This is a genomic window from Nocardia sp. NPDC058519, assembly GCF_042719755.1.
Taxonomy (GTDB): domain Bacteria; phylum Actinomycetota; class Actinomycetes; order Mycobacteriales; family Mycobacteriaceae; genus Nocardia.
The window spans coordinates 1-55,564 of the sequence record NZ_JBHXNK010000019.1 but is presented as its reverse complement, the minus strand read 5'-3'; the positions used below and the strand labels follow the sequence as shown (position 1 = coordinate 55,564).

Here is a 55,564-nt window from a genome sequence, read left to right as displayed (position 1 = left end):
GTCTTCACCTCCGACGGTGACGTCTCGGGGCTGCTGCGAGTCCTCGACGACAACGACCCGAGCGGACTCCGATTCACCGTTCCGGTCCTAGTTCTGCAGGGCCGTTCCGACCTCACCGTCCCGCAGAACGCGACCGATGCGATGGTCGCCGAACAGCAGGGACGCGGCGAGTCGGTCGACTACCGCAAATACGACGACGTCGACCACAGCGAAATCGTCTCCGCCTCCTTCGCCGACGCCCTCGGCTGGGCCGACACCCGCTTCGGCATCAAACGCTGAATTTTTGGAGCGCTGGCGCGCTCGAGGCGGGGCCCTTCGGGCCCCTGATCTTCCCTCCCTCCGGGTACTCCTTCGTCGCACCCTCCGCTCAGTCCAGATCAGGGCGGGCCCCTTGGGTTGGTGGTTACGCCGAGAGCAGAAGAGCCGGGTGTTTCGGTCCCGGCATCCCTACGCTCGGAGTATGGGCGAGCACAACGGGTTGCGGGTGATTCCAGGCGGACGCGGCGAACAGCAGTCGCGGCCGGAACCACTCTGGCGTGAGGCGCTGGGCGAACGCCTGCGCGCGCTGCGCCTGGAACAGCGCTCCACCCTCGTCGACACGGCGGGTCGCGCGGGCATCTCGCCGCAGTACCTCTCCGAAGTCGAGCGCGGCCGCAAAGAGCCGTCGAGCGAGATGATCGCAGCCCTGGCCGGCGCCCTCGGCACCTCGCTGGGCGATCTCGTGGCCCAGGTAGCCGAATCCATGCGCAGGCACGCGCTGGTGCCGACGCGTGCGGTGGTGCTCGGCGGACAACGCCAGATCGCCCCCTCCCACTCCGCCCCCATCGCCCTGGCCCCGAACGCGGTCCTGCTCGCCGCCTGACCCGGGGCCGATCAGATCAACAGGCCTTGCGTGACGTCATGGTGATCAACTGTCCATAGTCGCGGTTGTTCGCGCGGCGGCGATCTGGCTGCGGAGTAGATCGACGATCGCGCTGACGGGGAGTTCGGGGTCGATCGCGCGTTGCACGCCGAGGCCGATACCGAGCGAGAGTAGTTGCAGCGCGGCATCTTCCGCGGACATCGAGAGCTCGAGGCCGAGCTGGTCGGACTGCGTCTGGATGACTGTGGCGAGCATCGTTGTCAGGGTGCGTCGGCGCTCGGCGAGTTCGGTGCGGATCTCGGGCATGTGCCGGGTGCTCGTCGCGAACTCGACTTCCAGCGCGGTCCAGCCCACATCACCGATGTTCTCGTCGGCCCATCGCGCGAAACCTTCGATCCGTGCCGCCATGGTGTCGTGCGGCATCATCGCGTCCACGAGGGACTGCGCGCGCTCCACGTGCACCACGTCGAGCACGGCCAGGCCCAGTTCGTGCTTGGTCGCGAAGTTGGAGTACACGGCGCCCTTGGAGAATCCGGCCTCGGTGGCCACCTTCTCCAGCGGGGTCACGTTGTAGCCGTCGGCCATGAACAGTCGTTTGGCGGTCTCGACCAATCGTTCACGCGTGAGCGCGTGCGACTCCTTGCGCGTCATCCTGGCCATGTGCGGGAGTTTAGCAAAATGGGCTACCGCTGGAATTCAAATACCGTTAGTATTCGAAATATGACTACACGACGTGGCTTAGCGATCGGCTGCGGTGGCCTGCTCGGCTTCGCCTGGACCGCCGTAGCCCTCGACGCCGTCGAACGCGCGATGAACTGGGACACCCGCACCGCCGATGTCCTGATCGGCACCTCCGCGGGCGCCGAACTCGTGGCGGCGCTCGGCTCCGGGCGCACCCCCGCCGACCTGCTCGCCGCCCTCGACGCGGCCCCTGGCGCCGACCCGATCCTGGCCGGTCATGTCGCCGTCGACCCCGGCAAATTCCCCCCGCTGCCCAGGCCCGGATTCCCCGGCCTCGGCCTGGTCGGCGCCGGTGTGCGCGCCCGTGCGCCCTACACCGCGCTGGCCGGGCTCCTTCCGCGCGGCCGCGGCGACGCCGCCTGGCTGCGTTCCTTCGGTCAGGCGCTGGCCGCCCCGAGCGGCTGGGTGAGCCACCCCGCGACCTGGGTGGTCGGCGCCGACGCGGCAACGGGTGAGCGAGTCGCCTTCGGAGCGAACGGAGCGCGCACGCACATCGCGTCGGCCGGAGAATCGGTCGCGGCTGGTGCGGCGCCGGTCGATCTCGGCGACGCGATCGCCGCGTCCTGGGCCATCCCCGGGTGGTTCCCGCCCGTGCGGATCGACGGGAAGGACTACGTCGACGGTGGTTCGGTGTCGTCGGTATCGGCCGATCTGCTGGTGCCACTGGAACTCGACGAGGTGGTGATCATCGCCCCGATGACGTCCGAGGGCGGGGCACCGGCCACCGGCCTGAACCGGATCGAACGTCTGCTGCGCACGCAGATGACCCGCGGCCTCGACCGCGAAGTGGCCCTGTTGCGCGCTGCGGGCACCCGCGTGATCCGCGTCGAACCGGGCCCCGAAGAACTCGCCGCCATGGGCCCGAACTTCATGGATTCGGCCCGCCGCCCTGCCACCATCGCCGCTGCCCGCCGCGGTTCGGCGACCCGAGTCGCCGACGCGCTGTGATCAGCGTGCCGTTCGTTTCGTTCGAAGGAGTAGTCGTATGAGCCGCCAGCACGAGGTTGTTGTGATCGGAGCGGGTGTTTCCGGCATCTGTGCCGCGATCAAGTTGATCGAGGCCGGGGTCGAGGATGTGGTGATCGTCGAGAAGGCCGACACCTTCGGTGGCACGTGGCGGGCCAACACCTATCCCGGCTGCGCGTGCGACGTCCCGTCCGGCCTGTACTCGTTCTCCTTCGCGCCGAACAGCGAGTGGTCGCGGCTGTTCGCGCCCCAGCCCGAGATCCTCGACTATGTCGACCGGGTGGCGCGCGAGCACGGGCTGGCCGAGCACACCCGGTTCGGGGTGGAGGTGGTCGGTTCGCGGTTCGACGATGCCGCGCAGCTGTGGCGGCTGGACACCAGCGAAGGCCCGCTGAGTGCCCGCTTCGTCGTGTCGGCCGCGGGTCCGTGGAACGAACCGCGCCTGCCCGAGATTCCGGGTCTGGCCGAATTCCCCGGTGAGGTCTTCCACTCCGCGCGCTGGAATCACGACTACGACCTGCGTGGCAAGCGGGTCGCGGTGGTCGGGTCCGGTGCGTCCGCGGTGCAGTTCGTCCCCGCGATCCAGCCCGATGTCGCCGAACTGCACCTGTTCCAGCGCACGGCGCAGTGGGTGCTGCCGAAGCTCGATCACCGCGTGCCCGGCTTCGAGAAGAAGGTGATGCGACGATTCCCGTTCGCGCACAAGGCATTGCGATCGACCGAATACGCGCTGATGGAAGGTCTCGGAGTCGCGTTCCGGCATCCACGGCCGCTGATGCAGACCGTGCAGGCCGTCGGCTCGGCGTATCTGCGTGCCGTGGTGCGTGATCCGGCACTGCGGGCGAAGCTGACCCCGGAATATCTGCTCGGCTGCAAGCGAATCCTGTTCTCCAACAGCTATCTCCAGTCGCTGACCAAGAGCAACGTCGACGTGCACGCCACCGGGGTCACCGAATTCCGTAGCAACACTGTGGTCGGCGCCGACGGCACCACCGCCGAGGTCGACGCCGTCATCCTCGGTACCGGGTTCCACATCCTCGACACCCCGCTGGCCGACATCGTCCGCGGCGCCGACGGCCGTACCATGGCCGAGCACTGGAAGGGCTCGCCCGAGGCCTACCTCGGCACCGTCACCACCGGTTTCCCCAACGCGTTCACCGTGCTCGGGCCCAGCCTCGGCACCGGCCACTCCTCGGCGTTCGCCATCCTCGAAGCCCAGGTCGCCTTCCTCGTCTCGGCGATCGAGAGCGCCCGGCGCGAAGGCTGGGCGGTGCTGGACGTGCGTCCCGAGGTACAGGCGCGCTACGTCGACCAGGTGCAAGCCGCGCTGGCAGGCACCGTCTACAACGCGGGCGGTTGCCACAGCTACTACATGGACGCCAACGGCCGCAACAGTTTCAGCTGGCCCTGGTCCACCGGTGAGCTCAGAACCCGCGTCAGCACGTTCGACCCGACCGACTTCACCATCACCGACGACGCGACGGTGCTCGCATGAGCGCACGCGCACACCACCGACGAGAGGCCACCACATGAGCTACCCACGGATCGACCTCGACGGCGCCACCATCGCGATCACCGGCGCCGCCCGCGGCATCGGACTCGCCACGGCCAAGGCGTTCGTCGAGGCAGGCGCGTACGTCGCGCTCGGTGACCTCGACGAAGCGCTGGCCGTGCAGGCCGCCGCCGAGCTCGGCGACCACGCGATGGGCCACGCGCTCGATGTCACCGACAAGGCTTCCTACGCAGCGTTTCTCGAGGCGGCTGCCCGGTGGCGCGGTCCACTGGACGTGCTGGTGAACAACGCGGGTGTGATGCCGAACGGCCCGTTCCTCGACCAGTCCGACCGCATCGACCAGCTCACGATGGACGTCAACGTCTACGGCGTCATCCACGGCATGCGCCTTGCCCTGCCCGCCATGGTCGAGCGCGGCTACGGCCACGTGGTGAATGTGGCCTCGCTGGCGGGCAAGTTCCCGATCAAGGGGCTGGCCGTGTACAACGCCAGCAAGTACGCGGTGGTCGGCCTGACCGCCGCCACCAGGCTGGAAATGGACGCCACCGGAGTCAGCGTGAGCGCGGTCCTCCCGTCCGCGGTGCGCACCGAACTCAGCTCCGGGATCGACTACGGCATCTTGCCCGCCGTCGACCCTGAGGACATCGCCGCCGCCGTGGTCCGCACGGTCAAGACCCGGGCGGCCGAGACCGCGGTGCCCGGGTATGTCGGCCTGATGGCGAACGCGTCCGGCCTGGTGCCGGAGCCGGTGATGCGGGCCTTCCGCAAGGTCGCCAACGACGACGCCGCCATCACCCGCGTCGACGACAACGTCCGCCGTGCTTACCTGGACCGCATCGAAAAGCAGTGATTCCCGAAGACCGCGCCCGATCACTCGCGTTCGTGCAGAACCTGGTCGACGAGCCCGTATTCGAGCGCGGTCTCGGCCGTGAACACCCGGTCGCGGTCGGTATCGCGGCGCAGGGTTTCCGGAGTCTGACCGGTGTGCTTGGACAGGATCGCCTCGATCGCCGCGCGCATCCGGACGATCTCGTCGGCCTGCAGGATGAGGTCGGGGATGGTGCCCTGGCCACGAGTCGCGGGTTGGTGCAACACGATTCGGGTGTGCGGGAGCATCGCCCGATGGCCTGGTGCGCCGCCCGCGAGCAGGACGGCGCCGACGGCGATCGCCTGGCCGACACAGGTGGTGTGCACCGGTGCCTTGATGAATCGCATGGTGTCGTAGACGGCGAGCATGGCGGACAGGTCGCCGCCCTCGCAGTTGATGTAGAGGCTGATCGCCTGGCCGGGGCTGTCGGATTCCAGGTGCAGGAGCTGGGCGATGAGCGCGTTGGCGACCCCGGAGTCGATGGGGGTGCCCAGGTAGACGATGCGTTCGCTGAGCAGGTGCGAGTAGATGTCGGTGATCCGCTCACCACCGCCACGATGCTGGGAGACGACGTTGGGAATCGTGTAGGTCATGAGATGGCCTTCCGGATGGTGATGAACGTCCTCGAAACCGCTTGTGCGGCAACGGCTCTCATGCGGTGATCCCGATGCGGTGCCGGTTCGGAACGACCTGGTCGAACGATTCGACGATGTGGTCGATGAACCCGTACTCGAGTGCCTGGGGTGCGGTGAACCAGCGGTCGTGCAGTGAGTCCTCGTAGATGCGGTCGAAGGGTTGTCCGGTGTCGGCGGCGATCAGACCGAGCACGGTGTCGACGGTGTGGCGCAGATCGTCGGCCTGCACTTCCACCTCCACCGCACTGCCGCCGATTCCCGCCGATCCCTGGTGCATGAGGACGCGGGCGTGCGGCAGCGCGTACCGCTTACCCGGGGTGCCGGAGGAAAGCAGGAATTGTCCCGCGCTGCATGCCAATCCGAGGGCCAGGGTGGAGACCTCGCAGGGAACGAGCCGCATCACATCGCGGATCGCCAGCATCGAGGGCACCGAACCGCCGGGGGAGTGGATCCACAGCGAGATCCCGGCCTCTGGGCTCTGCGCGGCGAGGGTGAGTAGCTGGGTGATGAGCAGGGTGCCGTTGTCGTCGTCGAGTGGACCGTCCAGGACGAGGATCCGCCGCCCGAACAGTTGCTCACGGGCCCGCCAGCTGAACATCGGAGTCTTGTCGTCGTGTGCCATAGGTCCACGGTGCCTCGCGCCCCGCATGATTCGCCGCCATTGCTGCCCCCAGCAGATCTGCTCACAGCAGCGAGCCGATCCCGTCGGGTGTCCGAAGGCCGCGTGCTCCGGAAAGGGCAAGGGCCCGGTATCGCGAAATCGCAGTACCGGGCCCTCGGGTCGAGCTACTTACTTGGCGTCGAATTCCCTTGCGCGCAGGGAACGTTCGATCCCGGCCCGGCCTTCGGAGACCAGCCGGTACAGGGCGGGCGGGTGGTCGCCGGCGAGGAACTCGTCGGCCGTGGCGACCGCTTCCTCGCTGATCGCCCAGTGCGGGTACAGGCCGATCACCACGGTCTGCGCGACCTCGCTCGAGCGGCGGTCCCACACAGCGGGGATCTCGGCGAAGTACTTGTCCACGTACGGCGCGAGCACCGCACCCTGACCGGCCGGGGCGAACCCGCCGACGATGGCGCGGGCGGTGATGTTGGGCACCGAGTCGTCGCCCATCACCGTGTTCCAGGCCTGCGCCTTGACCTCGGCGATCGGGCGCGCGGTGGCCGCGGTGGCCGCCTGACGCTTGCCTGCCGCGGTCGGGTCGCCCTGCAGTTCGGCGTCGATGGTCGGGGTGTCGATACCGTCGGCGTCGATCCGGCCCGCCGCCGCCAGCGCGGTGACGATCCGCCAGCGCAGGTCGGTGTCGATGGTGAGACCGGCGAGACCGGCTGCCGCGGGATCGGCCGCGAGCAACTGTTCCAGCACCTCGATGTGACGCGATTCCAGCAACGCGCCGGTCAGCGCGTTGACGAACGCCAGCTGATGGTCCGAACCCGCCTCGGCACCGCGCGCGAGTTCGAGCAGCCGGTCGGCGTATCCCGGCCAGCCCTCCTGCGCGGCCCACACCGGATCGGCGTAGCTCGAGATGGCGGTGTTGGCCTGCATGAGCAGCCGCTGCACCACCCCGATCTCGGATTCGGAGCCGATTCCGCGCTGCACGAGCGCGACGAAATCGCGGGCCTTCATCTCGGCCTGACGGGTCATCTCCCAGGCCGCCGACCAGGCCAGCGTGCGCGGCAGCGAGCTGGCGATGTCACCGACACGCTGCACGACCACGTCGAGGGAATCGGGGTCGAGACGCAGCGAGCAGTAGGTGAGGTCGTCGTCGTTGACCAGCACCAGCGCACCGCGCGGCACGCCGACGAGCTCGGGCACCTCGGTGCGCCCGGTGGCGTCGAGGTCGAGCTCGACGCGCTCGGTGCGCACCAGCTTGCCGTCGACATCGTCGTAGACACCGACAGCGATCCGGTGCACGCGGTACTCGCCCGCCCCCGGCGCGGCGCCCTCCTGCACCACCGCGAAGCTGGAGAACGTGCCGTCCGGCGCGACGACGAAATCGGGCCGCAGGATATTGAGGCCGGTGGTCTTGAGCCACTGCGCGCCCCAGTCCGACAGGTCACGCCCCGAGGCCTTCTCCAGCGCCGCGAGGAGATCATCGAAAGTGGCGTTGCCGTAGGCATGTTCGGCGAAGTAGTCACGCAGGCCGGCCAGGAACGGCTGCAGTCCCACATAGGCGACGAGCTGCTTGAGCACCGAAGCGCCCTTGGCATAGGTGATTCCGTCGAAGTTGACCTCCACCGCGTGCAGGTCGGGGATGTCGGCGGCGATCGGGTGGGTGGAGGGCAGCTGGTCCTGGCGGTAGGCCCAGGACTTCTCCACATTCGCGAAAGTGGTCCAGGCGCTGGTGTATTCGGTGGCCTCGGCCTGGCACAGCACCGAGGCGAAGGTCGCGAACGACTCGTTCAACCACAGGTCGTCCCACCACTTCATGGTGACCAGGTCGCCGAACCACATGTGCGCCATCTCGTGCAGCACGGTCTCGGCGCGCCGCTCATAGGACGCGCGGGTCACCTTGGACCGGAACACGTAGTCCTCGAGGAAGGTGACCGCGCCCGCGTTCTCCATCGCGCCCGCGTTGAACTCGGGCACGAACAGCTGGTCGTACTTGCCGAAGGCATACGGCACGCCGAAGTTGTTGTGGTAGAACTCGAAACCCTGCTTGGTCTCGGTGAACAGCCGCTCGGCGTCCATGTGCTCGGCGAGCGAGGCACGGCAGTACAGACCCAGCGGGATCTCGCCGCTCGCGTCGGTGAAGGTATCGGACCACTTCGCGTACGGGCCCGCGATCATGGCGACCAGGTAGGTGCTCATCCGCGGGGTGGTGGCGAAGGTGTGGCGTACGACCGCGCCGACCTTGTGCTGCTCGATATCGGCGCCGTTGGAGATGACCACCCAGTCCGACGGCGCCGTGGCGACGATGTCGAAGGTGGCCTTGAGATCGGGCTGATCGAAGCAGGCGAACATCCGCTTGGCGTCAGCGGTCTCGAACTGCGAGTACAGGTACACATTGTCGTCGGTCGGATCGACGAACCGGTGCAGACCCTCACCGGTATGCGAGTACTCGCAGTCGGCCTCGACGACCAGCTCGTTGTTCTCGGCCAGCGCGGACAACGCGATTCCGGTCGACTCGTCATAGGCGCTCACATCGAGCGCGACCCCGTTGAGCACCGCCGACCGCACCCGCGACGCCACCAGATCGATGTAGGTGCTCGCACCAGGGGTGGCGGTGAAGCCGACGATGGTCTTCGACCCGAATGTGTCCGACACCTCGGACCCGGCGCCGCGCGGCTGATCGGTGAGGTCGAGTTCGATCCGGTAGTTCTGCACGGCCACCACGGCCGCGCGTTCGACCGCCTGGTCGCGGGTGAGATTCGGGGCGGACATAGATCTCCTTCGTTCCTCGACGAACACGGCACGGTAGTTCGGCGTCCACAATGCCACTTGCCGTGCGCGCCCGCTCACGAGTTTCCGGCGACGGGCGGGCCGGGTAGGCGTGTTACCGGCTTCGGGCGGGCCGGTAGAGTTCGGGGAAACCCGCAGGTACCGCACCGGAGATTCGGAGGCTCGACGTTGAAGCATGTGCACGCCGGGAAAGTTCGTGACCTCTACGAGGACGGCGACACCCTGCTGCTCGTCGCATCGGACCGGGTCTCGGTCTACGACGTGGTGCTGCCGACGCCGATTCCGGACAAGGGCGCGTTGCTGACGCAGCTGTCGAACTGGTGGTTCGAGTACTTCAGCGGGATTCCGAATCACGTGGTCTCGGCGACCGATGTGCCCGCGGAGTTCGCCGGGCGCGGGATCCGGGTGAAGCCCTTGAAGATGCTGGCTGTCGAGTGCATCGCGCGCGGGTATCTGACCGGGTCGGGTCTCAAGGAATACCAGCGGTCGGGGACCGTATCGGGGATCGCGCTGCCTTCGGGGTTGCGCGATGGGGACAAGCTGCCCGAGCCGATCTTCACGCCGTCGACCAAGGCTTCCGAGGGGCACGACGAGGCGATCAGCTTCGCCGACGTGGTGAACCAGGAGGGCCGCGAGGTCGCGGAGAAACTGCGTGATCTGACCCTGGAGATCTACTCGCGCGGGGCCGAGCACGCGGCGAAGGCGGGCGTGATCGTGGCCGATACGAAGGTCGAATTCGGGTGGGACGGTGATGTTCTCACCCTCGGAGACGAGGTGCTGACCTCGGACTCCTCGCGCTTCTGGCCCGCCGACGAGTGGGAGCCGGGCCGCGCCCAGCGCTCCTTCGACAAGCAGTTCGTGCGCGACTGGTCGACCTCCACCGGCTGGAACAAGGAATACCCGGGCCCCGAGATCCCCGCCGACGTCGTCGAGGGCACGCGCCGCAAGTACGAAGAGGCCTACGAGCGCATCACCGGCCAGAAGTGGGCTGGGGCCCAGGCTTGAGCTGAGGCGGCGCCGGTCGATACCCCGGCGCCGCACCCTTTCGAACCGCGGATCAGTGCACGGGTGCGTCTACGCCCTTGACCGCGCAGATGTGATTCATGTTCTCGTTGCCCCAGGCGCCGAGCAAGGCCAGGGCCGCGTTGAGTGACACCCCGCGGTCGGTGAGTGAGTACTCGACCTTCGGTGGCACCTGCGCGTAGACCTCGCGGCTGATGATGCCGTCGTGCTCCAGTTCGCGTAGCTGCTGGATCAGCATCTTCTCGGTCACGCCGGGGACCAGGCGTTTCAGGTCGCCGAAGCGTTGGGTGCCGGTGGACAGGGCCCACAGGATCAGCGCTTTCCACTTGCCGCCGACGACATCGAGCGCGGCATCGATACCGCAGGAATATGGCCGGTCTCGCTGCTTCATGGCTGCCTTACTGACTTTTTGGTTGGTATTGCACTTTAGAGTCGGTACTTGTCGATTGTAGCGCAAAAGGTGACTCTTGAGAGGCGTTGCCGACCGGCAGCGAAGAGCTTCGGATCAAGGGGAACAATGACCAACCAGACTGCAGCACAGCGTGTTTCGGTGATCGGTCTCGGTGCGATGGGCGCCGCGCTGGCTAAGGCCCTCTTGGCCGGCGGCCATGAGGTGACGGTATGGAACCGCACCGCGGCGCGGGCCGAGCCGCTGGTGGCCGATGGCGCGAAGATCGCTGCCGACTCCGCCGAGGCGATGGCGGCGGGGGACCTGGTGATCCTGTGCCTGCTCGACGATGCCGCGGTGCGCGAGCACCTCGAGCCCGCCGCCGCACACGTGCGCGGGAAAGTGGTGGTGAACCTGACCACCACCACGCCCGAGCAGGCGCGCTCGCTGGGTCGCTGGGCCGAAACCGAGCAGGTCGCCTTGATCGACGGCGGCATCATGGCGGTGCCCGAGATGATCGGCGGGCCTGCGGCTTTCGTGCTCTACAGCGGTGCGACCGCCGGATTCGAGCGATTCCGCCCGGTGCTGGAGTCGTTCGGTCGCGCCGAATTCGTCGGCGAGGACCTCGGCGCCGCCGCCATGTACGACGTATCGATCCTCGGCGGCATGTACGCCATGTTCGCCGCGTTCCGCCAGGGCGGCGCGATGGTCCGCTCCACCGGCGGTTCGGCCGCGCGCCTGGCCGAGTTGATGGGGCCCTTCCTTCAGGCGATGGCGGCCATGCTCGAGGGATATGCGCCGGGCATCGATAACCCGGCGGACTATGTGCAGCCGCAGAGCGACGAGTTCACCGCCGCCGCCATCGACCTGATCGATAAGTCAGCCGCTGAATCCGGCAACCCCACAGAGCTCTACGCAGTCCTGCGCGGTGGTCTCACCGGCCTGTGACCTGCCGCTGTATTCGGCTGGATCGGGAGCCGAGCGCGGTCGTCGGGCCGCAGGCCCGATCGCGCGGTGACCGGCGAGGGTCGCCGCGTGATCGGGTCGGCGGTGTCGGAGCGGGCGGTTCAGGCGTCGACCAGATCAGCGGCCAGCAAGTCGTCGACAAAGGCTTCGGCTTTCGCGTCGAAGGCGGCGTAGTGGGTGGTCCGCGCGTCCCCGCTGATCGCCTCGCCGATCACGAGATTGCCTTCGACGTCGAGACTTTGGGGCTGCTCCTCGGCATCGGGCAGCAGGCCGACGCGGGAGTCGGCGAAACCGCTGTAGTAGGCCAAGCCCTCGTTGAGCTGGGCCTCCAGCAGTTGCTGCATGCCGGGGATGATCGCGTCATCGGCTGTCGCTCCGGCCAATCCGAGCCACAGGATGCGCTTGCCCGCCAGGCGCGGCTTGCTGCGGCCGTAGGCGAAACCGTAGTTCCAGACCGCGTCGATCCAGCCTTTGAGCAGGGCGGGCACACTCTGCCAATAGACCGGGAACACCACGACCACGACGTCGGCGGCCAGCATCCGCCGCATGTGCGCCTCGGCGGTGGGGGAGTAGACCTTGTCGCGATTGCCCCACTCGGGCTGGTCGGCCACGGTCATCCGTGGGTCGAAATTCTCGGCCTGCAGATCGAGGAAATCGATCGCGTATCCGGCGGCAGTGAGCCGTGCGACGGCCCGGCCCGCGACATGGGCCGACAGCGAGTCGGCGCGATGGTGGCCGAGAACGACGAGCGCGGTCGGCGCGGCGCGGTCGGCATCGCGCACCGCATCGGTGGGCACCGTGGTGGTGATCAGTTCGGCGGAATCGGTCGTGGTGGCGGCTGACTGCGACACGGTGAGCTCCTGTTCGATCGTGGTGCGGGCTGTTCGGCCCGGTCCATTGAGTCAACCGCGAATCAGATGGACGATCTATGGTTGATCATCTCTACTCGATAGGAATTCGTCTACGCTGGTGGCGTGGATCCATTGAGTTCGTTGCTGAGTGGCATTCGTGCCGAGGGGTCGATCGTGGCCCATGCCGTGCTGCGCCCGCCGTGGACGATTCGCTTCGCCGACCGCGCGCCGCTGATCATGGTGACGGTATTGCGTGGCGGCGGCACGCTGGTGCTCCCCGACGGGTCACGCAGTTGCCTGGTCGCCGGTGACACCGCGCTGGTACAGGCGACGCAACCGTTCCACCTGGCCGACACCGCCGCCGCGCTCGACCGGCCGCACGCGCGCTACGAGCTGTCCTGTTTCGTGCCGGACGGCTTCGGGCCCGCCGATATCAGTTGCGCGACACCGGAACTGATCGAGACGCCGTCGCCGACCGGGGCGCCCGAGGAGACTTCGCTCCTCGTCGGCGCGTACCGGGCATCAGGGCGCCGTCACGAACGTCTGCTGCGGGCACTCCCGCCGGTGATGGTCGTCCACGAAGACGCGCAGATGTGCTTATGGCTGGAGCGATCCGCCGCCGACGCCGTCCGGCTGAGCGCTGGCTCGCAGGCGCTGATGGACCGGCTGCTGGATTGGGCGTTGGTCTGCACGCTGCGCAGCTGGCTCGCCGAACAGCAACACTGCGCCCCGGCCTGGTACCGGGGGATGGCCGATCCGGTGGTCGGCCCGGCGCTGGCGGCCATCCACGACAGGCCGTTCGACCACTGGACCGTGGCGAGCCTGGCCACCGAGGCGGCGGTCTCGCGCGCCCTGTTCGCCCGGCGGTTCACCGAGGTGATGGGCGAACCACCGCTGGCCTACCTCACGGAATGGCGCATGGCCGAGGCCGAGGAACTGCTCGCCGATCCCGCCCGCAGCGTCGCGCAGGTGGCAACGACCGTCGGCTATTCCGACGCGTTCGGTTTCAGTGCCGCGTTCAAGCGGTTGCGCGGCACCAGCCCGACCGAGTTCCGGGTGGGGCTCAGCTCCTCGGCGTGACCAGGACCAGGGGGATCTCGCGGGTGGTCTTGGTCTGATAGTCGGCGTAGCCCTTGTAGGCCGCGATGACCCGAGGCCACAGCGCCGCGCGTTCGTCGGGGGTCGCGACGTGGGCCGTCATCGGGCGCTCGGGACCGTTGCGCAACGACACCTCGACGTTCGGGTTGTCGCGCAGGTTCAGGAACCAGGCGGGGTGGGTGGGGTCGCCGCCGCGCGAGGCGACGATGACGATGGTGTCGCCGTCGATCACCGGTGCGGTCAGCATGACCTTGCGCGGATCGCCGGATTTGCGGCCGATCGTGGTGAGTTGCAGGGACGGCATCCCGAAGAACGAGTTGCCGACACGGCCGCCGGTCACCGTGAGCAGCGTGCGGTGGAGTGTGTTCATGATCTTCAGCTGCAGGTCGCTGGGCATAGCTGAAATCTACCCCGATCTCACGGCAGCTGATCGGTGAGGCGGGCGAGGAAGGGCCGCTGGCCTTTGCCGAGCTTTTCCGCCGCGGTGGTGGGGTCGAACCAGGCGGCCCGGTCGATCTCGGGAAATTCCGCGAGCCGCCCCGACCGCGGCGGCCACTCCATCTCGAATGTTCCCGGCACGACGTCGGCTGGGTCGAGATCGCCCTCGACCGCCCACACGGTGAGGAACTTGCGCTTGGTCCCGCTGCGATAACTCACCTCGCCGAGCGCGATCCACTCGCCCTCTGGCGCGGGCAGCCCGAGCTCCTCGGTGAACTCCCGCCGGGCGGCATCGCGCGCTGACTCCTCCTCGGACACATACTCGCCCTTGGGAATCGACCACGCCGAAGCGTCCTTCTTCGCCCACAGCGGCCCACCCATGTGCCCGAGCAGCACCTCGATCCCGGCCTCGCCCCGGCGGTACACCAGCACGCCCGCGCTGAAAACGTCCGTCATCCGAGCGAGTCTGCCAGGTGCGAGCTTCAGTTCGCGTCGCCGACGCGCAGGCGAGCGGCGCGCAGCAGCAGGTAGTCACGTTCCGGCACGCTGGCCGTTTGCGTTGCGGCGCGGCGATATTCGGCGATAGCCGCGGTCTGCTCACCCGCCATCTCGTGGAGGTGCCCGCGGACGGCTGCGAGGCGATGCGAGCGCGACAGTGGTTCGGCGACGCTGTCGGCTACCGCAAGGCCCGCGGCCGGTCCGTGCACCATCGCGGTGGCGACGGCACGGTTGAGGGTGATCATCGGGTTGGGGGTCGAGCGTTCGATCATGGTGTAGAGCAACAGTATTCGCGGCCAGTCGGTGTCTTCGGGGCGCCGGGCCTCGGCGTGCAGTCCGGCGATGGCGGCCTGCATCTGATACGGCCCCGTCAGTCCGGCGGGCAGGGTCGCGGTGAGCAGGCGCAGGCCCTCGGTGATCTGTGGGCGGTCCCACCGCGAGCGGTCCTGTTCGGTGAGGGGGATCAGTTCGCCGTGCGGTCCGGAGCGGGCGGCGCGGCGGGCGTCGGTGAGCAGCATCAGCGCGAGAAGGCCGGTGACCTCGGTGTTTTCGGGGAGCAGTGTGCGCAGAGCGCGGGTGAGCCGGATCGCCTCGGCCGACAGATCCCCGCGCCGCAACCCCGCCCCCGAACTGCTGGTGTGCCCCTCGGTGAAGATCACGTACAGCACCTGCAGCACCGCGCTCACCCGAGTGCTGTCGTGCGCGCCGTCGGCGAAGGGCCGATCCGATTCGGCCAGGCGCTTCTTCGCCCGCGAGATACGTTGTCCCATGGTCGATTCCGGAACGAGGAATGCCGCGGCGATCTCGGCGGTACTGAGGCCACCAACCGCCCGCAGCGTCAGGGCAACAGCCCCGGCGGGCGGCAGGTCGGGATGAACGCACAGGAAATACATGTCGAGGGTGTCATCGCGGTCCACCGCCTCGGCGGGCACATCCCGCACGAAAACCGTTGTTTCCCTGCGTCGTCGCGCCACTTCGGCCCGCACCGCGTCGGCCATCCGCCGCTGCGCGACCTGGATCAGCCAGCCACGCGGATTATCCGGCAGCCCTTCGTGATGCCACTGGGTCGATGCCGCGAGCAGGGCGTCCTGCACCGAGTCCTCGGCGAGGTCGAAATCGCCGAAGCGGCGGACCAATACGCCGAGGACCTGCGGCGAAAGTTCACGCAGCAGGTCCTCGATGCGCGGTAGCGTCTCGGTCACGCGACGTCGGGCGCGCTCATGATCTGACGCACCTCGATGTACTCACCGATCGGCTTGCCGCCGGGGCCGGGCGCCGCGGAGGCTTGCGCGGCGATCTCGACCGCGCGCTCGACCGAATCGACATCGACCACCCAGAAACCGGCCAGGAACTCCTTGGTCTCCGGGAAAGGCCCGTCCGTCACGACCGGTGCCGAGCGGCCGTCGGAGCACACGATCATCGCCTGATCCGGTGCTGCCAGGCCCTGGGCGTCGACGAGTTCGCCCGCGGCGGCGAGCTGCTCACCCAGTGCCCGCTGGAAGTCGATGTGGGCGGCGATGTCCTCGGGTGCCCATTCCGGCAGCGGGATGTCGCAGTAGGCGGTCTCGGAATAGGTCTTGACCAGCATGAATTTCATGATTCGGCTCCTGCTCGCTGCGCCCTTGTGGCGCGTTCGACGGTTGGTCGGAGCCGGTGAGCGGTCTTCGACACAATCACTACTGTGAACTGGATCACAATGGAATGCTCGTGTCGGTCAGCCGGTCGGGGTCGACGGGTGCCTCCGAGAGGATCAGCTCCTTGATCCGCTCGGTCACGTCCCAGACATTGACGTTCATCCCCGCGCGCACCTTGTTCTGCTCGTCGAGCCAGAACGCGACGAACTCGCGTTCGCCGAGATCGCCACGCACCACCACCCGCACGTCGTCGCCGCGCCCGACATAGCCCGAGTACTCCATCCCGACGTCGTACTGATCGCTGAAGAAGTAGGGAAGCCGGTCGTAGACAGCGGCTTTGCCGAGCATCGTCTTCGCGGCGACGGCGGGCTGATTCAGCGCGGTCGCCCAGTGCTCGATGCGGATCGGCCGGTGCAACAGCGGATGCTCCTGCTCGGCGATGTCACCCACCGCGACCACATCGGGGTTGCTGGTGCGCAACGCCGCGTCCACCACCACGCCGCCGTCGACCGCAAGGCCTGCCGCGGTCGCCGCCTCGATATTGGGCTGCGCGCCCACCGCCACCAGCACCGCCTGCGCCGGGACAACGGTGCCGTCGCCGAGCTGCACGCCGGTCGCCTCGCCCTCGTCGGTGAGGATCGCGTCGACGGAGGTGCTCGTGCGCAGGTCGACGCCGTGCGCGCGATGCAGATCGGCATAGAAGCTGCCCATCTCGCGACCGAGCACAGTGAACAGCGGCAGCTCGGCCGTCTCGATCACCGTCACCTCGACACCCTTGGCCCGAGCCTGCGCGGCCACCTCGAGACCGATCCAGCCCGCCCCGATGATGACCAGGCGACGGTCTGTGCCCAGGATCTCGAGCAGCGCGTTCGAATCGCCGATGGTGCGCAGTGTGTAGACGTTCGGGGCATCGGCGCCGGGAATGTCTAGCGTGCGGGCTCGCGAACCGGTGGCCAGGGCCAGCTTGTCGTAGTCGAGCGTGGAACCGTCGGGCAGCGTCACGGTCTTGGCGACCGGATCGAACGCGGTCGCGGTGGTGCCCAGCCTCAGGTCGACGTGGTGATCGCGGTACCAGGCGGCCGAGTCGACGGTGAAATCGGGCAGTTGCTGGGTGCCCGCCAGATGCTGTTTGGACAGTGGCGGGCGCTCATACGGCAGCTCTTCTTCGGCGGCCAGCAGGGTAACGCGACCGTCGAAATCGTTGGCGCGTAAGGCTTCGGCGATTTTCGCTCCGCCCAGACCTCCACCGATGACGACGAAATGCTGATTCGAGCTCATGAACGGACCCCTTCTCGCGGACGACCCGGACTCCTCGCAACCCGAGCTTAGTGCGCGTTTTCGCCCACGGGAACGATTCCGGCGGCGATGCGGTTGCACCAGTCGGTGGGGCGACCCGACCCGCCGCAGCTGACCCGAGAGGAACCCATCGTGAGCGAACAGGCCACCAAGGATGTCGCCGATTTCTGGTTCGACCCGCTGTGCCCGTGGTGCTGGATCACCTCCCGGTGGATCCTGGAAGTCGAGAAGGTGCGCGATATCGACGCGCGCTTCCACGTGATGAGCCTGTCGGTGCTCAACGAGGGCAAAGACGACCTGCCGGAACGTTATGTCGACATGATGGCCGCCGCGTGGGGCCCGGTTCGGGTCGTCACCGCCGCTGGTGAGAAGTACGGCGACGAGATCCTGTCGCCGCTCTACACCGCGATGGGTACCCGCATCCACGACCGCAGGGCCGAGTACGAGCGCGAGACGCTGCAGGAGACCTTCGAAGCGGTCATCGCCGACGCGCTCGCCGAGCTCGACCTACCCGCCGAACTCGCGCAGGCCGCCACCAGCACCGACTACGACGAGGTGCTGCGGGCGAGCCATCACGCGGGCATGGACAAGGTCGGCCCCGACGTGGGCACGCCGACCATCCACGTGAACGGGACCGCGTTCTTCGGGCCGGTGCTCTCGCGCATCCCGCGCGGTGAGGACGCGGGCCGGGTGTGGGACGGCGTGGTCGCGCTGGCCTCGTACCCGCACTTCTTCGAGCTCAAGCGCACCCGCACCGAGGACCCGGTCTTCGACTGATCGCCGGAGGTGGGGGTGCCGGTATCGGCACCCCCACCGATCAGACCGGCTTCGGCGGCAGCGCGGGCGGCGCCGAATTCAGCGGATAACCGCCTTGCGGCGGGATCATGCCGGGATGCGGTGCGCTCGGTCGCCAGAACATCGGGCCCGGCCTGCTGCGGTCACGCAGCGCCCACATCCGCCAGGTGAGCACCGGATGGCTGGCCATCGCGTTGACCAGCCAGATGAAACCGCCCCGCTCGAGCACGGCCCGATCGGCCATCTCGTCGACACCGACATCGGTATTGAGGTACTTGCCCGCGGCGAGAGTCGCCATCGCGGTGGCCGCGCCGGGCGGCCGGTAGCAGAAGCCGTGATTGTCGGCCGTGTACTCCTGGGCGCGGATCAGCGACGACCCGATCACCGGCAACCACGGCGCCACGAACATGCCGAGCTGGCGCCAATATGACACGTGACCTGCCGCGATATGGCCGACTTCATGGCCGATGATGAACGCGAGCCCGTCCGGTTCGCGTGCGGCGCCGCCGATCTCGAACAGGTCGCTGTAGACCACGACGAACCGGCGGAACCCGTGCCCGGAGGCGAAGGCGTTGATCTGGCCGTTGCCCAGGATCACATACGCGTCCGGTGCCTTGTGCATCCCGAATCGCGCCGCCGCTTCCTGCACCATCCGGAACCCCTCGGGGAACTGGGTGGGCGACATCTTCACGCCGTTCGCGCGCTGAGTCGCGTAGTTCAGACCACGACCGGCCCACAGCAGCACCGGCGCGAACAACAGCAGCAGCACATACGGACTGGTGACGATCGAACCGGTTTGCTCCACACCCTTCTCGTCGACGACGGGATCGGTGAACAGTTCGACCGTCATGAGCAGCAGCGCCAGCAGATAGGCGACCGCGGTGATCATGATGACCACGATCAGCAGCGGGATCTCCCACGGGTGCCGGGCCGGGCGATCCCACGGCATCAGGCCGCGCGGCCGGAGCTGCGGCGGTGCGGGCGGACCGCTCGGCGGGTAGTAGCCCGGAGCGAGGGGCGGATACGGACCGGTCGGCGGCTGCGCGTGGCTGCTCTGCGCGGGGAAACCGCCGGTCCGTGGATCGGGTTGGGCCCACGGCGACGGTGGCGCGGTGTTCTTGTCCAGCGACGGTGTTCGGTCGGGCTGCTGGCCGGTGTGCTCCGGCGGGGAACCTGCCGAATGCGGGGAATGCGGTTCGTGCGGGTGCATGAAACGACTCTAAGCGGGCCTGCGACAATCGCAGCCATGCGCGTTTACCTGGGTGCCGACCATGCCGGTTTCGAACTGAAGAATCACGTCAAGGCCCATCTGCAGGAGGCCGGACACGAGGTCGTCGATTGCGGCGCCCTCGAATACGACGCCCTCGACGACTACCCCGCCTTCTGCATCGAGGCGGCGCGGCGCACCGTCGCCGATCCGGGCTCGCTCGGCCTTGTCTTCGGTGGCAGTGGCAACGGCGAACAGATCGCCGCCAACAAGGTCCCCGGCGCCCGCTGCGCCCTGGCCTGGAGCGTCGAAACCGCCAAGCTGGCCCGCGAACACAACAACGCCCAGCTGATCGGCATCGGCGGCCGCATGCACTCCACCGAGGAAGCGCTGGCCATCGTCGACGCGTTCCTCGCGCAGGCCTGGTCGGAAGAGCCGCGCCACCAGCGCCGCATCGACATCCTGGCCGACTACGAGAAGTCCGGCGAAGCCCCCGCGGTCCCCGCCTACTGAGTAGTGCCTGAAGGACATACCCTCCACCGAATCGCCGACCTGCATCAGCAGCGGTTTTCCGGTGGGGTGGTGCGGGTTTCGAGTCCACAGGGCCGGTTCACCGAGGGTGCCGCGCTGGTGGACGGGCAGGTGTTCGGGCGGGCCGAGGCCTATGGGAAGCATCTGCTGCATCACTACGTGTCCGGGTTGACGGTGCATGTGCATCTCGGGTTGTACGGCACCTTCAGCGAGGTCGAGTTGCCGATGGCGGCGCCGGTCGGGCAGGTGCGGATGCGGATGCTCGGTGCCGCAACGGATTTCGGCACCGATCTGCGCGGGCCGACGGCGTGTGAAGTGCTGATACCACCCGAAGTGGACGCACTCACCGCGCGCCTCGGCGCCGACCCGTTACGCGCCGATGCCGACCACGAACGGGCGGGTGCGCGAATCCGCCGCTCCCGCAGGGCGATCGGCGCACTGCTGATGGATCAGGCCCTGATCGCCGGCGTCGGCAATGTCTACCGCGCGGAAGTCCTTTTCCGCCACGGCATCTCGCCCTTCCGCCCCGGCACCTCGATCACCGTTCCCGAATGGGACGCCCTCTGGACCGACCTGGTAGATCTCATGCCGATCGGCGTCACCACCGGCCGTATGCATGTGGTCCGCCCCGAACACGACACCGGCGCACCGTCGTACAACAAGGACCGCCCCCGCACCTACGTCTACCGCCGCCAGGGCGAACCGTGCCGAGTGTGCGCGACCCCCGTCGCGTACAAGGTCATGGAAGGCCGGAACCTCTTCTGGTGCCCCACCTGCCAGCCCGAATAGAAGTCGGCTGAGCCGGACCGCGAAGTGCAGGCTTCGCGATCCGACTCAGCCGGCGACCGCCGTTCCCAGTTCGGGGTCGCCCGATTCAGCGAGCGCGAAACGCCGCCCGCCCGCCGATTTCGCCGAGTACATCGCGCGGTCGGCGCGACGCAACAGGTCGGTGAAATCGCACGTCTTTCCCGGTGGGCAGAAAGCGGTGCCCACACTGGCCGAAACCGGTACGGGGCCCGCGCTCGACCACACCGGGTCGCGCAGTGCGGCGACCACACGGTGTGCCAGCTCGCCGAGGGTGTCGCGGCGCGGGTTCGCCGCGACCACGAACTCGTCGCCGCCGTATCGGCAGATCACCGTGTCGGGCGGGCACACCTCACGCAAGCGGTTGGCCAGTTCGACCAGTACCTCGTCGCCGATCGCGTGTCCGTAGCCGTCGTTGATCTGTTTGAAGCGGTCCAGGTCCACCACCAGCACACCGACACCGCGGCTCGGGTCGGCGGCGAACGCGCGTACCCGTTCTTGCAGCAGTGTGCGGTTCGCGAGATCGGTGAGTGCGTCGTGGGTCGCCTCGTGGCGCAAGCGGTGCTGCAGCGCGGCGATCTCCTGAACGCGCAGTGACACTTTCGCCGAGATGTTCTGTTCCTGTTGCGCCAGAGCGCGTTCCTGGAGTGCCTGTGCGTAGCTGTCGATGGCCTGGCTGGCCACCAGCGGCCAGCGGGTCGCCACCAGCGAACCCGGGACCCCAGAGGGGAAGCCGAGCAGCCAGCGACTGGCATGGGCCAGCATTCTGGTGCGTTCGAAGGGCGCCTCGGCCAATCGCGCGCCGAGCTTGCGCGCCTGTGGCACCGGGAACGGTTCGGTCCGAGCCAGGTGCAGCAGCCGCTCGACGATCTCGACGAGCACCGGCTCCAACTGGTGCGGCGCCGTGGACGAGCCCGGTTCGGCGCATACCGCGCGGGCCCAGGCGCGGGCCATCGCGGCTACCGGTGGCTCGATGTGGGTCATCGATATCACCGGCGGTAGGTGGCGACGGTCTTGCCACCTCGATCATTCGCACTGCTACGCGGTTGGGTCCACCGAGTTCGGCACACGCTCACCGCCCCCTTTCCAGATACCCCCGTCCGGCAAAAAGGATCCTAGCAAGCCACCCGAGACCGAAAAGTCACGTTCTGGAACGTGTTCTCTAGGTCTCTCGCGAATGGCGATCGGCTATGACATCGCTGCAGCGTCTCCGGCGTTACACAATTTCCCGAAAAAGTTTCGGGAGCCGAAACGTGCAGCGTGATGCCCTCCGCTGGGCGGTGGACGTTGCGTCGCCATGGGTCCCTCCTGGCACGGGATGCGAGTCGTGACGATGTGGCAGTAGCCGTCACGCGCACTCTCATGGTGGCCTACTCGCCGCCCACGTGCCAGGTTTTTAAGGAAAATTCTCCTGTTTAATCCCCCGCTGGAGCTGGCGCCGGTCCCCGTGAGCGCACCAACCATCGTCGCCGGGAGGGCGATTCGGGGCTAGGGTCATTAGGCCCTAATCGGGCATAGCGACGGTTGGCCGCGTGGGGAGTTGGGTACACCGGCGGCCGGGCGCATCAATCGGGCAGGCAGGGGCCGGATTGGCATTTTTCGCGCGGGGTTCGGTACAGTCATGGCGCACACGACATCGTGGCGATCCCATCGATGTCGTATGCCTGCGGGTGTAGTTCAATGGTAGAACCTCAGCCTTCCAAGCTGATGGTGCGGGTTCGATTCCCGTCACCCGCTCAAACATGTATTGCCTCGACGGTGCTCTCGCCGGTGGGGTATCGGGGTGTAGCGCAGCTTGGTAGCGCATCCGCTTTGGGAGCGGAGGGTCGCAGGTTCAAATCCTGTCACCCCGACCATCACCATTCGCCCAGCTACAGGCCTGTAGGAGACGGATGTCCACGCAACGCAAAGTCGCGATCGTCACCGGAGCCGCCCGTGGCATCGGCGCCGCGGTTGCGGTCAAACTCGCTTCCGACGGATATGCCGTTGCTGTGCTAGATCTCGACGAAGCCGCCTGCGCGGGCACCGTCGCAAACGTCAAAGCCGCCGGGGGCGAGGCTCTCGCGGTCGGTGCCGATGTGGCCGACGAAGCGGCCGTCGCCGCCGCGGTGGAGCGGATCGCCACCGTGCTCGGCGCGCCGACCGTGCTGGTCAACAACGCGGGCGTGCTGCGCGACAACCTGCTGTTCAAGATGTCGGTGAACGACTGGGACACTGTCATGAACGTGCACCTGCGCGGTGCCTTCCTGATGACCCGTGCCGTGCAGAAGTACATGGTCGAGGCGAAGTTCGGTCGCATCGTCAATCTGTCGAGCACCTCGGCACTGGGCAACCGCGGCCAGGCCAACTACTCCGCGGCCAAAGCGGGCATGCAGGGCTTCACCAAGACCCTCGCCTTCGAGCTCGGCAGATTCGGCGTCACTGCCAACGCGATCGCCCCCGGCTTCATCGAAACCGAGATGACCGCCGCGACGGCCGCCCGTGTCGGCGTCGACTTCGAGTCGTTCAAAGCGGCTGCCGCGGCACAGATCCCGGTCAACCGGGTCGGCACGCCCGACGACATCGCCAACACCGCCTCGTTCTTCGCGAGCGAGGGTGCCGGCTTCGTGTCGGGCCAGGTCATCTATGTGGCGGGCGGCCCGAAGGACTGAAAGTCGCCTCAGGCGCAGCCGAACCGGAAGTCCGCCCGTGCCTCGGTGCCTTGTGCCACGGTGACCCGCACCGGCTCCGTGACGGCCAACCCGCAGCCGCCGGGCACGGTCACCACCTTCGCCTCGTAACAGCCCACCGGCAGCGCCACCGTGGCCCGCCCGTCGGCCCCGCTCACCAGCGTGGCGACCACCTGCTTCGCATCGCACGGCGTGACCTCGATATCGGCCCGATTCACCGGAATCGGCTCCCGTCCGGTGAACGCCCACACCGTCAGCGACCCCGTCCCCCCGGGTGCCGGATCGGCGCTCGCGACACCGCTGACCATGAGCGGAGCGAGTACGGACAGTGCGAGAAATGTAGCGCGCATGAACCTCTCCTCGTCGATGAGTCGGGTCGTCCGCTGCTGATGGTAGGCCTAGCACCCGTCAGACGGTCGGGGTGATGCCCGCGCGTTCGCTCCAGATCTGTTCGGCGGGGACCGAGATCGTCGTCAGCTCGGGGTAGCGCAGGGCGGAGAGGGTGCCGCCGAAGACGGCGCCGGTGTCGAGGCAGAGAGTGTTGTTGACCCAGGTGAGGGTGGGGACCGGGGTGTGGCCGTAGAGGACGGTGGGGGTGCCTCGGTAGTCCTTGGCCCAGTCGTAGCGGATGGGGTAGCCGTGCTGGTCGAGCTCGCCGGTGGGTGCGCCGTAGAGGGCGAAGGAGCGGGCGCGGCCGGAGGTGCTGCCGTGCAGGCTTTCCGGCAGACCGGCGTGGGCCACGACGAGCTTGCCGCGGTCGAGGAGGTAATGGCTGGGCAGGTCGCGCAGGAAAGTGTGTGCGGCGGTGCGGAATTCGAGGTCTTCGTCGGCCAGCTGGGACAGCGACTCTTCGAGGCCGTGCGCGATGCGGACGTTGCGGCCGTCGAGGGCGCGCATCAACTTGTGGTCGTGGTTGCCGGTGACGCACAGGGCGGTTTTCGCCGCCACCATCCCCATCGCCAGGCGTAGCACCCCGGGGGTGTCGGGTCCTCGGTCGACGAGGTCGCCGACGAAGACCACCGTGCGACGCTCGGGGTGAGCGGCACCGATCGCGCGGCCACGGTCGTCGCGGTCGAGGGCGTAGCCGAGTTCGCCGAGCAGGGTCTCCAGTTCGCTGCGGCAACCGTGGACATCGCCGATCACGTCGAACGGTCCGGTCAGGTCGCGGCGGTCGCGGGGGAGGAGGTCGGTGCGGCGGGATTCGGTCATATCCCTTTCATCGTCGTGCAGGGCGGGCCCGCGCCGCAACTGCGTTACCCCACGGTGGGGATCGCCGAGTCCGGCCAGACCCAATTCGCGACGACCGGGATGTCCTCGCCCTGCTCGCGGGTCCAGCGGCGCGCGATCAACCGGGCGTCGACGATCTCCTGGCGCAGACCCGCCGCCCGCTCGGACAGTCCGGGAACGCGGTCGATCACATCGAGCACCAGATGGAAGCGGTCGAGATCGTTGAGCATCACCATGTCGAAGGGCGTGGTGGTGGTGCCCTTCTCCTTATAACCGCGCACGTGCAGGTTCGCGTGATCGGTGCGGCGGTAGGTGAGCCGGTGTACCAGCCACGGGTAACCGTGGAAGGCGAAGATCACCGGACGGTCGGTGGTGAACAGGGCGTCGAACTCGGCATCGGGCAGGCCGTGCGGGTGTTCGCCCGCGGGCAGCATGCGCATCAGGTCGACGACATTGATGAACCGAATCCGTAAGTCCGGCAGTCTATCTCGCAGGATCGCCACCGCGGCCAGGGTTTCCAGGGTCGGCACATCGCCCGCGCAGCCGAGCACGACATCGGGCGTGGTGCCTGGGTCGTCGTTGTGACATGCCCACTCCCAGATCCCGAGCCCACGGGTGCAGTGCAGCGCCGCCTCCTCCGCTGTCAGCCAGTCCGGTCCTGGCTGTTTGCCTGCCACGACCACATTGGCGTAGTGCAGCGACCGCAGGCAGTGGTCGTAGGTCGACAGCAGGGTATTGGCGTCCGGCGGTAGATACACGCGCACGATATCGGGGCTCTTGTTCGCCACCACATCGAGGAAACCGGGATCCTGATGGGTGAACCCGTTGTGGTCCTGACGCCACACATGCGAGGTGAGCAGATAGTTCAGGCTGGCGATCTTGCGCCGCCACGGCACCTTCAGGCTGGCATCGAGCCACTTGGCGTGCTGATTGAACATGGCGTCGACGATGTGGATGAATGCCTCGTAGCAGGTGAAGACGCCGTGGCGGCCGGTCAGCAGGTATCCCTCGAGCAAGCCTTCGCACATGTGCTCAGACAGCACTTCGACCGCGCGGCCGACCGTCGACAGATCCACATCCCAGCGACCGACTTCCTCCTGCCAGTCGCGCCCGGTCACCTCGAGAATGTCCTGCAACCGGTTGCTGACCAGTTCGTCGGGGGCGAAGGTGAGGAAATTGTGCCGATTGCGGGCGGTGACATCGCGCAGCCAGCTGCCGAGAATCTCGGTCGCCTCGTGCCGGCCCGCGCCGGGCGCAACGACATCCACGCAGTAGTCGCGCCAATCGGGCAGGTCGAGATCGCGAATCAGCAGGCCGCCGTTCGCGACCGGATTCAGGCTCATCGGATACGCGGGGACCTGCTCCAGCAGGGCGGGCACCGGCGAGCCGTCCTGCTCGAACAACTCCTCCGGCCGATACGACCGCAACCACAGCTCCAGCACCCGCCGGTGCTCGGGATCGGTGCGCGCGTTGGGCAGCGGCACCTGATGCGCGCGGAATGTGCCCTCGACCCGTTCGCCGTCGACCACCGGGGGACAGGTCCAGCCCTTCGGTGTGTGCATCACGATCATCGGCCAGCGGGGCCGTTTCGTGTCGCCGTCTTCGCGGGCGGCCCGCTGGAACTGCGCGATCCGGTCCACGCAGGTGTCCATCGCGGTGGCCATCGCCTGGTGGACCGGTGCGGGGTCGTTACCGGAGACGATCAGCGGTTCGTAGCCGTAGCCGCGCAGCAGTTCGACCAGTTCCTCCTCGGGGATGCGGGCGAAGATCGTCGGATTGGCGATCTTGTACTCGTTGAGCGCCAGGATCGGCACCACCGCGCCGTCGCGGCCCGCGTTGAGGAATTTGTTCGCGTGCCAGCTGCCCGCGAGGGGACCGGTCTCGGCCTCGCCGTCGCCGACCACGCAGAACACGATGAGATCGGGGTTGTCCAGGGCGGCGCCGTAGGCGTGCAGCAGGCAGTAGCCGAGCTCACCGCCCTCGTGGAACGACCCTGGCGTCTCCGGCGCGCAGTGACTCGGCACGCCGCCGGGGAAGGAGAACCGGTGGAAGAATCTGCGCATGCCGTCGATGTCGCGCGGGATGTCCGGCTCGAGTTCGGCGTAGGCGTCCTCGAGCCAAGCGCAGGCGTTGGGACCCGGTCCGCCGTGCCCGGGGCCGGCGACGAACACCGCGTTCAGCCCGCGATCCCGGATCACCCGGTTGGCATGAGCCCACACCAGATTCAGGCCGGGCACGGTGCCGAAGTGGCCGAGCAGACGCGGTTTGATGTCCTCGGGAAACAGCGGGGTGCGGAGCAGCGGATTGCTCATCAGGTAGATCTGGCCGACCGCGAGATAGTTCGACGCCCGCCACCACGCGTCGACCGCGACTAGCTCGGCGCGCGAGAGGGGACCGGGCGCGTCGGTGAGGACGTAGGGCGTCGGGGCGATGGTCTCGCCGTGACCGTCGCCCACGTTGTCCGCCGCGGTGTCGCCCAAGGTGTTCCCGATCATCGCGGACTCTCCTCGCACTCGGTGAGCTCACGGCGCCGTCCGCGCCGCGAGGGCCTGCACGGGCGCCGATCGGGGACCGGTGACACCCGGTGGAGAAACGCACCGCCGAGCCTACCGTCGTGCCGGTTCCCGACCTGGCAACGGCGGTCGATTACTCTGCGGGCCATGCATTCTCTCGGCAGGATCATCGGAATCGGACTCGTCGCGGCCGCCGCGATCACGACAGCGGCCTGCGGCTCCGACACGGATTCGAGCAGCTCGCCGAGCTCGACCGCGGCGGGCGGGAACACCGCGAGCACGGGCCTCGAATGCACTGCCGACGACGTGAAGGTCAGCGGTGGGTTCGGCGAGGCGCCCAAGATCACCATCCCCGACACCTGCGATGTGCCCAAGACCTTGATCGTCAAGGATCTGGTGGTCGGCAGCGGGCCCGGCGCGGTGGCGGGGCAGCCGCTGACCATGAACTACGAGCTGGTCACCTGGTCGGACAAGCAGGTACTCGACAGCTCCTTCCAGCGCGGCAAGCCGTTCGGGCTGACCCTCGGCGCGGGCCAGGTCATCCAGGGCTGGGACGAGGGCCTGATCGGCGTGCAGCAGGGCACGCGCAGGCTGCTGATCGTGCCGCCGAACCTGGGTTACGGCGAAGGCGGCAACGGTGTCGCGCCGAACGAGACGCTGGTCTTCGTGACCGACGCGGTGCAGGTCGGCCGCTAGCGCGGTACCGGACCGAACCCACAACCAACCGCCGATTGCGCGACCGCGCACGCGGTCAACTACCCTGGTCGGGATGCGTGCGCCGCTCCTACTCAGGGCGCGTTGCCCCATGCGGGGACACCACCATGAACTACGAACCAAGGAGTATGTCCGTGAAGAGCACCGTCGAGCAGCTGAGCCCGACCCGGGTCCGGATCAACGTCGAGGTGCCCTTCGAGGAGCTGAAGCCCGACTTCGACAAGGCCTACAAGGCGCTGGCACAGCAGGTCAAGATCCCCGGCTTCCGTCCCGGCAAGGCTCCGGCCAAGCTGATCGAGACCCGTGTCGGCCGTGGCGCCGTGCTCGAGCAGGTCGTCAACGACGCACTGCCGAACAAGTACGCCGAGGCCATCCAGACCGCTGAGGTCAAGGTCATCGGCCAGCCCGAGATCGAGATCACCAAGATCGAAGACGGCGAAGAGCTGGCGTTCACCGCCGAGGTCGACGTGCGCCCCGAGATCACCCTGCCCGATTACTCGGGCATCGAGGTGACTGTCGACTCCTTCACCATCGGCGACGACGACATCGAGGAGCAGCTCACCTCGCTGCGTCAGCGCTTCGGCACCCTCACCGGTGTCGAGCGGGCCGTTGCCGATGGCGACTTCGTGTCGATCGACCTGTCGGCCACCGTCGATGGTGAGGACGTCCCCGAGGCGGCCACCACCGGCCTGTCGCACGAGGTCGGTTCGGGTCAGCTGATCGAGGGCCTCGACGAGGCCGTCATCGGCCTGAAGGCCGGCGAGTCCGCCGAGTTCACCTCCACCCTGGTCGCGGGCGACCACGCGGGCAAGGAAGCACTGATCACCGTGGCCGTGCAGTCGGTCAAGGAGCGCGAGCTGCCCGAGGCCGACGACGAGTTCGCCCAGCTGGCGAGCGAGTTCGACACCATCGACGAGCTCAAGGAAGACCTGAAGGGCCGCGTCGAGCGCGTCAAGAAGGTCGAGCAGGCCGGTTCGATCCGCGACAAGGTGCTCGACACCCTGCTCGAGACCGTCGAGGTCCCGCTGCCCGAGGCCGTCGTCAAGGCCGAGGTCGACGCCGTGGTCCACGACGCCGTGCACGGGTTCGACCACGACGAGGCCAAGCTGGCCGAGGCGCTCGAGGCGCAGGGCTCCTCCCGCGAGGAGTTCGACAAGGACACCCAGGAAGCCGCCGAGAAGTCGGTGAAGACCCAGCTGCTGCTCGACGCCATCGCCGAGGCAGAGAACACCCAGGTCGGCCAGCAGGAGCTGACCGAGCGGATCCTGTTCCAGGCCCAGCGTTACGGCATGTCGCCGGAGCAGTTCATCCAGCAGGTGCAGCAGGCGGGCCAGCTCGGTGCGGTCTTCGCCGATGTGCGACGCGGCAAGGCGCTGGCCGGAGTTGTCGGTCAGGTGAAGGTTACCGATTCCGACGGCAACGTGGTCGACACCACCGAAATGTTCGGTGACCCTGCGGATTCCGCTGAAATCGAGCTGGACGAAGCCGCTGCTGAGTAGGTTTCGGCGGCGTGATTTGATTGCGCTGTGAGCGAAGAGGGGCGGTACCGGGAGTTCGGTGCCGCCCTGCTTCGTTAGTGTTTGTGACGACGACCCGTATTCGTATGGCCGTAGCAATCGGTGAGAAGAGAAGGCAGGTATCCGTGACAATCAACCAGGCAGGGGTCATGACAGCCACTACTGCTGGTCTCAACCTCAGTGATTCGGTGTACGAGCGTCTGCTGCGCGAGCGGATCATCTTCCTGGGCAGCCAGGTGGACGACGACATCGCGAACAAGATCTGCGCGCAGATCCTGCTGCTCTCGGCCGAGGATTCGACCAGGGACATCGCTCTCTACATCAATTCCCCCGGTGGCTCGGTCACCGCGGGCATGGCGATCTACGACACCATGCAGTTCGCCGAGTGCGACATCGCCACCTACGGCATGGGCCTGGCGGCATCGATGGGGCAGTTCCTGCTCACCGCCGGCACCAAGGGCAAGCGCTTCGCGCTGCCGCACACCCGGATCATGATGCACCAGCCGTCGGCGGGCATCGGTGGTTCGGCGGCCGATATCGCGATCATGGCCGAGCAGTTCGCCCACACCAAGCGTGAGCTCAACGAACTGCAGTCGCTGCACACCGGCAAGTCGGTGGAGCAGGTGACCGAGGATGCGGACCGCGACCGCTGGTTCACGGCGAAGGAAGCCCTGGAATACGGCTTCATCGACCACGTGGTCGCGCACGCGAACCAGGCGAAGTAACGCCGCCGTCCCCCCTCACTCGAGACAAGCTTGGAGATAAAGATGGCCAACCTCTTCGACCCGCGCGCCGGCCATGGCGGCTCCGCTGCGGGCCTCCCGCAGTCGCGCTACATCCTGCCGCAGTTCACCGAGCAGACTTCGTTCGGCGTCAAGACCTCCGACCCGTACAACAAGCTGTTCGAGGAGCGCATCATCTTCCTGGGCAACCAGGTCGACGACGTCTCGGCGAACGACATCATGGCGCAGCTGCTGGTGCTGGAGTCCCAGGACCCCGACCGCGACATCACCATGTACATCAACTCGCCCGGTGGCTCGTTCACCGCGCTGATGGCGATCTACGACACCATGCAGTACGTGCGCCCCGACGTGGTCACGGTCTGCCTGGGTCAGGCCGCCTCGGCCGCCGCGGTGCTGCTGGCCGCCGGTGCTCCCGGTAAGCGTGCCGCACTGCCCAACGCGCGCATCCTGATCCACCAGCCGTCCTCCGGCGGTGTGCAGGGTCAGGTGTCCGACCTCGAGATCGCCGCGGCCGAGATCGAGCGGATGCGTCGCCTGATGGAAGTCACCATCTCGCGCCACACCGGTAAGCCCGAGGAGCAGGTCCGCAAGGACACCGACCGCGACAAGATCCTGACCGCCGACGAAGCCAAGGACTACGGCATCATCGATCAGGTCTTCGACTACCGCAAGCTCAGCGGACAGAAGTGACACGCCCGGGCCCGCTGTCCTGATCTGGGCGGCGGGCCCGGTTTTTTCACCGGGCTTGGCCCACAATGGTGAGAACCCGCACAACCCTTCACATCGAACATGCGCGAGTTGTCGACCTGTCTCGCGCACAACAGGTACGGTCGACTCAGGGACCATTGCTCTGATTGACGGCACCGAGACGTATTTCCGGCCCAATCGGGGGACGACGGTCGCACTCGGACAAGGAAGTAGGGACCTACGAGATGGCGCGCATCGGAGACGGCGGCGATCTGCTGAAGTGCTCGTTCTGCGGAAAGAGCCAGAAGCAGGTCAAGAAGCTCATCGCGGGCCCCGGGGTGTATATCTGCGACGAGTGCATCGACCTGTGCAACGAGATCATCGAAGAAGAGCTGGCCGAGTCGAGCGAAGTGAAGCTCGACGAGTTGCCCAAGCCTTCGGAGATCCGGGATTTCCTGGAGAACTACGTGATCGGCCAGGACACCGCCAAGCGGACCCTCGCCGTCGCGGTCTACAACCACTACAAGCGCATCCAGGCGGGCGACAAGGGTCGCGACAGTCGCGGTGAGACCGTGGAGCTGGCCAAGTCGAACATCTTGATGCTCGGCCCCACCGGCTGCGGTAAGACCTACCTCGCGCAGACCCTGGCCAAGATGCTGAACGTGCCGTTCGCCATCGCCGACGCCACTGCGCTCACCGAGGCGGGCTATGTCGGCGAGGATGTCGAGAACATCCTGCTGAAGCTGATCCAGGCCGCCGACTACGACGTCAAGCGCGCCGAGACCGGCATCATCTACATCGACGAGGTCGACAAGATCGCCCGCAAGAGCGAGAACCCGTCGATCACCCGCGATGTGTCGGGCGAGGGTGTGCAGCAGGCGCTGCTGAAGATCCTGGAGGGCACCCAGGCGAGTGTGCCGCCGCAGGGCGGTCGCAAGCACCCGCACCAGGAGTTCATCCAGATCGACACCACCAACGTGCTGTTCATCGTGGCGGGTGCCTTCGCGGGCCTGGAGAAGATCATCTCCGACCGCACCGGTCACCGCGGTATCGGCTTCGGCGCCGAGGTGCGCTCCAAGGCCGAGGTCGACACCGATGACCACTTCGCCGACGTGATGCCAGAGGATCTGATCAAGTTCGGTCTGATCCCCGAGTTCATCGGCCGCCTGCCTGTCGTCGCCTCGGTGACGAACCTGGACAAGGAATCGCTGGTCACAATCCTCTCCGAGCCGAAGAACGCACTGGTCAAGCAGTACGTTCGGCTGTTCGAGATGGACGGCGTCGATCTCGAGTTCACCACCGACGCCCTCGAGGCGATCGCCGATCAGGCCATCCTGCGTGGCACCGGCGCTCGTGGCCTGCGCGCCATCATGGAAGAGGTCCTGCTGCCGGTGATGTACGACATCCCCGGCCGCGACGACGTCGCCAAGGTGGTCGTGAACGCCGACACCGTCATCGACAACGTCCTCCCGACGATCGTGCCGCGGAAGGCGCAGCGTCCGGAGCGTCGCGAGAAGTCGGCGTAACAAACCAACAGCGAAGGGCCCCTTCGGATCTGATCCGGAGGGGCCCTTCGCTGTGTGTCGGTGGGCGCTAGTTGAGGGCCGGGTTCCCCAGGCTCGGCGCGGCCAGGAGATCGTCGCCGTCGTCTGCCGGGATCTCCGCGCTGGCACGGACGATCGCGGTGCTGTAGCGGGCGCTGGCGGCATTGTGGATGAGCAGTGCGACACCGATCATCACCGGGGCCACCGCGTGCACAGCGGCGTCGTACCAGTGCTGCGCGCTCAGGTGCGGATAGGTGTTGAGGGCGATGGTCAGCGTGAGCAGGAACAGCTCGGCCACCAGAACCTGGTTGCGGTTGCCCATCACGCCCCACTCGGCCACCCGCGTGGTGCCGATCATGATGATGATCAGGCACACGCTGATCATCGCCTCCAGGCCGAAGCTGGCCCAGTAGAGCGGATCGCTGGGTCCGCCCGGGGCGATGTTGTGCTGGACGTTCACCGCCGACCACAGCATGCCCGTGATCACCACGCCGGCCAGCGCCCGCAACGACCAGGTGCGGTGCTGATAGAGCGAGGCGAGGCGGGCGCGCGGGTTGGACTCGCGACGTTGCGCGGCGATGGCCTTGCGGGCCAGCATCAGGTCCGACATCTCGGCCCGCTCGAGCTCCGCGGTGGTGTCACGCAGGCGGTCGGCGTGTGAGGAGGCGGCTTTGATGTGCTTCCAGCGCTGGTCGCGCTCGTAGGTGCGGATTTTTTCGGCGAGTTCGCGCTCGGCGCGCAACTCGTCTTCGGACAGCGCGTCGGTCAGTGCCGGATCGGACTGATAGGCGATGCGGCGCCTGGCCCGTTCCACCCGCACGGGCAGAGCGGTGACCTCGTGATCGAGCGGGTGTTCCTCGCGCATCGCAACTCCAGGTAGCAAAAGGGTTCGCCGGGTCGCGTCATTGTTGCGCATCGAGCGGGGGTACCACACCCGCGGGCCCGAATTACCCGACCCGCGGGCGCTGAAAATGTCTGGCGCACAACTGTGTAGCTGTCGATGGAGCAGAACGGGAGACGGTGACGACCGTTGGTGAATCGGTCGCGCCCGGGGCCGAGGAGCTTCGTTGATCCTCCGTGGTTCGCCGTTGAACCTTGATCCCGAAAAGTGCTTCTGATGATGTGTCGTCGCAGGTCATCAGGGTGTTACTCAGGACGGATCAGCCCCGTCCTTTCGTCCGTTTGGTCCGTCTTGCTCGGCCTTCACCAGATACGACGGACTCGGCACGCAAAACTCATCGGCGTATCCTCGCGGTGTGTCGGACTGGTGCTGCCGATTTCGTGCTGTTTACTCGGTCCGTCAATCAGATGTTCGAGTGACGAGTGGAAGCGGAGGAGACATGGCACTGCCTACGATGACCGCCGAACAGCGCACCGAGGCGTTGGCCAAAGCGGCTGCCGTGCGCAAGGCGCGCTCGGAACTGATCGGCAAGGTGAAGGAGGGCAAGGTCACCGTCGCCGATCTGCTCAAGAAAGCCGACAGCGATGACCTGGTGAAAAAGACCAAGGTCGCTGCCGTGATCAAGGCACTGCCGGGCGTTGGTCCGGTCAAAGCTGCCAAGCTGATGGATCAGGCCGAGATTCCCGAGGATCGCCGCATCGGCGGCCTCGGTGCTCGCCAGCGCGCGGCACTGCTCGACGCCCTCGAGGCCTGAGCCGATTCGCGATCCGACGCCCGTGGAGCTGGATGCACGGGCGTCGGGATGGTCTGTGAGTACCAAGTAGGTGATTTACACGCAGTAGGTCAGCAGGAAGTCGTTGATCCGCAGGCGCCATCCCGGTTGCAATTCGATCGGGAGGGTGCCGACGCGAGACCAGCGTTCGCTGTCGGGGGCGGCGAAGAAGGTTCCCGAGGTCGCGGGGGCCTCGCGGACGAACACCTTGCCACGGTCGGGGGCGACGAAGGCATGGACCCGCGAGACGAGCCGATCGCGCTCGATCAGTATCGGCGTCGCCGCGGAAGCGCGTACCGATTCTTCCCCCGAGGGGTTGCGGCCGAGGACGTAAGGCCGGTCCAGTGGGTAGCTGAGCCCGTCTTCGGTGACCAGCGCGCCGCGCGAACCGCTATGGGGCGCTGTGCCTTTGCTCAACGCGACCGGTTCACCGCGGTTGGCGGCATCGAGTGCTTGTGACCACGCGCGGGGCGTGTTGGCGGCGGGGGAGTTGCGCGGGCCCGTGCTCACGGTGACGCCGTCCGCGGTGCTCGGCCGTTCGCCCGTGCTCACCGTTTCACTCTCGTGTCGGCCCGCGTCGGGCGCAAAACCCGAGGTCGCGGGTTGGTCGGCCGTCGGTGCCGGGAATCCCGCGGTGGCCGGGAGCGCGTCGCTGGTGTCGGTGGGCCGCGAGGTCGGGGGGCGCAGGGCTTGGAAGCCGGTGGCCTCGGTCGGTGCGGGTTCGTCGATGGATTCGACCCGCCGGGGCGGCGGATTGCGGCGTCGGCCCAGGTTGAGAACGAAACCGTTGCCGGTGACGATGCCCGCGCGCAGGTCGGTGCGCGGATTGGCGCTGGTGGGATCGGCCATCTCGGCGCCGACCGCGATCCGGCGGACCGGTTCGCGGATGATCTCGTCGACCCAGGTGAAGGCCCGGTCGCCGGCGAGGCGGCGGTTGCCCTCCGCGCCGGAGATCTCGGCGATCACCGCGCCGCGCAACAGGATCAGCATCCCGTCGGCGGTCGGGGCGAGCACACCGAAAGGCGGTGGGGCAGAAGCTCCGCCGAACACCACGCCTGCCAGCCGCTGCGCCAATGCCGCACCGGGTGCGCTCGCTGCCGTGTTGTTGGCGACGGTTTCCACCGCTCCGAGTAACCGGTCGGTCGACGGGGTCTCCCCGGCCAGATAGACGACGACATCGCCGAATCTGGCGACGATCCCGGTCCCCGGCACGATTGCCACGGTGGACGAATGCGCGTGCATCAACGCCTCCTTGTCGGACTGGCCTTCACCGCGGCCTCGGCCGACCCGCTGTGCGGCAGACCGCGACCGAGGTCTCCGCCGTCAGCATAGATGGCCCGGCGCTCGGGGATAAGGTCCGTAGGTGAACTCCGAACACCGTTCGTACCAAACAGTGTTCGTCGGCCGCGTAGGATCGGCGCATGAACGCCGCACCCGTCAGTCGCCGGGCCCGACCGGCGAAAGTCCCCTTGAGCCGGGACCTCGTCATCGAAACCGGCTTGCGCATCCTCGATACCGACGGCTCGGCCGCGCTCACCATGCGCCGGGTCGCGAAGGAACTCGACACCGGCGCAGCGTCGCTGTACGTCTATGTCGCCCATCGCGACGACCTGCTGATCGGGATGCTCGATCACGTGCTGTCCCAGGTCCCGGTCCCCACCGAGGGTGACTGGCGTACGCGGGTGACCCAGCTGGTCGAGACCTCGATCGATGCCCTCGGCCGCCACGACGGTCTCGCGCTCGTCGCCTTCGGCCGGTTCCCGACCACCGAACACGCCCTCGGCCTGATCGAGCAGTTGCTGAGCCTGCTGCGCGAAGGTGGCCTCGACCCCGCGACCGCCACCTGGGCCGTTGACCTGATCTACCTCCACATCGCCGCCGAGGCCGCCGAGAATTCCGGCGCCGGGGGCTCGGCGTACCGCGCAGACCTCTCCCGGCGCCTGGCCGACCTGCCCACCCGCGTCCCGACGATGATCGCGTGGCAGACGCACCTGCGCGACGGCGACGGTGACGCCCGCGCCCGCTGGGCCCTGCGCGCGCTGCTCAACGGAATCGTCGCCACCCCGGTGGGTGCGCGATGAGCGGCAGCGGTATCGCGGGGGAGACCGGCGTGGATTCCGCGAAGCGGCCTGCCCGGCGCCCGGTGGTCGGTGGACCTGTCCGCCTCGCGCGTGAGGCGGAGATCGCGGCGCTGCAGGAGATCGAGCGGCGGGCGGGCGCACCGTTCGCCGAGGTGGGGATGACCGCCGTCGCCGACGATGAGCCCCCACCGTGGGAAGTGTTGCGCGCCTTCATCGTCGAGGGTCGCGCGTGGGTGTGGCCCGACGACAGCGATCACCCGATCGGCTACCTGGTTCTCGGCATTGTCGACGAGCAGCCCCACGTCGACCAGGTCTCCGTCGACCCGGCCTACGCGGGCGCGCGGATCGGCAAGCGGCTGATCGATCACGCGGTGCGCTGGGCGAAGGCCGTTGGCCTGCACGAGATCACGCTCACCACGTTCACCCAGGTCCCGTGGAACGGCCCGTACTACGAACGCCTCGGCTTCACCTACATTCCCGCGGCAGACGAACCGCCGGGCCTGCGCGCGATCCGTGCCACCGAACTGGCCCACGGCCTCGACGCGTGGCCACGCGCGTCCATGCGCGCTGAACTCGCGAATTGGCGATTCGACTGACCGGCTGTGGTGATCGTGGCGGGGAGGGTCCGCGCCATCCGGACGGACTGACCCGGGTGTGCCTCACCGCGGCCGTTACCGGTTGGCGCGGGCCGAGCGGGCCTCGATGAGTACCCGCCCGGCAGCTCCGGTGTCAACGGCTGGTGGCGCGCCGCCAGATCGGCGGTGGGCTCAGCTGGTGATCGCGGCGTGTCTGGCGAAGGCGGCTTCGGCGGCCGGGGTGGCGGCTTCGCGGTCGGCGTCGACCAGGCCGATGCGGGTGCGGCGGTCGAGGAGGTCGTCGATGGTGAGAGCGGCCTCGTGGGTGATGGCGAAGTCGAATTCGGCTGCGGTGACGTCGATTCCGGGGGCGACCGGTTCCGCCAGGGCGGGGTCGGCGAGCCACGCGGAGACGATCTGGCTCGCTTCGCTGCCGTAGCGCTCGATGAGGACCGGCGGCGCGTCGATGCGGTCGCGGGCGGCACCGGCGACCGCACCGACGAGGGGAAGGTGGGTGGTGCGGCAAGGCGAGGCCTGCAGCGCTGACCGATCGACTGCCGCGTCGACGGCGTCCTGGGCCATCTGGCGGTAGGTGGTGAGCTTGCCGCCGACGACGGTGATCAGGCCGTCGGGGGCGGTGAGGACCGCGTGTTCGCGGGAGATGTCGGCGGTGCTGTCGTCGGCGGTTTTGAGCAGTGGGCGCAGGCCGGCGAACTTGCCGCGGATGTCGGCGCGGGTCAGCGGTTCGCGCAGGGCGGTGTTGATGGTGTCGAGCAGGAAGTCGATCTCGACCTCGGTGGGCTGGGGCACATCGGGGATCGGTCCGGGTGCGTCCTCGTCGGTGAGTCCGAGGTAGACGCGCCCGTGCGCGGCGGGCAGCGCGAAGACGAACCGGCTGATGCTGCCCGGCACCGGCACCGTGAGCGCGGCGCTGAGCCCACCGAAGGCCGCGGCGTCGAAGACGAGATGGGTGCCGCGGCTGGGCCGCAACTCGATGCTGTGGTCGACCTCGCCCGCCCACACACCGGTCGCGTTCACGACCGCGCGCGCTCGGATCGCCAAGGTATCGCCGGTGAGAGTGTCGCGCAGCTGGACCGAATCACCGGTTGCCGCAACGGCTTCCATCCGGGTGAGCACCGTCGCGCCGGTCGCGGCCGCCGTGCGAGCCAGTGCGACGACCAAACGCGCGTCGTCGACGAGCTGACCGTCCCAAGCCTGCAGCCCACCGCGCAGCCCGTCCCGTCGCACGGTCGGCGCCAAGCGCAGAGCCTCGGCGGCGGCCACCCGGCGCGAGCGCGGCAATGTGTCGACGGAGGTACGCGCCGCGATCCGCAGCGCGTCACCGGCGGCGAAACCCGCACGGATGAGCGAACTCTGGCCCAGCTTGATGCCGGGCAGCAAGGGAACGAGCTGGGGGAGCGGGCGCACCAGATGCGGTGCGGTGGTGCGCAACAGGATCCCGCGTTCGACCGCGCTCTCGTGCGCGATCCCGACCCGTCCGCTCGCCAGATACCGCAGACCACCGTGCACCAGCTTCGAACTCCAGCGGCTGGTGCCGAACGCGAAGTCGTTGCGCTCCACCAGGATTGTGCGCAGTCCGCGCGCGGCGGCGTCGAGGGCGACGCCGGCTCCGGTCACACCGCCGCCGATCACCACCAGGTCGACCTCGGGATTGTCGCCGAGCGCAATGAGGTCGGCGGTACGTCGCGCCGCGTTCAGGGTGGCACCGGAAGAGCGGGAGTCAGGAGTCATCACAGTCCTTATCGGGTAGCGGGAGCAGATAACCCTCGACAGCCCTGGACAATTCGGCATCGAACTCCGCGCCTGCCAGCAATGACTCCACCGTGCCCGCCGACTGCACCGCCGACTGGGTGATGAGCAGCAACATGGTGGCCATGTGCTCGGCATTTCCCGCCCGGATCGACCCGTCCTCGTGGCCGAGCCCGATCACATTCGCGAACAGCGCGATCAGCGTGCGCTGATTGCGGCCCAGCCTGCCGAACACATAGGTGAGCATCAGGTCGGTGTCGGTGCGGAAGATCTTGGCGAACACGGCGTTCGACCTGATCGCCGCCGCACCCGCCACGATGCCGTGGACCAGCCGATCCCGGCCGAGACCGGTGTCGGGGACGTTCTCGGCGACGATCGTGCGCAGTTCACGGACCAGCAGCTCGGCGATCAGCGACCCGGTGTCGGGCCAGCGGCGATAGACCGTCGGCCTGCTCACACCCGCCCGCCGCGCCACCTCGGTGAGCGTGGTTCGGCGAACCCCGAAATCGACGACGCAGGCCCGTGTGGCATCGAGAATCGCCACGTCGGTGGGCGAAAGCTGGTCAGCGTGGGTCGCGAGGTCGATCATCGTGCTTCACCGCCGGTGTGTTCGGCGGCGCCGGGGTACGGCGCCGGGGGTCGGGCTGGAACCGCCCAAGGGTATCGAGCGGACCAGCGGGGTTGCGGTCGCGAATGTTCGGTAGTGACATCCGACAGCTGTATGGATGCCGACTCTGGGACATGTCGTTGGTTACTGCTTGACACTATATGTCATTATGTAACGCATGGTCGAGACGCAACGCGAACAATCGGGGTCTGCCACCGTGGCACCGAACATGGTGTGGGACGCCTGGGGCGTCGCCGCCGGTCACCAGCCGCTGTCAGCCCAGATCCGTGGCCTGCTCGCGCAGGTGTTCGGGATCTCGGGTGAGCCGGTCGCGCGCCGTGACGAGAACGACGTGCCGCTGATCCCCACCACGCTCACCGCCGCCGATAGGTCCGGTCTGGCCGGGATCGTCGGTGACGAACATCTCACCACCGCCGACATCGACCGGCTCCGGCACGCGGGCGGCAAGAGCACCCCCGACCTGCTACGCCGTCGTGCGAGCACACCGCAGGACGCCCCCGACGCCGTCGTTTTCCCCGCCGATCACCCCCAGGTTCTCGCGCTGCTGAAGTACTGCGCCGAACACGGCATCGCCGTAGTCCCGTTCGGCGGCGGAACCAGCGTGGTCGGTGGCGTGGATCCGGTACGCGGGCAGTTCGGCACCGTGATCGCGCTCGATCTGCGCAGGCTCGACACGCTCACCGCGGTCGACCCGGCCAGCGGCACCGCCACCCTCGGCGCCGGGCTCACGGGGCCGCAGGCCGAGGAGTTGCTCGGTGCGCACGGGCTCTCGCTCGGGCACTTTCCGCAGAGTTTCGAATTCGCCAGCATCGGCGGTTTCGCCGCGACCAGGTCGTCGGGTCAGGCCTCGGCAGGCTACGGCCGGTTCGATGACATGGTCGAACGCCTGGTGATCGCGACCCCGCAGGGCACCCTCGACCTCGGTCGCGCCCCCGCGTCGGCGGCCGGACCTGACCTGCGCGAGTTGTTCGTCGGGTCCGAGGGCGCGCTCGGCATCATCACCTCGGTCACCTTGCGGGTGCATCCCGTGCCGGAAACCGTTGGCTACCAAGCCTGGTCGTTCCCTGACTTCGCCACCGGAGCCGCCGCGCTGCGCAGTGTGGTGCAGGCCGGTGCCGCGCCGACGGTGATGCGGTTGTCCGACGAGGCCGAAACGGGCCTGAACCTGGCCCGCTCCGCCGATGTCGGCGGCAACCCGGTCTCGGGCTGCCTCGCCATCACCACCTTCGAGGGCAGTAAGGCCCACGTCGCCGCCCGATCTGCCGAGGCGAGTGACCTGCTCGTCGCCGCGGGCGGCACCGCGCTCGGCGAGGCACCCGCGCAGCAGTGGGAGCACGGCCGGTTCGCCGCGCCCTACATGCGTGACGCGCTGCTCGATGTCGGCGTGCTGTGCGAGACCCTCGAAACCGCCACCAGCTGGGCCAACCTGGGCAATCTCAAGGTGAAGGTCACCGGCGCGCTGATGGACGCACTCGGCGCGCAGGGCACACCCGCGCTGGTCATGTGCCACATTTCGCACACCTACCCGACCGGGGCGTCGCTGTACTTCACCGTGGTCACCAAGCAGCTCGACGATCCGATCGCGCAGTGGCGCATCGCCAAATCCGCCGCGAGCGACGCGATGGTCGCCGCGGGCGGCACCATCACCCACCACCACGCCGTCGGCGCCGACCACCGTCCGTGGATGGGTGCCGAAATCGGTGACCTGGGGGTTCGGGTGTTGCGTGCGGTGAAGCGTGAACTCGACCCCACCGGAGTGCTCAACCCTGGGAAGCTGGTGCCGTGAAAGAACATTCGGTGCGGCGCGTGGTGGTTGTCACGAACCCGCATTCCGGGTCGGGCCGTGGCGACGGTGTCGCCGAGGCGGTATTGGCCGAACTCCTGGCGCGCGATGTCGAGGTGGTCGAGGTGCGGGCGCCGAGTGCGGACGAGTCGGTGACGCAGGTCAGGACGCTTGTCGCGGGCGAAGACCGGCCGGATGCGGTGATCTGCGTCGGTGGTGACGGGCTGATGAACGTGCTGCTTGCCGCTGTCGCGCACAGTGGGGTGCCGCTGGGACTGGTGCCCGCGGGCACCGGCAACGACCTGGCGCGCGAATTCGGCATACCCACCGGTGACCCGCTGGCCGCTGTCGGGATCGTGCTCGGCGGTCGAACCAGGACCATCGACCTGGGGCGGATCGAATCACCGGACGCCACACCCACCTGGTTCGCGACGGTGGTCGGCACCGGGTTCGATGCGCGAGTCACCATGCGCGCCAACAAGATGCGCTATCCACGCGGCCCCCTGCGCTACACCGCGGCCGCTGTTGCCGAGCTCATGCGGGGCTACACACTGCCGTTCCGGATCGAGATGTCGGGCCTCGCGCCCGGCGCACTGGACAATCCACCCGACTCACACGTGGTGATCCTGACCGACGCGGTGATGGCGCCGATCGGCAACACCCGCACCTACGGCGGCGGGATGCTGGTGTGTCCGGAAGCACGCGCCGACGACGGCTACCTCGACATCACGGTGGTCGGTGCGGTGTCGCGGCTGGAGATGGCGCGGCTGCTGCCCGCGTTGTCGGCGGGCAAACGGATCGACCATCCCGCGACGAAGCGCTACCGGGCGCGGCGGATCACGGTCAGCGCCGAGGGCGGGTACGCGACGGCCGATGGTGAGCCCGCGGGGATGTTGCCGGTGACGGTGCAGGCGATGCCGGGGGCGCTGAGCGTGCTGGTGCCGTGAGCGCCTCGATCAGGCCGCGTCGAAGGCGATGCGCGACACCGCGTGCAGCGTCGGACGGTCGATGATCACCACCGATGTCGATGACAGCGGATGCGGATCCGGGTTCGGCGCGTGGGTGGCGTCGCGGGCTCCGAGGGAGTCCATCATCGTTTCCCAGCGGCGGCAGTGCGCGGTGAAGGCGATGCTGTTGACGCGTCTGCCCCGGCTGATCTGACCGGATCTGGCCTGCTCCGCGGGCACGTCGATGAGCACCATGTGCAGTTCGCGGTGGCTTCGCGCGGCCCAGCGGGTGATCAGGCGCCTGCTCCAGCGGAAGGTCGCGCAGTCGTGGATGGCGACCGGTCCGTCGCACTCGCGCAGTGCGTCGCGGATCGCGCGGTAGTGCGCGAGGTGGACCAGCGGGCGCCACAGCGAGTACGGCGCCCAGCCGAGGCGGTGGCGCAGGCGATTGCGGGTGTGGTTCGAGTCGAGAACCAGGGCGCCGGACGCGGTGCGCACCGGATGTTCGGCATCGGGGCCCGCGCCGAAGAAGCGGTGTAGCGCGGTGGACTTTCCCGCGCCGGGCACACCGGCGAAGACCAGGACCGTGGTGCTCGGGTAGCGCAGTTCTTCGACCTCGCCGGCGCGTAGGTCCACCAAAGCGATCGGGGTGATGATCCTCGGAGCCGATGCGGGAACGGGGGACGAGGAATCGAGCGGAGGCGTCACCCTCCCCAGGGTCCGTTAATTCGGACAAAACGGCAATCGGGGGTTACCCGGATCTTCGGGCTGGAGGCTTGGGGCACAAGGGTTTCCGCGTGTCGTCGTGGCGCGTCACAGCCCTCGCCACCAGCGCGAGGCCGAAGCTGAGAATTCCATATGGATTCTGCTCGGCACGGTTGATCGCCGGTAGGATCACAGGTGTAGACGGAGTCTTCGGTGTCCCTCATCCACCGAAGATTCCGTCTTTTTTTGTGCTGGGGTAGGCGGGAAAAAGCTGGTTGCCGCCTCCCCTTAGGATTGGGACGTGACCAGCGCAGCCCCTGACAACTCGCGTAATCGTGCCGATGCCCTGCCCAAGAGCTGGAACCCCAGCGAGGTAGAGGCCGACCTGTACGAGGGCTGGGTAAACGCCGGGTACTTCGCCGCCGACGCGTCCTCGGACAAGCCGCCGTACTCGATCGTGCTGCCGCCGCCGAATGTCACCGGTACCCTGCACATGGGCCACGCGCTCGACCACACGATCATGGACCTGCTCACCCGCCGCAAGCGGATGCAGGGCTACGAGGTGCTGTGGCTGCCGGGCATGGACCACGCGGGTATCGCCACGCAGACGGTGGTGGAGAAGCAGCTCGCCGTCGACGGGAAGTCCAAGGAGGACTTCGGGCGCGAGCTGTTCATCGACAAGGTGTGGGACTGGAAGCGCGAGTCCGGCGGGCAGATCCAGGGGCAGATGCGTCGCCTCGGTGACGGCGTCGACTGGAGCCGCGACCGCTTCACCATGGACGACGGTCTCTCGCGCGCGGTGCAGACGATCTTCAAACGGCTCTACGACTCGGGCCTGATCTACCGCGCGGAGCGACTGGTGAACTGGTCGCCGGTGCTGCAGACCGGCATCTCCGACCTCGAGGTCGACCACAAGGAGGTCGACGGCGAGCTCGTGAGCATGCGATTCGGTTCGCTGAACGACGACGAGCCGCACGTCATCGTGGCCACCACCCGCGTGGAGACGATGCTCGGTGACACCGCGGTGGCGGTGCACCCCGACGACGAGCGCTACCAGGCTTTGATCGGCACCACGCTCTACCACCCGATCACCGGCCGTCAGATCCCGATCGTCGCCGACGACTACGTCGACCCCGAATTCGGTTCCGGCGCGGTGAAAATCACCCCGGCGCACGACCCCAACGACTTCGAGCTCGGCCTGCGCCACGGTCTGCCGATGCCGACGATCATGGACAAGACCGGCCGGATCGCCGACAGCGGCACCGAATTCGACGGCATGGACCGCTTCGAAGCCCGCGTCAAGATCCGCGAGCGGCTCGAGGCCGAAGGTCGCATCGCCGGGCGTAAGTTCCCCTACAAGCACCAGGTCGGCCACTCGGAGCGCTCCGGCGAGCCGGTCGAGCCGCGCCTGTCGATGCAGTGGTGGGTCAAGGTCGACACCCTGGCCAAAGCCGCCGGTGACGCCGTGCGCGAAGGCGATGTGAAGATCCACCCGGCCAGCCAGGAACCGCGCTGGTTCGACTGGGTCGACAACATGCACGACTGGTGCATCTCGCGTCAGCTGTGGTGGGGCCACCGCATCCCGATCTGGTACGGCCCCGAGGGCGAGATGGTGTGCCTGGGCCCCGGCGAGGAAGCGCCAGAGGGCTGGGTGCAGGACCCCGATGTGCTCGACACCTGGTTCTCCTCCGGCCTGTGGCCGTTCTCCACGATGGGCTGGCCCGACGCCACCCCCGAGCTGGCGAAGTTCTATCCCACCAGCGCGCTCGTCACCGGCTACGACATCATCTTCTTCTGGGTCGCCAGGATGATGATGTTCGGCATGTACGTCAGCGACGACCCGGTGCTCACCGCCGGGAAGGGCGGACGCAAGCAGGTGCCCTTCCAGGATGTGTTCCTGCACGGCCTGATCCGCGACCAGCACGGCAAGAAGATGTCGAAGTCGCGCGGCAACGGCATCGACCCGCTGGACTGGATCAACTCCTACGGCGCCGACGCGCTGCGCTTCACCCTGGCCCGCGGCGCCCAGCCCGGCGGGGATCTGTCGGTCGGCGACGCGCACGCGCTGGCCTCGCGCAGCTTCGTCACCAAGCTGTTCAACGCCACCAAGTTCGCGCTGATGAACGGCGCGCGCATCGGCGAGCTGCCCCCGCGCGAGACCCTCACCGACGCCGACCGCTGGATCATCGACCGGCTCGACGCCGTCCGCGCCGAGGTCGACACCGCCTTCGACGCCTACGAATTCGGCAAGGCCTGCGAGGCGCTCTACCACTTCGCGTGGGACGAGCTGTGCGACTGGTACCTGGAGCTCTCCAAGGTGCAGTTCGCCGAATCCGACGCGCGCGCCGAGAGCACCGCGGTGGTGCTCGGCAGTGTGCTCGACGCGGTGCTGCGCCTGCTGCACCCGGTGATCCCGTTCGTCACCGAGACCCTGTGGAAGGCGCTCACCGGCGGCGAATCGGTGGTGATCGCCCCGTGGCCGCAGGCCAGTGGCATCGCGACCGACGAAGTCGCGGCCCAGCGAGTGGCCGATACACAGCGGTTGATCACCGAGATCCGCCGGTTCCGCGGCGATCAGGGGCTGGCCGACAAGCAGAAGGTGAAGGCCACTCTCGTCGGGCTCGACGAGGCCGGGCTCGACGCGTTCGCCGACTCGGTGGCCAACCTGGCCCGCCTCACCGAACCGGGCGACGACTTCGCCACCACCGCCGAAGTGCAGGTCCGGCTGTCGGCTGCGACGGTCACCGTGCAGCTCGACACCTCCGGCGCGATCGACCTCGACGCCGAACGCCGCAGGCTGGAAAAGGATCTCGCGGCCGCGCAGAAAGACCTCGACACCACGACGGCCAAACTCGGCAACGAGGCCTTCCTGGCCAAGGCGCCGCAGCCGGTCGTCGACAAGATCACTGCTCGTCGGGATGTGGCCACGGCCGAAGTCACGCGCATCGGCGCCCGCCTGGCGGAGCTGAGCGCCAAGTGAGCGACATGGGCCCCGGTGACTCCGACGACGCCGATTTCGGCGGCAGCGACTACAGCGCGGCCCAGCTCAACACCGGGCCGTCACCGGTCGACCTCGCCGAAATGGCCCTGGTAGAGGCCGAACTCGACAAGCGCTGGCCCGAAACCAAGATCGAGCCGTCGCTCACCAGGATCGCCACCCTGATGGATCTGCTGGGTAACCCGCAGAACAACTATCCGGCCATCCACATCGCGGGCACCAACGGCAAGACCTCGGTGACCAGGATGATCGACGCGCTGCTCACCGCGCTGCACCGGCGCACCGGCCGGATCACCAGCCCGCACCTGCAGCTGGCGACCGAGCGGATCAGCATCGACAACACGCCGATCTCGCCCGCCGACTACGTGGCGACCTATCACGAACTCGCGCCGTATGTCGGCATGATCGACCAGCGCTCCGCCGAATCCGGCGGCCCGGCGATGAGCAAGTTCGAGGTGCTCACCGGCATGGCCTACGCCGCGTTCGCCGAGGCTCCGGTCGACGTGGCCGTCGTGGAAACCGGCATGGGCGGCACCTGGGACGCCACCAATGTGATCCACGCGCAGGTCGCGGTGATCACCCCGATCGGCCTCGACCACACCGAATACCTCGGTCCCGACCTCGAGTCGATCGCCAAGGAGAAGGCCGGGATCATCAAGCGCGCCCCCGAGGCGCTGATCCCGACCGACACCGTCGCGGTGATCGCCGAGCAGGAGCCCGAGGTGATGGACGTGCTGCTGCGCCGAGCCGTGGCCGAGGACGCCGCGGTGGCCCGCGAGGGCGCGGAGTTCCGGCTGCTGGAACGGGCCGTGGCCGTCGGCGGACAGCTACTGACCCTGCAGGGACTCGGCGGCGTCTACGACGAGATCTTCCTGCCGCTGCACGGTGAGCACCAGGCCCGCAACGCGGCGCTGGCGCTGGCCGCCGTGGAGGCGTTCTTCGGCGCAGGCGCCGATCGCCAGCTCGACATCGAGGCCGTGCGCAGCGGTTTCGCGACAGTGGCCAGCCCTGGACGGATGGAACGGATGCGCAACGCGCCGACCATCTTCGTCGACGCCGCCCACAACCCGGCGGGAGCGCAGGCACTGGCCGCGACGCTCACCGGCGAGTTCGACTTCCGCAAGCTGGTCGGGGTGGTCGCGGTGCTCGCAGACAAGGACGCGGCCGGGATTCTCGACGCGCTCGAGCCGGTCTTCGACGAAATCGTCGTCACCAGCAACGGTTCACCGCGGGCCATGGATGTGGACACACTGGCCGACCTGGCCGTACAGCGCTTCGGCGATGAACGAGTGATCACCGCCGACACCCTGCCCGACGCGCTGGAGTCGGCGATCGCGCTGGCCGAGCAGGCGGGCGACGAGGGTGACGTGATCTCCGGCGCCGGCGTGATCGTCACCGGGTCGGTCGTCACCGCGGGTGCGGCGCGCGCCCTGTTCGGAAAGGCTCCGGCATGAGTACTGTGCCTCCTCCCGCCAACGATCCGTGGAAGGGTCTGCGCGGGGTCATGGCGGGGACCCTGGTCCTCGAGGCGATCGTGGTCCTGCTGGCGCTGCCGGTGGTCGCCGATGTCGGCGGCGGTGTCACCTGGATCTCCGGGACCTACCTCGTGGTGCTCTCGCTGCTGATGATCCTGGGCGCGGGTGTGCAGCGTAAGCCGTGGGCGATCCCGTTCAACCTGGGTCTGCAGGTGTTGCTGCTCGCAGGCACGTTCATCCACCTGTCGATCGGCGTGATCGCGGTGGTGTTCATCGCGGTATGGGCGTTCATCCTGATCTTGCGCTCGGACGTTCAGCGACGAATGGACGCAGGCCTACTCCCCAGCCAGCGAATGCATACGAAGTCCTGACGGTTGCCGGGTACGCAGGCCTACTCCCCAGCCAGCGAATGCATACGAAGTCCTGACCGGCTCGAGGGCCCGATCGGCGTGCTGACACGGCCGACGCTAGGGTTACCCCGTGACTGAGCAGACGTTGGTACTCATCAAGCCGGACGGTGTCTCCCGGGGCCTCACCGGCGAGATCCTCGCGCGCATCGAGCGCAAGGGCCTCACCTTCCAGGCGCTGGAGCTGAAGAACGTGTCCGTGGAACTCGCGGCCGAGCACTACGCCGAACACGCCGAGCGGCCCTTCTTCGGCTCGCTCATCGAATTCATCACCTCCGGCCCGGTCGTCGCGGCCGTGCTCGAAGGCCCGCGCGCGATCGCGGCGTTCCGTCAGCTCGCCGGTGGCACCGACCCGGTGGAGAAGGCCGTGCCCGGCACCATCCGCGGCGACTTCGGCCTGGAGACCCAGTACAACCTGGTCCACGGATCCGACTCGCCCGAGTCCGCCAAGCGCGAGATCGCCCTCTGGTTCCCCGAATTTCCCGCCTGACCCGCCTCGGTCTCCTAGCGCGGTCGAGGTAGTTGGACACCCGGTCAGGCGGTATCGAACTCCGCCCGGCCGGGTCGCCTTCGCTCGCAAGATGCGCCGGGTGAAACGACCGTCGTGAGCGGGGCGGAGTTCGCGTGAGTTGCGCCGATGGCGATCCCCGCGCGAACCGTATGGGATACTGACTACGGATGTGTTCGACGCCGACCTGTCGCGCAGGTACGTGACGCGGCGGCGGACATGACCGGATGACACCGCGGTTGATGCCGATCATCGCTGCCACGGACGGCCCTGTTGCTGGGGTTGCCCGCGCAGGCACGCTGGATGAGCGCTCGAAAGCGCGGTGCCACGCCGTACAGCCAGGCGCCGTGTGACCGGTTGGCGCGCCAGACGATCGATCAAGGTGCGACCGGACACGCGGGGCGAGACCAGATGACCCTCGTACCATCGGGTACGAGGTGCACGGACGATGCCCCCGCGTCGGCCGCGTCACTCCCGTACCGGGGAAGGACGCGCCCGGGGGCCCGAGGAGACTTCGTGGCCGAAAAAGAGCCGCTGGACACAACACAACAGGATGCCGATCAATTGCCGGAGCGAATTCGAGTTCATGCACTGGCCAAACGGTTGGGAGTGACCAGCAAACGCATCCTGGCCAAACTGGCCGAATTGGGCGCCGAGGCGCGCAGCGTTCAATCCAATGTCGACCGCTCGGTCGCCGAAACGGTGCGCGACGCGATCGCCGCCGCTGACACCGAGCCTGGCGCCCCCGACGAATCCACAGCACCCGCACCTACGACGCGCGCGAAGAAACGCGCCGCGTCCACACCCGTCGCCGAGCAGCCGGCCGACACCTCAGCGGCGCCCGCGTCGCTGTTCTCCGCGCCCCACGTCGCGCGCACCGACGAGGTGTTCGCCGCGATGCGCGAGGACGCGCACACCGATCTGTTCACCCACCGGGTGTCCGAAACCCCCGTGCGGGCCGAACCGGTGACCTTCGAGGCGCCCGCCTCGGTGGGTATGCCGCTGTTCCTCCCGCCGGATGCCACCGCCGCCGAGGAGGCCCGCAAGCGCCGTCGCGCCGAGCGGACTCCCAAGCGGACCGAAGAGCCCGCCGCACCGCCCGTCGAGGAGCCCGTCGCGCCGAAGGCCGAGGAGCCCGAAGCCGAGGTCGAGGACGAGTCCGCCGATCAGTCCGGTGACCACGACGCCGACGGCCAGCCGCGCCGCCGTCGCCGTGGCCGCCGTGGCCGTGGTCGCGGTCGTGGCGAGCAGTCCGCCGACGGCGAGGACAACGAGTCCGACACCGAGGACGACGACACCGACGAGGCCGAGCAGCCGGCCGAGCAGGTCACCGACGAGGCCGAGCAGGCCGAGGACACCGAATCCGAGACCGATGACGAAGACGGATCCGCCGACGGCGCGAGCCGTCGCCGCCGTCGTCGTCGCCGTCGCAAGGTCGGCGGCGAGTCCGCCGACGCCGACGCGGCGACCGAGGACGATCCGCCGAACACCGTCGTGCACGAGCGCGAACCCCGCAACAAGAGCCGCGGCCGTTCCAGCTCGAGCAACTCCGACGAAGTGCAGGGCATTTCCGGCTCCACCCGCTTGGAAGCCAAGCGTCAGCGCCGCCGTGACGGCCGGGAAGCCGGGCGTCGCCGTCCGCCGATCCTGACCGAGTCGGAGTTCCTGGCCCGCCGCGAGGCGGTCGACCGGGTGATGGTCGTGCGCGAGAAGGCGTTCGACCCCGCCGAACACGCGCCAGGCCACCAGACCACCACCCAGGTGGCGGTCCTGGAGGACAACATCCTCGTCGAGCACTTCGTGACCAGTTCCGGTCAGGCGTCGATGGTGGGCAATGTCTACCTCGGCAAGGTGCAGAACGTGCTGCCCAGCATGGAGGCGGCGTTCATCGACATCGGCCGCGGCCGCAACGGCGTGCTCTACGCCGGTGAGGTGAACTGGGAGGCCGCCGGTCTCGGTGGCCGCGAGCGCAAGATCGAGCAGGCGCTCAAGCCCGGCGATCAGGTGCTGGTGCAGGTGTCCAAGGACCCGGTCGGTCACAAGGGCGCCCGCCTGACCACCCAGATCTCCCTCGCCGGTCGCTTCCTGGTGTACGTGCCCGGTGGCACCTCCACCGGGATCAGCCGCAAGCTGCCCGATACCGAGCGCAAGCGGCTCAAGGAGATCCTGCGCGAGATCGTCCCGTCCGACGCCGGGGTGATCATCCGGACGGCGTCCGAGGGTGTCAGCGAGCCCGAACTGGCTCGCGATGTCGAGCGGCTGCAGGCCGCCTGGCGCACCATCGAAGAGGCCGCCGCCAAGGAGACCAACGCACCGAAGGCGCTCTACGAAGAGCCCGACATGCTGGTCAAGGTCATCCGCGATCTGTTCAACGAGGACTTCGCCAAGCTGGTCATCGAAGGTGACCGCGCGTGGAGCACCGTCGAGACCTATGTCCGCACCGTGGCGCCCGACCTGCTGCCGCGGGTCAACCGGCACGAGAACAATGGTGTCGACGTGTTCGACGCGTTCCGGATCGACGAGCAGCTGGCCAAGGCTCTCGATCGCAAGGTGTGGCTGCCCTCGGGCGGCACCCTGGTGATCGACCGCACCGAGGCGATGACCGTCGTCGACGTCAACACCGGCAAGTTCACCGGCTCTGGCTCGTCGAACCTCGAAGAGACCGTCACCAAGAACAACCTGGAAGCGGCCGAGGAGATCGTGCGCCAGATGCGGCTGCGCGATATCGGCGGCATGATCGTCGTCGACTTCATCGACATGGTCCTCGAATCCAACCGTGACCTGGTGCTACGTCGTCTCACCGAGGCTCTCGGACGCGACCGCACCCGCCACCAGGTATCGGAGGTCACCTCGCTGGGCCTGGTCCAGATGACCCGCAAGAAGCTGGGCACCGGACTGGTCGAGGCGTTCTCCACCACCTGTGAGCACTGCCACGGTCGCGGCATCCTCGTGCACTCCTACCCGGTGGATTCCGGGTCCGGCGTCGAGGAGCCGCGGGCGAAGGAGGGCGGTTCGCGCCGTCGCCGCGGCAAGGACCGCGACAAGCCCGCCGCCGCCACCGCCGCGCCGGCGACCAACGGCACCGCGCCCGCCGCCGAACACACCGAGGAGGACATCGCGGTCAAGCGAGCCCACCCGGTGGTGCTCGCGATGGCAGGTCATCACGACGACGAGCACACCGACGAGCACACCGAAACCGTCGAGGAAGCGCCCGCCGAGCCGACCAGGTCGCGCTCACGGTCGCGGTCGCGCCGATCGGGTCGCGGTGCCGCTGCCGCGAACACCGAGCCGAGCACCGAGGGTCCGCTCACCGGGGTCATCTCCGGCGAGGCCGAGCCCGAGGCCGCCGAGGTCGAGGAGGAAGTGGTGAGCTCGGCGCCTGCCGATACCGCCGCTGTCGCCGAGACTCCGGTCGTCGAGACCGCGCAGCCCGAACCGGCCGCGGTCGTCGAGACGCCAGAGCCCGAGACGTCACAGCCCGAACCGGCTCCGGCCGCCGAGGAACCCGCACCGCGGGCACCTCGTAGGCGTCGCGTAGCCCGGTCGACGGCAGCGCCCGCACCGGACAGCGCGGGAGCCGTGTTCGTCCTGTCGGCGAACGAACAGCCGCCCGCAGCGGCTGTCGTGGACTTCGCCGCGGAGCCGGTGATCGTCCCGGAACGCAAGCCGCGCCGTCGCGCTGTGGGTCGTCCCGCGGGCGCTCCGGCTGCTGAATCGAAGTAACCCGACGCTTACGTGCGCGGATTCGTCCGCGCACGTAAGCCCTCGATTCGGGCCCTGACCGGCCGAATTGGGGGAGTGGATACCGCTCTGGTAACCTAGGTCGGTCGCTGCCCAGTGATTGAGCATCTGGCCGAACAGGCCGGGTGTATACCGCAGGCAGCAAACGTTCTTCCCCCGCTCTTGCGGGGATGAGCCCAGGAATACGCGTCGCAGCTGCGGCGTGGACATGTGCAGGACCAATGTGAGTGGAGGAAGCCGACCGATGGCAGCGTACGCAATCGTCAAGACCGGCGGAAAGCAGTACAAGGTCGCGGTCGGTGACCTGGTGAAGGTCGAGAAGATCGAGGGTCCCGTCGGCACCGCCGTGGCGCTGACCCCGGTTCTCGTCGTCGACGGCGCCGATCTGACCACCGACGCCGACAAGCTGGCCAAGATCTCCGTGGCCGCTGAGGTCATCGACCAGACCAAGGGCCCGAAGATCCGGATCCACAAGTTCAAGAACAAGACCGGCTACCACAAGCGCCAGGGTCACCGTCAGCCGCTGACGGTCATCAAGGTCACCGGCATCAAGTAAGAATTTTCCCGAGGAGACGAAGCAATGGCACATAAGAAGGGCGCATCCAGCTCCCGGAACGGCCGCGATTCGAACGCACAGCGCCTCGGCGTGAAGCGCTTCGGCGGCCAGAAGGTCAGCGCGGGCGAGATCCTGGTCCGTCAGCGTGGAACCCACTTCCACCCGGGCGTGAACGTCGGCCGTGGTGGCGACGACACGCTGTTCGCCCTCGAGGCGGGCGCGGTCGAGTTCGGCACCAAGCGTGGCCGCAAGACCGTGAACATCGTTGTACCGGAGCCGGTCCAGGCCTGACCGCCTGGAGCTTTCGCTCCCCACGGACACCAGAGCGGGTCAGGGATTTCCTGACCCGCTCTGTCGTGTTCGTCCACCCTTACCGAAAACGACAAGTCAGAAGGAGGAGGATCAACCCATGTCCAAATTCATCGACCGCGTCGTGCTGCATGTTCGTGCCGGTAGAGGTGGACACGGTTGCGCCTCGGTGCATCGTGAGAAGTTCAAGCCGCTCGGCGGGCCCGACGGCGGCAACGGCGGCAGCGGTGGCGACGTGATCCTGGAGGTCGACGCCAACGTCCACACCCTGCTCGATTTCCACTTCCACCCCAACGCCAAGGCAGGCAACGGCAAGCCGGGCGAGGGCAGCAACCGGGAGGGCAAGAACGGCGCCGATCTGGTGCTGCAGGTCCCCGACGGCACGGTCGTCGTCGACGACGACGGCAAGGTGGTCTGCGACCTCGTCGGCGCGGGCAACCGATTCATCATCGCCCGTGGCGGCCGCGGTGGCCTCGGCAACGCCTCGCTGGCGTCGAAGGCCCGCAAGGCGCCCGGTTTCGCGCTGCTCGGTGAAGAGGGCGACGAGGTCGATGTCGTTCTCGAGCTGAAGTCGGTCGCCGATGTCGGACTGGTCGGGTTCCCGTCCGCGGGCAAGTCGTCGCTGGTCTCGGTGCTGTCCGCGGCAAAGCCGAAGATCGCCGACTACCCGTTCACCACGCTGGTTCCCAACCTCGGCGTCGTGCTGTCCGGTGACACGACCTTCACCATCGCCGACGTGCCCGGTCTGATCCCCGGCGCCAGCGAAGGCCGCGGCCTCGGCCTGGACTTCCTGCGCCACATCGAACGCTGCGCGGTGCTCGCTCACGTCGTCGACTGTGCGACCCTGGAACCCGGCCGCGACCCGGTCTCCGACGTCGACGCGCTCGAAGCCGAGCTCGCCGCCTACAAGCCCGCTTTGTCCGGTGACGCCAGCCTCGGTGATCTGGCCGACCGCCCGCGAGTGGTGATCCTCAACAAGACCGACGTGCCCGATGCGGCCGAGCTGGCCGAAATGGTGTCCGCCGAGTTCGCCGAACGTGGCTGGCCGGTGTTCGAGATCTCCGCCGTGAGCCGCGCGGGCCTGCGCCCGTTGACTTTCGCGCTGGCCGACATGGTTCGTCAGTATCGCGAGGATCACCCCAAGGCCGCGCCCAAGCGCACCATCATCCGTCCGATCGCGACCGACGAGACCGGTTTCAGCGTCATCGCCGACCCGGAGGAGGCGGGTGGTTTCATCGTGCGTGGCACTCGCCCCGAGCGCTGGATCCGCCAGACCGACTTCAACAACGACGAGGCCGTCGGCTATCTGGCCGACCGCTTGGCTCGCCTCGGTGTCGAAGCCGAGCTGGTCAAGCAGGGTGCGCAGCCGGGTTGCCCGGTCACCATCGCCGGTGTCACCTTCGAATGGGAGCCGATGATCTCGGCGGGTGTCGATATGCAGCCGACCGGCCGCGGTACCGACCTCCGGCTGGAGACCAACGACCGTATCGGTGCGGCCGAGCGCAAGCTCGCCTCGCAGGCACGGCGTGGTCTGCTCGACGAAAACGGTGAACGAAAAGAGTGAGAGTGGTCGCGTTCGGCGAAATTCGCTGTCGGACAAGACCATTGGATCGGCATACTGCGATGGGTTGACGAGGTAGCTCGGTAATCGTGGTGCAGGGAGTTGAACGATGCAGGTGGGTTCGGAGCTGAGTCAGGGCCGCGCGGCGATCGTGTCGGCGCGCACCGTCGTGGTGAAGATCGGTTCGTCGGCGTTGACCAGCCTCGAAGGCGGGCTCGACACCGGTCGACTCGATCTGCTGGCCGACGCGGTCGAAGCGCGGATGCGGGCGGGTTCGGATGTGGTGGTCGTGTCCTCGGGCGCGATCGGCGCGGGACTCGCGCCGCTCGGCCTGTCGAAGCGGCCCAAGGACCTGGCGACCAAGCAGGCCGCGGCCAGTGTCGGCCAGCTGGCCCTCGCCCACGCCTGGGGTACGTCGTTCGCCCGTTATAGCCGCACCGTCGGCCAGATCCTGCTCTCCGCCGATGATTTCGCGCGCCGCGAGCATCACCGCAACGCGCAGCGCACCCTCGACCGGTTGCGTTCGCTCGGCGCGATCGCGGTGGTGAACGAGAACGACACGGTCGCCACCGAGGAGATCCGCTTCGGCGACAACGACCGCCTCGCCGCCCTGGTCGCGCACCTGGTGGGCGCCGACGCCCTGATCCTGCTGTCGGATGTGGCCGGTCTCTACGACGGTGACCCGCGCAAGGGCGCCGCCAACTTCATCCCCGAGGTGCGCAGCAGCGCCGACCTCGACGGCGTCATCGCGGGCAGCGGTGGCGCGCTCGGCACCGGCGGCATGGCCTCCAAACTCTCCGCCGCCCGTCTTGCCGCCGACGCGGGCATTCCCGTGTTGCTGGCCTCGGCCGCCGACGCCTCGTCCGCGCTCACCGACGGCACGGTAGGTACCGCTTTCGCCGCCCGCCCGATCCGACTGTCCGGCCGCAAGTTCTGGGTCCGGCATGCCGCCGACCCCCGTGGCGCGGTGCTGCTCGACGCGGGTGCGGTCGACGCGGTGGCCCATCGCCACTCCCTGCTGGCCGCGGGCATCACCGGTATCCGCGGTCGCTTCTTCGGCGGCGACGTGGTCGACCTGGTCAGCCCCGACGACGAGGTCGTCGCACGCGGCGTCATCGAATACGACAGCACCGAACTCGTCACCATGCTCGGCCGCTCCACCACCGACCTCCCCGACACCATGCAACGCCCCGTCATCCACGCCGACGACCTCGTCAAGGTCTGATTCGCGGTTGCGTGGCGCGTCGGTCAGCTGACGGACCGGCGTCGACGGACTACCGCCGCCGTGGGACCACCCCTGGCTGAGCGGTGTCGGTAGGCGGTGCGGGCTGGGCGGGTTCCGGTGGGCCCTCGGTGCCGGGCACCGGTCCGGTGACACCGGGCTGTCCACCGGGGTCGGACATGTCCGGCATGCCCGGCAGCGGAAGTGGTTGTGGCGCTTGGCGACCGGGTGGAGCGGGGGAGGCCGGTAGTTCCGAGGACGGCGGATTCGAATCCTGCTGTGTCGGTACCTGGTTCGGCGGCGGGGGCGGGGGAGCCGGTGTCTCGCTGGGAGAATGCGTCGGCGGAGTAGTCGGCGCCTGGCTCTGCGGAGGAGGCGGTTCGGTCGACGGCGCGGGCGGTTCGGTAGGCGGCGCGGGCGGCTCGGTAGTCGGAGCGGGCGCTTCGGTGGGCGGCGCGGGCGGTTCGGTAGGCGGCGCGGGCGGCTCGGTAGTAGGA

53 protein-coding genes, 2 tRNA genes and 1 pseudogene (1 of these 56 cut by a window edge) are annotated in these 55,564 nt (G+C 68.1%); 34 read left to right on the top strand and 22 right to left on the bottom strand.

The window, feature by feature from the left end:
- Together ACFWPK_RS21070 and ACFWPK_RS21065 are read left to right on the top strand one after the other, a co-directional pair.
- Window positions 1-279: the final stretch of an alpha/beta hydrolase family protein gene (locus tag ACFWPK_RS21070; protein ID WP_378918233.1), read on the top strand. 921 nt of this gene lie to the left of the window's left edge; 279 of the gene's 1,200 nt are visible here — the last part of the coding sequence; its start codon lies beyond the left edge, outside the window; the stop codon is at window positions 277-279.
- Window positions 280-460: 181 nt separating this feature from the next.
- Window positions 461-862, top strand: a complete 402-nt coding sequence (locus tag ACFWPK_RS21065; protein WP_378918230.1) for a helix-turn-helix domain-containing protein — start codon at window positions 461-463, stop codon at window positions 860-862.
- 45 nt (window positions 863-907) lie between these two features.
- Here the strand turns inward: ACFWPK_RS21065 and ACFWPK_RS21060 are convergent, their stop codons facing one another.
- Window positions 908-1,522 carry a TetR/AcrR family transcriptional regulator gene (locus ACFWPK_RS21060; RefSeq protein ID WP_378918228.1) on the bottom strand — a complete coding sequence of 205 codons (615 nt, stop codon included), beginning with the start codon at window positions 1,520-1,522 and terminating at the stop codon, window positions 908-910.
- A gap of 60 nt (window positions 1,523-1,582) precedes the next feature.
- On the opposite strand from ACFWPK_RS21060, the gene ACFWPK_RS21055 reads away from it, so the two are divergent.
- Genes ACFWPK_RS21055 through ACFWPK_RS21045 form a run of 3 tightly spaced genes read left to right on the top strand, consistent with a single transcriptional unit; the run spans window position 1,583 to window position 4,932 of the window.
- Window positions 1,583-2,551 (top strand): patatin-like phospholipase family protein, encoded by a 969-nt coding sequence (locus ACFWPK_RS21055; protein ID WP_378918227.1) that lies wholly within the window; start codon window positions 1,583-1,585, stop codon window positions 2,549-2,551.
- 37 nt (window positions 2,552-2,588) lie between these two features.
- Entirely contained in the window at window positions 2,589-4,064 is a 1,476-nt protein-coding gene (locus tag ACFWPK_RS21050; protein WP_378918226.1) for a flavin-containing monooxygenase, read from the top strand.
- Between the two features lie 34 nt (window positions 4,065-4,098).
- Window positions 4,099-4,932, top strand: coding sequence for an SDR family oxidoreductase (locus tag ACFWPK_RS21045; protein WP_378918225.1), 834 nt, complete (start codon window positions 4,099-4,101; stop codon window positions 4,930-4,932).
- 20 nt (window positions 4,933-4,952) lie between these two features.
- Here ACFWPK_RS21045 and ACFWPK_RS21040 read toward each other — a convergent pair whose 3' ends face one another.
- From ACFWPK_RS21040 to pepN, 3 genes are all read right to left on the bottom strand, one after another.
- Window positions 4,953-5,543: a ClpP family protease gene (locus ACFWPK_RS21040; RefSeq protein ID WP_056821542.1), complete on the bottom strand. Its 591-nt coding sequence runs from the start codon at window positions 5,541-5,543 to the stop codon at window positions 4,953-4,955.
- A 58-nt stretch (window positions 5,544-5,601) separates the two neighbouring features.
- Window positions 5,602-6,207, bottom strand: a complete 606-nt coding sequence (locus ACFWPK_RS21035; RefSeq protein ID WP_056821541.1) for a ClpP family protease — start codon at window positions 6,205-6,207, stop codon at window positions 5,602-5,604.
- 168 nt (window positions 6,208-6,375) lie between these two features.
- Window positions 6,376-8,967 carry an aminopeptidase N gene (gene pepN / locus ACFWPK_RS21030; protein ID WP_378918224.1) on the bottom strand — a complete coding sequence of 864 codons (2,592 nt, stop codon included), beginning with the start codon at window positions 8,965-8,967 and terminating at the stop codon, window positions 6,376-6,378.
- Window positions 8,968-9,153: 186 nt separating this feature from the next.
- Between pepN and ACFWPK_RS21025 the strand changes: the two genes are divergently transcribed.
- On the top strand, window positions 9,154-9,990 hold the full coding sequence (locus ACFWPK_RS21025; RefSeq protein WP_378918222.1) for a phosphoribosylaminoimidazolesuccinocarboxamide synthase: 837 nt from the start codon (window positions 9,154-9,156) through the stop codon (window positions 9,988-9,990).
- A 52-nt stretch (window positions 9,991-10,042) separates the two neighbouring features.
- On the opposite strand, the gene ACFWPK_RS21020 is transcribed toward ACFWPK_RS21025, so the two are convergent.
- Window positions 10,043-10,399 carry a winged helix-turn-helix transcriptional regulator gene (locus tag ACFWPK_RS21020; RefSeq protein WP_378918220.1) on the bottom strand — a complete coding sequence of 119 codons (357 nt, stop codon included), beginning with the start codon at window positions 10,397-10,399 and terminating at the stop codon, window positions 10,043-10,045.
- Window positions 10,400-10,468: 69 nt separating this feature from the next.
- Between ACFWPK_RS21020 and ACFWPK_RS21015 the strand changes: the two genes are divergently transcribed.
- Window positions 10,469-11,344, top strand: a complete 876-nt coding sequence (locus tag ACFWPK_RS21015; protein WP_378918218.1) for an NAD(P)-binding domain-containing protein — start codon at window positions 10,469-10,471, stop codon at window positions 11,342-11,344.
- 119 nt (window positions 11,345-11,463) lie between these two features.
- On the opposite strand, the gene ACFWPK_RS21010 is transcribed toward ACFWPK_RS21015, so the two are convergent.
- Window positions 11,464-12,213, bottom strand: coding sequence for an NAD(P)H oxidoreductase (locus ACFWPK_RS21010; protein WP_378918216.1), 750 nt, complete (start codon window positions 12,211-12,213; stop codon window positions 11,464-11,466).
- Between the two features lie 123 nt (window positions 12,214-12,336).
- Here ACFWPK_RS21010 and ACFWPK_RS21005 point away from each other — a divergent pair, with 123 nt between their 5' ends.
- The gene (locus tag ACFWPK_RS21005) at window positions 12,337-13,293 is read left to right on the top strand and encodes an AraC family transcriptional regulator (protein ID WP_378918215.1); all 957 of its coding nucleotides are present in this window, start codon (window positions 12,337-12,339) and stop codon (window positions 13,291-13,293) included.
- On the opposite strand, the gene ACFWPK_RS21000 is transcribed toward ACFWPK_RS21005, so the two are convergent.
- The 5 genes from ACFWPK_RS21000 to ACFWPK_RS20980 all read right to left on the bottom strand — a co-directional run bounded on the left by ACFWPK_RS21000 (window position 13,277) and on the right by ACFWPK_RS20980 (window position 17,159).
- Entirely contained in the window at window positions 13,277-13,708 is a 432-nt protein-coding gene (locus tag ACFWPK_RS21000) for a nitroreductase family deazaflavin-dependent oxidoreductase (RefSeq protein WP_378918213.1), read from the bottom strand. The two genes, ACFWPK_RS21005 and ACFWPK_RS21000, sit on opposite strands and share 17 nt — an antisense overlap.
- A gap of 20 nt (window positions 13,709-13,728) precedes the next feature.
- The gene (locus tag ACFWPK_RS20995; protein ID WP_378918211.1) at window positions 13,729-14,205 is read right to left on the bottom strand and encodes an NUDIX domain-containing protein; all 477 of its coding nucleotides are present in this window, start codon (window positions 14,203-14,205) and stop codon (window positions 13,729-13,731) included.
- A gap of 26 nt (window positions 14,206-14,231) precedes the next feature.
- Window positions 14,232-15,449, bottom strand: coding sequence for an RNA polymerase sigma factor (locus ACFWPK_RS20990; protein WP_378918210.1), 1,218 nt, complete (start codon window positions 15,447-15,449; stop codon window positions 14,232-14,234).
- Window positions 15,446-15,844, bottom strand: a complete 399-nt coding sequence (locus ACFWPK_RS20985) for a YciI family protein (RefSeq protein WP_266298409.1) — start codon at window positions 15,842-15,844, stop codon at window positions 15,446-15,448. Before ACFWPK_RS20985 ends, ACFWPK_RS20990 begins: the two co-directional genes overlap by 4 nt.
- A gap of 94 nt (window positions 15,845-15,938) precedes the next feature.
- Window positions 15,939-17,159: an NAD(P)/FAD-dependent oxidoreductase gene (locus tag ACFWPK_RS20980; protein ID WP_378918208.1), complete on the bottom strand. Its 1,221-nt coding sequence runs from the start codon at window positions 17,157-17,159 to the stop codon at window positions 15,939-15,941.
- Between the two features lie 150 nt (window positions 17,160-17,309).
- Between ACFWPK_RS20980 and ACFWPK_RS20975 the strand changes: the two genes are divergently transcribed.
- Entirely contained in the window at window positions 17,310-17,954 is a 645-nt protein-coding gene (locus tag ACFWPK_RS20975; RefSeq protein WP_378918207.1) for a DsbA family protein, read from the top strand.
- 40 nt (window positions 17,955-17,994) lie between these two features.
- Here ACFWPK_RS20975 and ACFWPK_RS20970 read toward each other — a convergent pair whose 3' ends face one another.
- The gene (locus tag ACFWPK_RS20970) at window positions 17,995-18,921 is read right to left on the bottom strand and encodes a M48 family metallopeptidase (RefSeq protein WP_378918398.1); all 927 of its coding nucleotides are present in this window, start codon (window positions 18,919-18,921) and stop codon (window positions 17,995-17,997) included.
- A gap of 297 nt (window positions 18,922-19,218) precedes the next feature.
- Here ACFWPK_RS20970 and ACFWPK_RS20965 point away from each other — a divergent pair, with 297 nt between their 5' ends.
- Together ACFWPK_RS20965 and ACFWPK_RS20960 are read left to right on the top strand one after the other, a co-directional pair.
- Window positions 19,219-19,692 (top strand): ribose-5-phosphate isomerase, encoded by a 474-nt coding sequence (locus ACFWPK_RS20965; protein ID WP_378918204.1) that lies wholly within the window; start codon window positions 19,219-19,221, stop codon window positions 19,690-19,692.
- 3 nt (window positions 19,693-19,695) lie between these two features.
- Window positions 19,696-20,499, top strand: a complete 804-nt coding sequence (locus ACFWPK_RS20960; protein ID WP_378918202.1) for an Fpg/Nei family DNA glycosylase — start codon at window positions 19,696-19,698, stop codon at window positions 20,497-20,499.
- A gap of 45 nt (window positions 20,500-20,544) precedes the next feature.
- Here the strand turns inward: ACFWPK_RS20960 and ACFWPK_RS20955 are convergent, their stop codons facing one another.
- A complete protein-coding gene (locus ACFWPK_RS20955; RefSeq protein WP_378918201.1) occupies window positions 20,545-21,498 on the bottom strand; it encodes a diguanylate cyclase domain-containing protein in 954 nt (317 codons plus the stop codon).
- Between the two features lie 682 nt (window positions 21,499-22,180).
- Here ACFWPK_RS20955 and ACFWPK_RS20950 point away from each other — a divergent pair.
- The 3 genes from ACFWPK_RS20950 (at window position 22,181) to ACFWPK_RS20940 (ending at window position 23,165) form a co-directional block, all read left to right on the top strand.
- Window positions 22,181-22,251: transfer RNA gene (locus ACFWPK_RS20950), tRNA-Gly, on the top strand.
- 42 nt (window positions 22,252-22,293) lie between these two features.
- A tRNA-Pro gene (locus tag ACFWPK_RS20945) sits at window positions 22,294-22,370 on the top strand.
- 36 nt (window positions 22,371-22,406) lie between these two features.
- Window positions 22,407-23,165, top strand: coding sequence for an SDR family oxidoreductase (locus ACFWPK_RS20940; protein WP_378918199.1), 759 nt, complete (start codon window positions 22,407-22,409; stop codon window positions 23,163-23,165).
- Window positions 23,166-23,173: 8 nt separating this feature from the next.
- On the opposite strand, the gene ACFWPK_RS20935 is transcribed toward ACFWPK_RS20940, so the two are convergent.
- The 3 genes from ACFWPK_RS20935 to ACFWPK_RS20925 are packed head-to-tail and all read right to left on the bottom strand — an operon-like array spanning window position 23,174 to window position 26,905.
- On the bottom strand, window positions 23,174-23,533 hold the full coding sequence (locus ACFWPK_RS20935; protein WP_378918197.1) for a hypothetical protein: 360 nt from the start codon (window positions 23,531-23,533) through the stop codon (window positions 23,174-23,176).
- A 58-nt stretch (window positions 23,534-23,591) separates the two neighbouring features.
- A complete protein-coding gene (locus ACFWPK_RS20930) occupies window positions 23,592-24,392 on the bottom strand; it encodes a metallophosphoesterase (protein WP_378918195.1) in 801 nt (266 codons plus the stop codon).
- Window positions 24,393-24,436: 44 nt separating this feature from the next.
- Window positions 24,437-26,905, bottom strand: a complete 2,469-nt coding sequence (locus ACFWPK_RS20925) for a phosphoketolase (protein WP_378918193.1) — start codon at window positions 26,903-26,905, stop codon at window positions 24,437-24,439.
- Window positions 26,906-27,070: 165 nt separating this feature from the next.
- On the opposite strand from ACFWPK_RS20925, the gene ACFWPK_RS20920 reads away from it, so the two are divergent.
- The 5 genes from ACFWPK_RS20920 to clpX all read left to right on the top strand — a co-directional run bounded on the left by ACFWPK_RS20920 (window position 27,071) and on the right by clpX (window position 32,110).
- On the top strand, window positions 27,071-27,619 hold the full coding sequence (locus ACFWPK_RS20920; RefSeq protein ID WP_378918192.1) for an FKBP-type peptidyl-prolyl cis-trans isomerase: 549 nt from the start codon (window positions 27,071-27,073) through the stop codon (window positions 27,617-27,619).
- A gap of 152 nt (window positions 27,620-27,771) precedes the next feature.
- Complete coding sequence (gene tig, locus ACFWPK_RS20915) at window positions 27,772-29,136, top strand: trigger factor (RefSeq protein WP_378918190.1); 1,365 nt, start codon at window positions 27,772-27,774, stop codon at window positions 29,134-29,136.
- A gap of 167 nt (window positions 29,137-29,303) precedes the next feature.
- Window positions 29,304-29,879 (top strand): ATP-dependent Clp protease proteolytic subunit, encoded by a 576-nt coding sequence (locus tag ACFWPK_RS20910; protein WP_378918188.1) that lies wholly within the window; start codon window positions 29,304-29,306, stop codon window positions 29,877-29,879.
- A 42-nt stretch (window positions 29,880-29,921) separates the two neighbouring features.
- Entirely contained in the window at window positions 29,922-30,587 is a 666-nt protein-coding gene (locus tag ACFWPK_RS20905; RefSeq protein ID WP_378918186.1) for an ATP-dependent Clp protease proteolytic subunit, read from the top strand.
- 242 nt (window positions 30,588-30,829) lie between these two features.
- Window positions 30,830-32,110, top strand: a complete 1,281-nt coding sequence (gene clpX, locus ACFWPK_RS20900) for an ATP-dependent Clp protease ATP-binding subunit ClpX (protein WP_378909324.1) — start codon at window positions 30,830-30,832, stop codon at window positions 32,108-32,110.
- 67 nt (window positions 32,111-32,177) lie between these two features.
- Here the strand turns inward: clpX and ACFWPK_RS20895 are convergent, their stop codons facing one another.
- Window positions 32,178-32,993 (bottom strand): hypothetical protein, encoded by an 816-nt coding sequence (locus ACFWPK_RS20895; protein WP_378918184.1) that lies wholly within the window; start codon window positions 32,991-32,993, stop codon window positions 32,178-32,180.
- Between the two features lie 475 nt (window positions 32,994-33,468).
- Between ACFWPK_RS20895 and mihF the strand changes: the two genes are divergently transcribed.
- Window positions 33,469-33,783: an integration host factor, actinobacterial type gene (gene mihF, locus ACFWPK_RS20890; RefSeq protein ID WP_019045768.1), complete on the top strand. Its 315-nt coding sequence runs from the start codon at window positions 33,469-33,471 to the stop codon at window positions 33,781-33,783.
- A gap of 75 nt (window positions 33,784-33,858) precedes the next feature.
- Here the strand turns inward: mihF and ACFWPK_RS20885 are convergent, their stop codons facing one another.
- Window positions 33,859-35,043: an FHA domain-containing protein gene (locus tag ACFWPK_RS20885; RefSeq protein WP_378918182.1), complete on the bottom strand. Its 1,185-nt coding sequence runs from the start codon at window positions 35,041-35,043 to the stop codon at window positions 33,859-33,861.
- Between the two features lie 179 nt (window positions 35,044-35,222).
- On the opposite strand from ACFWPK_RS20885, the gene ACFWPK_RS20880 reads away from it, so the two are divergent.
- Window positions 35,223-35,882, top strand: a complete 660-nt coding sequence (locus ACFWPK_RS20880; RefSeq protein WP_378918180.1) for a TetR/AcrR family transcriptional regulator — start codon at window positions 35,223-35,225, stop codon at window positions 35,880-35,882.
- Entirely contained in the window at window positions 35,879-36,478 is a 600-nt protein-coding gene (locus ACFWPK_RS20875) for a GNAT family N-acetyltransferase (RefSeq protein WP_378918178.1), read from the top strand. The genes ACFWPK_RS20880 and ACFWPK_RS20875 overlap by 4 nt, the downstream gene beginning before the upstream one ends.
- A gap of 171 nt (window positions 36,479-36,649) precedes the next feature.
- Here ACFWPK_RS20875 and ACFWPK_RS20870 read toward each other — a convergent pair whose 3' ends face one another.
- Complete coding sequence (locus tag ACFWPK_RS20870; protein ID WP_378918177.1) at window positions 36,650-38,209, bottom strand: glycerol-3-phosphate dehydrogenase/oxidase; 1,560 nt, start codon at window positions 38,207-38,209, stop codon at window positions 36,650-36,652.
- Window positions 38,199-38,816: a TetR/AcrR family transcriptional regulator gene (locus ACFWPK_RS20865; protein ID WP_378918175.1), complete on the bottom strand. Its 618-nt coding sequence runs from the start codon at window positions 38,814-38,816 to the stop codon at window positions 38,199-38,201. The genes ACFWPK_RS20870 and ACFWPK_RS20865 overlap by 11 nt, the downstream gene beginning before the upstream one ends.
- Before the next feature lie 196 nt (window positions 38,817-39,012).
- Here ACFWPK_RS20865 and ACFWPK_RS20860 point away from each other — a divergent pair, with 196 nt between their 5' ends.
- Together ACFWPK_RS20860 and ACFWPK_RS20855 are read left to right on the top strand one after the other, a co-directional pair.
- Window positions 39,013-40,641 carry an FAD-binding oxidoreductase gene (locus ACFWPK_RS20860; protein ID WP_378918173.1) on the top strand — a complete coding sequence of 543 codons (1,629 nt, stop codon included), beginning with the start codon at window positions 39,013-39,015 and terminating at the stop codon, window positions 40,639-40,641.
- The gene (locus ACFWPK_RS20855; protein ID WP_378918171.1) at window positions 40,638-41,585 is read left to right on the top strand and encodes a diacylglycerol kinase family protein; all 948 of its coding nucleotides are present in this window, start codon (window positions 40,638-40,640) and stop codon (window positions 41,583-41,585) included. Before ACFWPK_RS20860 ends, ACFWPK_RS20855 begins: the two co-directional genes overlap by 4 nt.
- 9 nt (window positions 41,586-41,594) lie before the next feature.
- Here the strand turns inward: ACFWPK_RS20855 and ACFWPK_RS20850 are convergent, their stop codons facing one another.
- Window positions 41,595-42,293, bottom strand: a complete 699-nt coding sequence (locus tag ACFWPK_RS20850) for an AAA family ATPase (protein ID WP_378918169.1) — start codon at window positions 42,291-42,293, stop codon at window positions 41,595-41,597.
- A 298-nt stretch (window positions 42,294-42,591) separates the two neighbouring features.
- Here ACFWPK_RS20850 and ACFWPK_RS20845 point away from each other — a divergent pair, with 298 nt between their 5' ends.
- From ACFWPK_RS20845 to proB, 9 genes are all read left to right on the top strand, one after another.
- Window positions 42,592-45,270 carry a valine--tRNA ligase gene (locus tag ACFWPK_RS20845; protein ID WP_378918167.1) on the top strand — a complete coding sequence of 893 codons (2,679 nt, stop codon included), beginning with the start codon at window positions 42,592-42,594 and terminating at the stop codon, window positions 45,268-45,270.
- 101 nt (window positions 45,271-45,371) lie between these two features.
- A complete protein-coding gene (locus ACFWPK_RS20840; protein WP_378918396.1) occupies window positions 45,372-46,742 on the top strand; it encodes a bifunctional folylpolyglutamate synthase/dihydrofolate synthase in 1,371 nt (456 codons plus the stop codon).
- Window positions 46,739-47,134, top strand: a complete 396-nt coding sequence (locus ACFWPK_RS20835; protein WP_378918165.1) for a DUF4233 domain-containing protein — start codon at window positions 46,739-46,741, stop codon at window positions 47,132-47,134. Before ACFWPK_RS20840 ends, ACFWPK_RS20835 begins: the two co-directional genes overlap by 4 nt.
- Window positions 47,135-47,243: 109 nt before the next feature.
- On the top strand, window positions 47,244-47,660 hold the full coding sequence (gene ndk, locus ACFWPK_RS20830; protein ID WP_378918163.1) for a nucleoside-diphosphate kinase: 417 nt from the start codon (window positions 47,244-47,246) through the stop codon (window positions 47,658-47,660).
- Window positions 47,661-48,194: 534 nt separating this feature from the next.
- Entirely contained in the window at window positions 48,195-51,401 is a 3,207-nt protein-coding gene (locus ACFWPK_RS20825; RefSeq protein WP_378918161.1) for a translation initiation factor IF-2 N-terminal domain-containing protein, read from the top strand.
- A 262-nt stretch (window positions 51,402-51,663) separates the two neighbouring features.
- Window positions 51,664-51,975, top strand: coding sequence for a 50S ribosomal protein L21 (gene rplU / locus ACFWPK_RS20820; RefSeq protein ID WP_056821499.1), 312 nt, complete (start codon window positions 51,664-51,666; stop codon window positions 51,973-51,975).
- A 24-nt stretch (window positions 51,976-51,999) separates the two neighbouring features.
- Window positions 52,000-52,266 (top strand): 50S ribosomal protein L27, encoded by a 267-nt coding sequence (rpmA, locus tag ACFWPK_RS20815; protein ID WP_056821498.1) that lies wholly within the window; start codon window positions 52,000-52,002, stop codon window positions 52,264-52,266.
- A 118-nt stretch (window positions 52,267-52,384) separates the two neighbouring features.
- Window positions 52,385-53,848, top strand: a complete 1,464-nt coding sequence (gene obgE / locus ACFWPK_RS20810) for a GTPase ObgE (protein ID WP_062985264.1) — start codon at window positions 52,385-52,387, stop codon at window positions 53,846-53,848.
- A gap of 106 nt (window positions 53,849-53,954) precedes the next feature.
- Window positions 53,955-55,070 (top strand): glutamate 5-kinase, encoded by a 1,116-nt coding sequence (proB, locus tag ACFWPK_RS20805; protein ID WP_378918158.1) that lies wholly within the window; start codon window positions 53,955-53,957, stop codon window positions 55,068-55,070.
- 49 nt (window positions 55,071-55,119) lie between these two features.
- On the opposite strand, the gene ACFWPK_RS20800 is transcribed toward proB, so the two are convergent.
- The gene (locus ACFWPK_RS20800; protein ID WP_378918156.1) at window positions 55,120-55,257 is read right to left on the bottom strand and encodes a hypothetical protein; all 138 of its coding nucleotides are present in this window, start codon (window positions 55,255-55,257) and stop codon (window positions 55,120-55,122) included.
- On the opposite strand from ACFWPK_RS20800, the pseudogene ACFWPK_RS20795 reads away from it, so the two are divergent.
- A pseudogene (locus tag ACFWPK_RS20795) lies at window positions 55,256-55,564 on the top strand (PE family protein); the annotation flags it as partial. The gene ACFWPK_RS20800 and the pseudogene ACFWPK_RS20795 overlap by 2 nt on opposite strands.

What these genes read in the sequence shown, in the direction of transcription:
- ACFWPK_RS20835 (WP_378918165.1), top strand. Translation starts at nt 46,739, where the DNA reads ATGAGTACTGTGCCTCCTCCCGCCAACGATCCGTGGAAGGGTCTGCGC.
- ACFWPK_RS20885 (WP_378918182.1), bottom strand. Translation starts at nt 35,043, where the DNA reads ATGCACGCGCATTCGTCCACCGTGGCAATCGTGCCGGGGACCGGGATC.
- mihF (WP_019045768.1), top strand. Translation starts at nt 33,469, where the DNA reads ATGGCACTGCCTACGATGACCGCCGAACAGCGCACCGAGGCGTTGGCC.
- pepN (WP_378918224.1), bottom strand. Translation starts at nt 8,967, where the DNA reads ATGTCCGCCCCGAATCTCACCCGCGACCAGGCGGTCGAACGCGCGGCC.
- ACFWPK_RS21020 (WP_378918220.1), bottom strand. Translation starts at nt 10,399, where the DNA reads ATGAAGCAGCGAGACCGGCCATATTCCTGCGGTATCGATGCCGCGCTC.
- ACFWPK_RS21055 (WP_378918227.1), top strand. Translation starts at nt 1,583, where the DNA reads ATGACTACACGACGTGGCTTAGCGATCGGCTGCGGTGGCCTGCTCGGC.
- ACFWPK_RS20925 (WP_378918193.1), bottom strand. Translation starts at nt 26,905, where the DNA reads ATGATCGGGAACACCTTGGGCGACACCGCGGCGGACAACGTGGGCGAC.
- ACFWPK_RS21060 (WP_378918228.1), bottom strand. Translation starts at nt 1,522, where the DNA reads ATGGCCAGGATGACGCGCAAGGAGTCGCACGCGCTCACGCGTGAACGA.
- ACFWPK_RS20930 (WP_378918195.1), bottom strand. Translation starts at nt 24,392, where the DNA reads ATGACCGAATCCCGCCGCACCGACCTCCTCCCCCGCGACCGCCGCGAC.
- ACFWPK_RS21050 (WP_378918226.1), top strand. Translation starts at nt 2,589, where the DNA reads ATGAGCCGCCAGCACGAGGTTGTTGTGATCGGAGCGGGTGTTTCCGGC.
- clpX (WP_378909324.1), top strand. Translation starts at nt 30,830, where the DNA reads ATGGCGCGCATCGGAGACGGCGGCGATCTGCTGAAGTGCTCGTTCTGC.
- ACFWPK_RS21035 (WP_056821541.1), bottom strand. Translation starts at nt 6,207, where the DNA reads ATGGCACACGACGACAAGACTCCGATGTTCAGCTGGCGGGCCCGTGAG.
- ACFWPK_RS21000 (WP_378918213.1), bottom strand. Translation starts at nt 13,708, where the DNA reads ATGCCCAGCGACCTGCAGCTGAAGATCATGAACACACTCCACCGCACG.
- ACFWPK_RS20955 (WP_378918201.1), bottom strand. Translation starts at nt 21,498, where the DNA reads ATGACCCACATCGAGCCACCGGTAGCCGCGATGGCCCGCGCCTGGGCC.
- ACFWPK_RS20965 (WP_378918204.1), top strand. Translation starts at nt 19,219, where the DNA reads ATGCGCGTTTACCTGGGTGCCGACCATGCCGGTTTCGAACTGAAGAAT.
- ACFWPK_RS20870 (WP_378918177.1), bottom strand. Translation starts at nt 38,209, where the DNA reads ATGACTCCTGACTCCCGCTCTTCCGGTGCCACCCTGAACGCGGCGCGA.
- ACFWPK_RS20865 (WP_378918175.1), bottom strand. Translation starts at nt 38,816, where the DNA reads ATGATCGACCTCGCGACCCACGCTGACCAGCTTTCGCCCACCGACGTG.
- ACFWPK_RS20970 (WP_378918398.1), bottom strand. Translation starts at nt 18,921, where the DNA reads ATGCCGTGGGATCGCCCGGCCCGGCACCCGTGGGAGATCCCGCTGCTG.
- ACFWPK_RS20800 (WP_378918156.1), bottom strand. Translation starts at nt 55,257, where the DNA reads ATGCCGGACATGTCCGACCCCGGTGGACAGCCCGGTGTCACCGGACCG.
- obgE (WP_062985264.1), top strand. Translation starts at nt 52,385, where the DNA reads ATGTCCAAATTCATCGACCGCGTCGTGCTGCATGTTCGTGCCGGTAGA.
- ACFWPK_RS20910 (WP_378918188.1), top strand. Translation starts at nt 29,304, where the DNA reads ATGACAGCCACTACTGCTGGTCTCAACCTCAGTGATTCGGTGTACGAG.
- ACFWPK_RS20880 (WP_378918180.1), top strand. Translation starts at nt 35,223, where the DNA reads ATGAACGCCGCACCCGTCAGTCGCCGGGCCCGACCGGCGAAAGTCCCC.
- ACFWPK_RS20995 (WP_378918211.1), bottom strand. Translation starts at nt 14,205, where the DNA reads ATGACGGACGTTTTCAGCGCGGGCGTGCTGGTGTACCGCCGGGGCGAG.
- ACFWPK_RS20920 (WP_378918192.1), top strand. Translation starts at nt 27,071, where the DNA reads ATGCATTCTCTCGGCAGGATCATCGGAATCGGACTCGTCGCGGCCGCC.
- ACFWPK_RS20860 (WP_378918173.1), top strand. Translation starts at nt 39,013, where the DNA reads ATGGTCGAGACGCAACGCGAACAATCGGGGTCTGCCACCGTGGCACCG.
- rplU (WP_056821499.1), top strand. Translation starts at nt 51,664, where the DNA reads ATGGCAGCGTACGCAATCGTCAAGACCGGCGGAAAGCAGTACAAGGTC.
- ACFWPK_RS21045 (WP_378918225.1), top strand. Translation starts at nt 4,099, where the DNA reads ATGAGCTACCCACGGATCGACCTCGACGGCGCCACCATCGCGATCACC.
- ACFWPK_RS20980 (WP_378918208.1), bottom strand. Translation starts at nt 17,159, where the DNA reads ATGAGCTCGAATCAGCATTTCGTCGTCATCGGTGGAGGTCTGGGCGGA.
- ACFWPK_RS20905 (WP_378918186.1), top strand. Translation starts at nt 29,922, where the DNA reads ATGGCCAACCTCTTCGACCCGCGCGCCGGCCATGGCGGCTCCGCTGCG.
- proB (WP_378918158.1), top strand. Translation starts at nt 53,955, where the DNA reads ATGCAGGTGGGTTCGGAGCTGAGTCAGGGCCGCGCGGCGATCGTGTCG.
- ACFWPK_RS20935 (WP_378918197.1), bottom strand. Translation starts at nt 23,533, where the DNA reads ATGCGCGCTACATTTCTCGCACTGTCCGTACTCGCTCCGCTCATGGTC.
- ACFWPK_RS20895 (WP_378918184.1), bottom strand. Translation starts at nt 32,993, where the DNA reads ATGCGCGAGGAACACCCGCTCGATCACGAGGTCACCGCTCTGCCCGTG.
- ACFWPK_RS20875 (WP_378918178.1), top strand. Translation starts at nt 35,879, where the DNA reads ATGAGCGGCAGCGGTATCGCGGGGGAGACCGGCGTGGATTCCGCGAAG.
- ACFWPK_RS20840 (WP_378918396.1), top strand. Translation starts at nt 45,372, where the DNA reads ATGGCCCTGGTAGAGGCCGAACTCGACAAGCGCTGGCCCGAAACCAAG.
- ACFWPK_RS21040 (WP_056821542.1), bottom strand. Translation starts at nt 5,543, where the DNA reads ATGACCTACACGATTCCCAACGTCGTCTCCCAGCATCGTGGCGGTGGT.
- ACFWPK_RS21065 (WP_378918230.1), top strand. Translation starts at nt 461, where the DNA reads ATGGGCGAGCACAACGGGTTGCGGGTGATTCCAGGCGGACGCGGCGAA.
- rpmA (WP_056821498.1), top strand. Translation starts at nt 52,000, where the DNA reads ATGGCACATAAGAAGGGCGCATCCAGCTCCCGGAACGGCCGCGATTCG.
- ACFWPK_RS20985 (WP_266298409.1), bottom strand. Translation starts at nt 15,844, where the DNA reads ATGAAATTCATGCTGGTCAAGACCTATTCCGAGACCGCCTACTGCGAC.
- ACFWPK_RS20940 (WP_378918199.1), top strand. Translation starts at nt 22,407, where the DNA reads ATGTCCACGCAACGCAAAGTCGCGATCGTCACCGGAGCCGCCCGTGGC.